At 71.9% G+C, this 41,203-nt stretch carries 36 protein-coding genes and 3 pseudogenes; 16 read left to right on the top strand and 23 right to left on the bottom strand.

Annotation, left to right across the window (positions count from 1 at the left end):
• Positions 1 to 67 precede the first annotated feature (67 nt).
• Positions 68 to 628 carry a DMT family transporter gene (locus tag D455_RS35125; RefSeq protein WP_241480175.1) on the bottom strand — a complete coding sequence of 187 codons (561 nt, stop codon included), beginning with the start codon at positions 626 to 628 and terminating at the stop codon, positions 68 to 70.
• A gap of 4 nt (positions 629 to 632) precedes the next feature.
• Positions 633 to 917: an EamA family transporter gene (locus D455_RS35120; protein ID WP_449289298.1), complete on the bottom strand. Its 285-nt coding sequence runs from the start codon at positions 915 to 917 to the stop codon at positions 633 to 635.
• A 140-nt stretch (positions 918 to 1,057) separates the two neighbouring features.
• Here D455_RS35120 and D455_RS0105555 point away from each other — a divergent pair, with 140 nt between their 5' ends.
• The gene (locus tag D455_RS0105555) at positions 1,058 to 1,648 is read left to right on the top strand and encodes a TetR/AcrR family transcriptional regulator (RefSeq protein ID WP_026122352.1); all 591 of its coding nucleotides are present in this window, start codon (positions 1,058 to 1,060) and stop codon (positions 1,646 to 1,648) included.
• Positions 1,649 to 1,702: 54 nt separating this feature from the next.
• On the opposite strand, the gene D455_RS0105550 is transcribed toward D455_RS0105555, so the two are convergent.
• Positions 1,703 to 2,587, bottom strand: coding sequence for a sulfotransferase family protein (locus D455_RS0105550; protein ID WP_017569767.1), 885 nt, complete (start codon positions 2,585 to 2,587; stop codon positions 1,703 to 1,705).
• Between the two features lie 198 nt (positions 2,588 to 2,785).
• Here D455_RS0105550 and D455_RS0105545 point away from each other — a divergent pair.
• A pseudogene (locus D455_RS0105545) lies at positions 2,786 to 3,577 on the top strand (SIR2 family NAD-dependent protein deacylase); the annotation flags it as partial.
• Positions 3,578 to 3,775: 198 nt separating this feature from the next.
• On the opposite strand, the gene D455_RS0105540 reads toward D455_RS0105545, so the two are convergent.
• From D455_RS0105540 to D455_RS0105520, 5 genes are all read right to left on the bottom strand, one after another.
• Positions 3,776 to 6,988, bottom strand: coding sequence for an NACHT domain-containing protein (locus D455_RS0105540; protein WP_017569765.1), 3,213 nt, complete (start codon positions 6,986 to 6,988; stop codon positions 3,776 to 3,778).
• 143 nt (positions 6,989 to 7,131) lie between these two features.
• Entirely contained in the window at positions 7,132 to 7,803 is a 672-nt protein-coding gene (locus D455_RS0105535; RefSeq protein WP_017569764.1) for a uracil-DNA glycosylase, read from the bottom strand.
• Positions 7,804 to 7,813: 10 nt separating this feature from the next.
• Positions 7,814 to 8,035, bottom strand: a complete 222-nt coding sequence (locus D455_RS29345; RefSeq protein WP_241480172.1) for a DUF2283 domain-containing protein — start codon at positions 8,033 to 8,035, stop codon at positions 7,814 to 7,816.
• Between the two features lie 239 nt (positions 8,036 to 8,274).
• Positions 8,275 to 8,670 (bottom strand): hypothetical protein, encoded by a 396-nt coding sequence (locus D455_RS0105525; protein ID WP_017569762.1) that lies wholly within the window; start codon positions 8,668 to 8,670, stop codon positions 8,275 to 8,277.
• 104 nt (positions 8,671 to 8,774) lie between these two features.
• Positions 8,775 to 10,445: a serine/threonine-protein kinase gene (locus D455_RS0105520; protein ID WP_017569761.1), complete on the bottom strand. Its 1,671-nt coding sequence runs from the start codon at positions 10,443 to 10,445 to the stop codon at positions 8,775 to 8,777.
• A 199-nt stretch (positions 10,446 to 10,644) separates the two neighbouring features.
• On the opposite strand from D455_RS0105520, the gene D455_RS0105515 reads away from it, so the two are divergent.
• Positions 10,645 to 12,891: a protein kinase domain-containing protein gene (locus tag D455_RS0105515; protein WP_017569760.1), complete on the top strand. Its 2,247-nt coding sequence runs from the start codon at positions 10,645 to 10,647 to the stop codon at positions 12,889 to 12,891.
• A 95-nt stretch (positions 12,892 to 12,986) separates the two neighbouring features.
• Here the strand turns inward: D455_RS0105515 and D455_RS0105510 are convergent, their stop codons facing one another.
• Positions 12,987 to 14,777 carry a glycoside hydrolase family 15 protein gene (locus D455_RS0105510; protein WP_026122350.1) on the bottom strand — a complete coding sequence of 597 codons (1,791 nt, stop codon included), beginning with the start codon at positions 14,775 to 14,777 and terminating at the stop codon, positions 12,987 to 12,989.
• Between the two features lie 521 nt (positions 14,778 to 15,298).
• Complete coding sequence (gene yczE / locus D455_RS0105505) at positions 15,299 to 15,958, bottom strand: membrane protein YczE (RefSeq protein WP_017569758.1); 660 nt, start codon at positions 15,956 to 15,958, stop codon at positions 15,299 to 15,301.
• Between the two features lie 179 nt (positions 15,959 to 16,137).
• Between yczE and yczR the strand changes: the two genes are divergently transcribed.
• Entirely contained in the window at positions 16,138 to 17,601 is a 1,464-nt protein-coding gene (gene yczR, locus D455_RS0105500) for a MocR-like transcription factor YczR (RefSeq protein WP_017569757.1), read from the top strand.
• A gap of 116 nt (positions 17,602 to 17,717) precedes the next feature.
• On the opposite strand, the gene D455_RS0105495 is transcribed toward yczR, so the two are convergent.
• A complete protein-coding gene (locus tag D455_RS0105495) occupies positions 17,718 to 18,551 on the bottom strand; it encodes an alpha/beta hydrolase (RefSeq protein ID WP_017569756.1) in 834 nt (277 codons plus the stop codon).
• A 349-nt stretch (positions 18,552 to 18,900) separates the two neighbouring features.
• On the opposite strand from D455_RS0105495, the pseudogene moaA reads away from it, so the two are divergent.
• From moaA to mobA, 5 genes and pseudogenes are all read left to right on the top strand, one after another.
• A pseudogene (moaA, locus tag D455_RS29340) lies at positions 18,901 to 19,910 on the top strand (GTP 3',8-cyclase MoaA).
• Between the two features lie 228 nt (positions 19,911 to 20,138).
• Positions 20,139 to 21,326: an RtcB family protein gene (locus tag D455_RS0105480; RefSeq protein WP_017569755.1), complete on the top strand. Its 1,188-nt coding sequence runs from the start codon at positions 20,139 to 20,141 to the stop codon at positions 21,324 to 21,326.
• A 97-nt stretch (positions 21,327 to 21,423) separates the two neighbouring features.
• Positions 21,424 to 21,861, top strand: a complete 438-nt coding sequence (locus D455_RS0105475) for a hypothetical protein (RefSeq protein WP_026122349.1) — start codon at positions 21,424 to 21,426, stop codon at positions 21,859 to 21,861.
• The gene (locus D455_RS33660; protein ID WP_152487003.1) at positions 21,858 to 22,001 is read left to right on the top strand and encodes a zinc ribbon domain-containing protein; all 144 of its coding nucleotides are present in this window, start codon (positions 21,858 to 21,860) and stop codon (positions 21,999 to 22,001) included. The genes D455_RS0105475 and D455_RS33660 overlap by 4 nt, the downstream gene beginning before the upstream one ends.
• 38 nt (positions 22,002 to 22,039) lie before the next feature.
• On the top strand, positions 22,040 to 22,633 hold the full coding sequence (gene mobA / locus D455_RS0105470; protein WP_017569753.1) for a molybdenum cofactor guanylyltransferase: 594 nt from the start codon (positions 22,040 to 22,042) through the stop codon (positions 22,631 to 22,633).
• A gap of 62 nt (positions 22,634 to 22,695) precedes the next feature.
• Here the strand turns inward: mobA and D455_RS0105465 are convergent, their stop codons facing one another.
• Together D455_RS0105465 and D455_RS32530 are read right to left on the bottom strand one after the other, a co-directional pair.
• The gene (locus D455_RS0105465; RefSeq protein ID WP_026122348.1) at positions 22,696 to 23,763 is read right to left on the bottom strand and encodes a hypothetical protein; all 1,068 of its coding nucleotides are present in this window, start codon (positions 23,761 to 23,763) and stop codon (positions 22,696 to 22,698) included.
• Between the two features lie 197 nt (positions 23,764 to 23,960).
• On the bottom strand, positions 23,961 to 24,170 hold the full coding sequence (locus D455_RS32530; protein WP_083922145.1) for a hypothetical protein: 210 nt from the start codon (positions 24,168 to 24,170) through the stop codon (positions 23,961 to 23,963).
• Between the two features lie 546 nt (positions 24,171 to 24,716).
• Here D455_RS32530 and D455_RS0105450 point away from each other — a divergent pair.
• Entirely contained in the window at positions 24,717 to 24,926 is a 210-nt protein-coding gene (locus D455_RS0105450) for a dodecin (protein WP_017569749.1), read from the top strand.
• A gap of 205 nt (positions 24,927 to 25,131) precedes the next feature.
• On the opposite strand, the gene D455_RS0105445 is transcribed toward D455_RS0105450, so the two are convergent.
• From D455_RS0105445 to D455_RS0105435, 3 genes and pseudogenes are all read right to left on the bottom strand, one after another.
• Positions 25,132 to 25,920: a hypothetical protein gene (locus D455_RS0105445; RefSeq protein WP_026122347.1), complete on the bottom strand. Its 789-nt coding sequence runs from the start codon at positions 25,918 to 25,920 to the stop codon at positions 25,132 to 25,134.
• Between the two features lie 165 nt (positions 25,921 to 26,085).
• Positions 26,086 to 26,783 (bottom strand): annotated as a pseudogene (locus D455_RS29335) (cell wall anchor protein).
• A gap of 179 nt (positions 26,784 to 26,962) precedes the next feature.
• Complete coding sequence (locus D455_RS0105435; RefSeq protein ID WP_017569747.1) at positions 26,963 to 28,477, bottom strand: LCP family protein; 1,515 nt, start codon at positions 28,475 to 28,477, stop codon at positions 26,963 to 26,965.
• Positions 28,478 to 28,962: 485 nt separating this feature from the next.
• Here D455_RS0105435 and D455_RS0105430 point away from each other — a divergent pair, with 485 nt between their 5' ends.
• Both D455_RS0105430 and D455_RS0105425 read left to right on the top strand, forming a co-directional pair.
• Positions 28,963 to 29,871 (top strand): Lrp/AsnC family transcriptional regulator, encoded by a 909-nt coding sequence (locus D455_RS0105430; protein ID WP_017569746.1) that lies wholly within the window; start codon positions 28,963 to 28,965, stop codon positions 29,869 to 29,871.
• Between the two features lie 209 nt (positions 29,872 to 30,080).
• A complete protein-coding gene (locus tag D455_RS0105425) occupies positions 30,081 to 30,824 on the top strand; it encodes an RraA family protein (protein WP_017569745.1) in 744 nt (247 codons plus the stop codon).
• A 74-nt stretch (positions 30,825 to 30,898) separates the two neighbouring features.
• On the opposite strand, the gene D455_RS0105420 is transcribed toward D455_RS0105425, so the two are convergent.
• On the bottom strand, positions 30,899 to 31,600 hold the full coding sequence (locus D455_RS0105420; protein ID WP_017569744.1) for a FadR/GntR family transcriptional regulator: 702 nt from the start codon (positions 31,598 to 31,600) through the stop codon (positions 30,899 to 30,901).
• 169 nt (positions 31,601 to 31,769) lie between these two features.
• Between D455_RS0105420 and D455_RS0105415 the strand changes: the two genes are divergently transcribed.
• Positions 31,770 to 33,056 (top strand): CynX/NimT family MFS transporter, encoded by a 1,287-nt coding sequence (locus D455_RS0105415; protein ID WP_026122346.1) that lies wholly within the window; start codon positions 31,770 to 31,772, stop codon positions 33,054 to 33,056.
• Here D455_RS0105415 and D455_RS0105410 read toward each other — a convergent pair.
• The 4 genes from D455_RS0105410 to aceA form a co-directional block, all read right to left on the bottom strand.
• Entirely contained in the window at positions 33,025 to 33,846 is an 822-nt protein-coding gene (locus D455_RS0105410) for a CPBP family intramembrane glutamic endopeptidase (RefSeq protein WP_017569742.1), read from the bottom strand. The genes D455_RS0105415 and D455_RS0105410 overlap by 32 nt on opposite strands.
• 115 nt (positions 33,847 to 33,961) lie before the next feature.
• Positions 33,962 to 34,162 (bottom strand): hypothetical protein, encoded by a 201-nt coding sequence (locus D455_RS29330; RefSeq protein ID WP_017569741.1) that lies wholly within the window; start codon positions 34,160 to 34,162, stop codon positions 33,962 to 33,964.
• A 288-nt stretch (positions 34,163 to 34,450) separates the two neighbouring features.
• The gene (locus tag D455_RS34100; protein ID WP_017569740.1) at positions 34,451 to 34,693 is read right to left on the bottom strand and encodes a hypothetical protein; all 243 of its coding nucleotides are present in this window, start codon (positions 34,691 to 34,693) and stop codon (positions 34,451 to 34,453) included.
• A 222-nt stretch (positions 34,694 to 34,915) separates the two neighbouring features.
• Positions 34,916 to 36,214, bottom strand: a complete 1,299-nt coding sequence (aceA, locus tag D455_RS0105395; protein ID WP_017569739.1) for an isocitrate lyase — start codon at positions 36,212 to 36,214, stop codon at positions 34,916 to 34,918.
• Positions 36,215 to 36,433: 219 nt separating this feature from the next.
• On the opposite strand from aceA, the gene D455_RS0105390 reads away from it, so the two are divergent.
• Together D455_RS0105390 and D455_RS0105385 are read left to right on the top strand one after the other, a co-directional pair.
• Complete coding sequence (locus D455_RS0105390) at positions 36,434 to 37,873, top strand: XRE family transcriptional regulator (protein ID WP_017569738.1); 1,440 nt, start codon at positions 36,434 to 36,436, stop codon at positions 37,871 to 37,873.
• Between the two features lie 146 nt (positions 37,874 to 38,019).
• A complete protein-coding gene (locus tag D455_RS0105385) occupies positions 38,020 to 39,249 on the top strand; it encodes an acyl-CoA dehydrogenase family protein (protein ID WP_017569737.1) in 1,230 nt (409 codons plus the stop codon).
• Positions 39,250 to 39,407: 158 nt separating this feature from the next.
• Here the strand turns inward: D455_RS0105385 and D455_RS0105380 are convergent, their stop codons facing one another.
• Together D455_RS0105380 and D455_RS29325 are read right to left on the bottom strand one after the other, a co-directional pair.
• On the bottom strand, positions 39,408 to 39,713 hold the full coding sequence (locus tag D455_RS0105380) for a hypothetical protein (protein WP_017569736.1): 306 nt from the start codon (positions 39,711 to 39,713) through the stop codon (positions 39,408 to 39,410).
• 29 nt (positions 39,714 to 39,742) lie between these two features.
• A complete protein-coding gene (locus D455_RS29325) occupies positions 39,743 to 40,411 on the bottom strand; it encodes a TetR/AcrR family transcriptional regulator (RefSeq protein ID WP_449289297.1) in 669 nt (222 codons plus the stop codon).
• A gap of 143 nt (positions 40,412 to 40,554) precedes the next feature.
• Here D455_RS29325 and D455_RS0105370 point away from each other — a divergent pair, with 143 nt between their 5' ends.
• The gene (locus D455_RS0105370) at positions 40,555 to 41,082 is read left to right on the top strand and encodes an SRPBCC family protein (RefSeq protein WP_017569735.1); all 528 of its coding nucleotides are present in this window, start codon (positions 40,555 to 40,557) and stop codon (positions 41,080 to 41,082) included.
• Positions 41,083 to 41,203 lie beyond the last annotated feature (121 nt).

Genomic DNA, 41,203 nt, shown 5'->3' with positions numbered 1-41,203 from the left:
GGCCACCACTCCCAGCCGCCGTTCACGGGTGCCGCGCGGCCCCTGCCCGGGTGCCCGGAGGGGAGCCTCACCCCTTCCGGGGGCCCGTGGGCGCCCGAACGGGTGAGGGCCGTTCGGTCCCGCCGGCGCTCATCAGCAGCACGGCCACCGCGCACACCGCCATCCCCGCCAGCGCGCCCGGTCCCACCGGATCGCCGAACATCAGCCAGGACCACACCAGCGTGGTCGGCGGGGTCAGGTACAGCAGCGCCGACACCCGGGCCACGTTCGTCCGGGCCAGGTTGACCCAGTACAACCCGTAACCGCCCAGTGTCGACAGCACCACCACCCAGGCCACCGCCAGCCAGAACCCGGGGTCGGCCGGCGGGGCCAGGGTCCCCGTGACGGCGGCCAGCCCGGTGAAGAGGGCGGCGCTCACCACGCACTGCACCGCCAGGGCCTCCACCACAGAGCCCCCGGGCCGCACGCGGCGCTCCAGCAGGGTCGCGGCCACCAGGGAGAGCATCGCCCCGAACGGCAGCAGGTATCCCCACCACGGTGCCGCGTCCGGTCGGAACAGGTCCGCGCCCACCACCAGGCCGACCCCGGCCAGGCCCGCCGCCAGGCCCGCCAGCTGGCGGGGCCGCACCCGCTCACCCAGCAGCGGGACCNNNCGGCTGGAGCGCGGCCACCAGCGCGCTCGTCCCGGCGTCCACCCCCGCCTGCGCCGCCGCGAACACCCCGTACAGGTACCCGGCCTGGGACAGCAGGCCGAGCACGGCGTGCGCCGCCAGGTCCCGCCGCGGCATCCGAGTGCCGCGCCACAGGCACCACGCGGCCAGCAGCGCGGCCACGGCCAGGAAGCGCCAGGCCAGCAGGGTCGTCGCGGGGGCGTGGCGACTGCCCAGTTCCGCGCCGACGAAGCCGGAACTCCACATCACCACCAGCCCGGCGGCGAGCAGGACGGGCAGGAGGGAGCGGGTCGGAGACGTTCTGGGTTCCATGCCCGCAGGTAAACAGACCGGTCGGTATACTCACCATGTAGTGACGTCGACCAAGACGGGGAGGAGTGGTCACCATGGCCGCGATGACACCGACGGCACCGCTGACCCCGGCCGCGCGCCGGGTCCTGGAGGTGGCGACCGAGCTGTTCTACACCCGCGGCATCAACACCGTCGGCATGGAGCTGGTCGCCGAACGGGCCGGAGTGACCAAGAAGACCATCTACGACCGGTTCGGATCCAAGCAACAGCTCGTCGTCCAGTACCTGCGCGCCCGCGACGCCCGTTGGCGCGAGCACCTCGGCGGCTACCTGGAGCGGGCCGGCGACGCCCCCCGGGCGCGTGTCGCCGCCACCTTCGACGCCCTGGAGAGGTGGATGGACGAGGAGAACCCGCGCGGCTGCGCCATGGTCAACGCCTACGCCGAGCTCTCCGACCCCGAGCACCCGGGCCGGGCCGTCGCCGAGGAGCAGAAGCGATGGCTGCACGGCCTCTACGCCGACCTCGCGGAGCGGGCCGGCGCCGCGGACCCGGCCGCGCTCGGCGACGCGCTGGCCATGCTGCACGAGGGGGCGGTCGTCGCCCGCAACGTCACCGGAGTCCGGGACGCCGCGCGCACCGCGCGTGCCGCCGCCGACGCCCTGATGACCGTCCACGGCGCGGACTGAGGGAGACCCCGGCGCGAGGACACCGGCCCCGGCCCAGCCGGCACCGGTCCCGGTTCAGCGGTAACCGAGCCGGGACAGCTCCGCACCCGCGATCTCGCGCACGTCGCCCTGCTGGGTGCGGGACAGGCGTTCACGCCAGGAGCCCACACCCCAGGACCTCCCGGTCAGCAGCTCCGAGGCCGACACCCGTGCCCCGGTGAACTTACGCAGCTGCCCGGCCGCCCTGACCTCCCCGCCGTGCACGTCCTCGTAGCGCAGGGTCAGCAACTGCTCGGCGCCGATGCTGCGACGCAGCATCGCCGACATGCGGACCGCCCCGCGCCACCGCATCGCGCACTTGGCGGCCGTGGAGCCCTCCGTGAACGTGTCCAGGTCCGACTCCTCCTCCAACCCGAAGAAGTGGTTGGGGAACTCGTGGTCCAGCTTCATGAAGCTCGGCCTGAGCCAGGCCAGCGATTGCTCGTCCTCCATCATGTCCGCGATGACGTCGCGTCCGTCCCGGATGACCTGCACGAACAGGGCGTCGGGGAAGGCCGCGTGCAGGGCGGTGGCGCAGAACAGCAGGTCGGGGCTGGCGTCGCCGTAGCGGCGCACCTCCGCGCTGTGCTCGCAGGGTTCGGCGGAGGCGTTGGCGGGCACGCGCGCCCACGGCCCCGGACAGCGGGGACAGGTCAGGGGGGTGAGCTGCCAGGCCTCGGCGTAGGCCTCGCGCAGCAGGCTCGCCGTGCCGGCGACCCTCTCCAGCGCGAGGGAGGGGCGTCTGGCCACGGCGTAGACGGCGTTGAGCACGCCCGACGAACCCGCGCCGAGGTGGAACCCGGGTACGCGCGACAGAGCGCGGGCGATCTCGGGGACTCCTGAGTGGGGAGCGCCCAGCACGAACACCGGGCGCTCGACCTTGGTCCCGTTGACTACGAGGATGTAGGACGGCTGCTTCATGACTGTGTCGATTTTTGCACCCTTTGCCCATCTCGCGTACATCGGCTGGGGATTCGGCCTCCGCGTCCCACACGTTCCCGGGGGCGCGGACCGGTACGCGCGGGGGGCGACGGGGACGCGGATGCGGCCCTCCGTGCACGGTTTCCCGTGACGCGCCGGATGGGGCGAGCAGTCCCGGGGCCGTTGTAAGAATGGGATATGGCCTCGACGACCACCGACTCCGCGTCCTTCGCCGACCCCGAGGGGTTCGCGCGGGCCGCCGACCTCCTGGAGTCCGCAGGACGCATCACGGTGCTCACCGGCGCGGGCGTGTCCACCGACTCCGGGATCCCCGACTTCCGCGGCCCGCAGGGGGTGTGGACGACCGACCCGGGTGCGCAGGCCCTGTCGGACATCGACACCTACATGGGCGACGTGAACGTGCGCCGAGAGGTGTGGGCGCAGCGCCGCGCCCACCAGGTGTGGCGGGCCGGACCCAACGCCGCGCACCGGGCGTTCGCCGACCTGGAGGCCACGGGACGGCTGCGCGCGCTGATCACCCAGAACATCGACGGCCTGCACCAGGCGGGCGGGGTGTCCGAGGACGCGGTCGTCGAGGTGCACGGAACCATGCTGCGGGTGGTGTGCATGGCGTGCGGGCTGCGCACGCCGAGCGAGACGGTGTTGGCGCGCCTGGACGAGGAGTCCGACCCCCGGTGCGTGGAGTGCGGGGGCATCCAGAAGTCGGACACCATCTCCTTCGGTCAGCGGCTGGACGCGGACGTCATCGACGAGGCGGCCAGGGCCGCCCGCGAGTGCGACGTGCTCGTGGCCGTGGGCACCTCGCTGACGGTCCACCCGGCGGCGGGGCTGTGCGACGTGGCCATGATGGCGCGGGCCAGCCTGGTCGTGGTCAACGCCGAGCCCACGCCCTACGACGACTTCGCCAGCGCCGTGGTCCGCGATCCCATCGGGAAGGCCGTCCCCGCCCTGGTGGAGCGGGTGCGCGCGGNGGCGGCCCCCGCCGTGGAACCGGAGCGGCGGACACGGCGGTCCGGGCCCGTGTCAGCAGGGGAGTCCGGGGCTTGTGCCGCGCTGGCGGCTCCCGGAGGCGATCGTCCGCGTCGTGGGGTCGAAAGCGCGGGGAGACCCGCGCCGGAACCCTGAGGTGGGTTCCGGCGCGCTGGAGTGACGTCTGCGGCCGGACGGTCAGCCGTCCGCGCTGCCGTAGTAGTTCCCCACACCCGCCTGGTCGCGGTCCCGGGAGGCGGGTGCGACGGTGTCGATGGCCTGTGCCTGGATTTCTGGGAGGGTGTTCCCTTGCACCAGGTCCAGAACGCGCGAGAGGGTTTCCTGGGAGACGAAGCTTCGCAGGCCGCGAAGGGTCGGTGCGACCACCGCGGCGTTGGGTTGGGGGCCGGTCACCACCTCCGTCACCCTGGAAAGGTAGCTCTCCAGCAGGCGCTGCAACCGGTCAACGAAACCGGAGTCGACGGAAGGCAGGTTGAGGTCCTCGACGGCCTGCCTGAGCGCCAGGTGTTCCGACGGGCCCAGGACATGGCCGGTGAAGAACCGGCCGTAGGTTTCGAGACGCTCACCGGGGTTCTGCGCGGCGGGGACCAACCGCAGCCGTAGTACCTCGTGGACGTTGAGCCAGAACGACTCCCTGTGGGAACGCGGCCCCCAGTACCAGGTCGCCAGGTCATCGGAGACGTGACGCAGGTAGGGCAACAGTCCGAGCAGGAAGCGCGCGGCCGTGCCGTTGACCCGCATCGCCGTCGACCGCAGCAGCCGGGAGGTGGTCGTGTCATGCGGCACCGTGATCTCGTAGGGGTCGAGCACGTCCGGCTCGGCGTCCACGTTCATCCGCAGCTCGAACCCCATGCTCTCCCCGACGTTGACCGGTGAGGAGTCGTCCAGACCCACGACGGTGACGGCCCCGTCGTCAGCCCAGCCGCCCAGGTGGCGCACGCGCAGGGTCGCCACGATGCTGAACCACTCGGTTCCCGGCAGGGTCCGCCACAGCGCGGCCGTGTGCTGCCAGTCCTGGAGGGTGTCGGGGGAGTCCGGGAACAGCTCCCGGACGTCGACCGGGTCCTCACGCACCAGGCACAGCAGGATCATGAGGTTGCTGGTGTAGTTGGCCTCGCGCCGGGTCAACGGCAGCCGCACGGGCTCGTAGGCGGTGTGGGAGCGGTTGGAGGCCGGGAAGGGCGCCTCCTGGAACAGCTCCACGAGCAGCCGCGCGTAGTCCTCGCGGGCCTCCGGCTCCTCGGCGAACCGCCGCTCCAGGAGTTCGGCGAGGAAGTCCACGACCTTCTCCCGGCCCGCGTAGGTGGCGAAGGAGGACAGCGCGTACAACTCGCCGTCGTCGATGGGCGCGGCCCGCCCCCGGCGCCGGGACGAACGCGAACGGGACTCGTGCAGCTCCTCCAGCGCGATCGCCACGGCCCGCGCCACCAGGTACTCGCCGAAGGTGGCGTGCAGGAACTCGAAGACGCTCGCGTCCCCGCCGGAGACCTTCGCGCGGGCCTCGTGGACGAAGAAGAACCGGCCCAGCACCTGGTGCGCGGGGGCGATCCGCCCGTGCAGATCGGCGCCCTCGGCGCGCACCGCCGCGTCGGGCATGAGGACCGTCAGGTCCCGGTCCAGCTCGTCGGCGCCCACGCTCTGCCTGCGTCGGGTGAACATCGCCAGGGCGGCGACCTCCAGACGGCGGAGTTCGTTCTCGACCTCGTCGTCGAAGTCGTCCCTACCCAGGCCGGAGTGGTGCTTGTCCACCTCGCGCCTGGCGAACATGGTCAGCAGGCGCTCGTACAGCTCCCCGTGGGTCAGGGTCCGGGAGACGCGCCGCAACCCGTTGTCCCCGGCGTCGTAGATGAGCAGCATCAACAGCAGCAGGGGCTGCTCGGCCAGTTCGCGGTAGGTCATGAGGACGTCCGCGGTCAGCGGTTCGAGGCCCTGGGAGGCGAGTGCGGAGGAATTGGCGCGGTTCCACACCTCCAGCATCCGTCCGATCTGCTCCTCGTCGAAGGGCTCCAGCCGCATCACCATGGAGCCGTCGGGGAAGCGGGCCCGGTCCGCCACCACGGTGCGGCTGGTGACGATGACGGCCACGGGCTGGCCCAGTGCCTCCTGCTGGTGCTGGAACTCCTGGATCCGCTCCAGGTAGTCGGAGCGGTCCACCCCTGTGGCCTGGAGGAGTTCGTCGAACCCGTCCAGGATGACGACGGGCAGCGCCCCGTCCGCCGACTCCGCGAGTTCGCGCCAGGACACCCGTGTGTGGAGAGTCGTGGCGAGCCCGTCCTCGATCTGCGCGTGGATGGGGGCGTTCGGCTGGACCGAGCGCAGCTCCACCCGGATCGGGAGGAAGTCCGACGCGGGAAGGCGGGCCGCCAGCATCTCCGTGAACTTGGACTTGCCCGCTCCGGGGTGGCCCAGGATGACCGTGGGGACCTCCGTGGCGAGCGGGTGGACGAGGTGGGCGGCGATCACCGGCTGGAGGTCGTCGACCACGGGCAGCCGGTCCCACCACTCCTCGGTGGAGGGGGTGCCGCTGTGCACCGCGTAGGCGGCGCGGCCCCGGGGCGCGACGTAGGCCTCCTCCAGCGTGGGCAGGGAGATGCCCGGGGGAAGGTCGTCCGAACGCAGCACGGGCTGGCGCAGGACCGCCTGGTAACCGGCGGACAGCTCCCGCCGACGGTCGTCCACCTCGCGGTGGGAACCGACCTCCTCCAGGTACCGCCGCAGCTCCCCGAGCCCCGTTCCGACGGCCGCGCGCGTGCTCTCGTGCTCGGCGAGGTGCACCCACATCCCGAACTCGGGGACGTCGGCGGAGAGCTGCCGGTAGGACTCCCGGTACCGCCGGGCGGCGTACTCGGGGACGATGTCCCCCATCCTCCTGAGAAGGGTGTGGTCGGCGGAGGTGAGGCCGTGCCGTTCGGCCACCGCGAGCCCCGTCAGGGCCCTCGCGAAGTCACGGAACAGGAAGTCCGAGAAGAAACGGGAGGCCCAGCCCGGTCCCAGGGACAGGGCCGGGGCGGACCCGCTGTGCGCCAGGACGCGCTCCATCAGCCCGGTCTGCTCCTCCTTGGTGAACTCCAGGTCCTTCAGGGCGAAGGGGGCGTCCAGTTCCTCCAGGGACTCCTCCACCGCCTCGAAGAACGCGACGACCATGATGATCTGGTGCGCGGCCTCGATCTTCTCCGTCCGGGACAGGCGGCTCTCACCGCTGAGCTTGCCCCGGATGCCCTCGATGGCGCGGCGTCCCCCGCTCACCAGCGCTCCCCGGGCCCCGAAGAGGTCGGGGACCCCCATCAGCCCCAGGCCGCCGTCCGTGAGCCTCTCGGCGAGGTCCATCGCCTCCGGGTCGTTCTGTCCGAGGATCCTCAAAGCGTCCGCGTAGGTGAGCCGTTTGGCCATCGGGGGTGCCTCTTCCGGTTTCGAGGGGGCGGAAACACGGTCGGACCCGGCACCGGAGGCGGTGCCGAGTCCGCAGGTCGACAGGGGTTTCGGGGGCGATCCGGGGTGACCGGACCTCGGTGCGGGTCCCGTACTGGGATCCGCTAGGGCAGCTCCCAGTTCACCAGTTCGGAGTTCTGTTCCTTGAGCAGTTCGTTGGTGCGGCTGAACGGCCTCGAACCGAAGAACCCGTTCTTGGCCGACAGCGGGCTCGGGTGCGCGGACTCCACGCACGGCACGCCCGGCATCATCGGGCGCAGGTTGCGGGCGTCGCGCCCCCACAGGATCCCCACCAGCGGCTTGTCGCGTTCGGCGAGCGCCCGGATGGCCTGCTCGGTGACGGCCTCCCAGCCCTTGCCCCGGTGCGAGCCCGCCTTGCCCGGCGCCACGGTCAGCACCCTGTTGAGCAGCAGCACGCCCTGCTTGGTCCACGGGGTGAGGTCGCCGTTGGAGGGCATGGGCACCCCCAGGTCCTCGACCATCTCCTTGTAGATGTTGCGCAGGCTCGCGGGCAGGCGCACGTCCGGGGCGACGGAGAAGCTCAGGCCCACCGCGTTGCCCGGGGTCGGGTAGGGGTCCTGGCCCACGATGAGTACGCGCACGTCCTCGAACGGCTGCTGGAAGGCGCGCAGGACGTTGTCCCCGGCGGGCAGGTAGGTCCGCCCCTCCGCGACCTCCTGGCGGAGGAAGTCGCCCATCGCGGCGATCTGCGGCGCGACCGGTTCCAGGGCCTCGGCCCACCCGGCTTCCATGATTTCCTTCAGGTCCTTCGGCATGGCCAGAACACTAGCGGCAGCGAGCGACATCCACGTCCGCTTCGGGCGTTCGAGGCGCCTCCGGCGGCACCCGGCCTCGTCTGAGGGCCTCCACGCCGACCGGCCGGCCGTCAGCGGAGTAGTCGATGATGAACGTACCGTGGTCGACGGTCCTCTCGACGGGGGCGTCGGTGAGGGTCAGGTAACCCGCGTCCGCTTCCTGGTCGATCGTCACCTTCCGAGGCACTGCCATGGAGATCCCGATACTTCCACCACCGTCTTGATCACAGGGTCCGGTGTTCCCCAGGTCGTGTCCTTCACCGCGACATAGATCTTCCTGCCATCGCCGGTCCACCCGTACAACTCGTAGGAGTTGTCCGTGGAACCGTGTTTTCCGTCCAAAGGACGTCGTGGCGTCGCGAGGACGTCATCCTGGGTGACGCGTCGTTGTCGCAGCCTCTCGCGCAGGTGTGCGGTCAGACGTGGAGGCGTCTACTCCGCCGCCTCCAACACGACGTCGATCACGCGAGCGGCACGAATCTGACCTGTCTGTGTTCTGACGATCCATTCACCGGCCTCATCGATCACCATGTGCGGGGCACGAGCCCAGACACCACCGTGGCCGGACGGAGCCGTGTCGATCGTTCCGCTCATGGACAGCGCGATCGCCCCGGAGGGGCGGATGACCTCCAGGAACACCTGGAGGTCATCCTCTTTCCCAGTGGGCTCCAGCAGGGCGGAAGCCACACCCGGTTCCATGCCGCGGGGTAGACGATCCAGCTTGAGCACGCGCAGGGTTGGATCGCGAATCGAAAGGACGTCTCCGTCCACGCCGATCTCACGCCCGAGGAGGAAGACACGGTCAGGCGAGCCCCCGGTCTGTCCCATGGAGCTTGGGACCAGGCCGAAGAGCGGGGACAGCGCAGGAGAACAGCGGAATCACCTCATCCCCGCTCCGCCGGGTCTCCGTCCTCCCGGTGAACGGGGTCACGCTACCCCCGGGCGCGGTCCTGCCACCGGTGCAGATGGGCGCGGACGCGCTCGGTGGCCGCGCTCCGCGCGCCGTGCACCCGCGTGTGGTGGGCCAACAGCTCGTGGTAACGGCGCGCCGCCTCGGCCGGACGGCCCGCGTGGCCCAGGTAGGCCGCCTGGTAGTGGCGGGCGCGCAGCGTGGACGCGTGGTCCTCGCCCAGCACACGTGTCAGATCCGGCACCAGCTCCCCCAGCAGCTCCACCGACCGCGCCGGGTCACCGGCCTCGCCGACCTCGAAGGCCAGGTACAGCCGGGTGGTCAGCACCCGCTCGGCGTCCGGCCCGTGCACGGCCACCAGGTCGGGCAGCAGGTCCCCGTGCACACGCGCGGCCAGGGCGTGGTCGCCCGCCCGTCCGGCGTTCGTCGCCAGGTAGTGGCGCACGGTCAGGGCCTCGGGGTGCCGCGTCCCGTGGATCCGCACCAGATCGGCCAACAGCACGTCCAGGAGCTCCACGGCCCGCCGGTGCTCCCCGCTCTTACCGGTCAGGTAGGCCTCCCGACGGCGCGCCCGCAGCGTGTCCGCGTGTTCGGGTCCGAACGTCACCCGCAGCCGGGGCAGCAGCGCGCGCAGCCGCCGGGCCGCCGCCGCGAACTGCCCGGAGTCGGCCGCGACCCGGGCCTCCTCCACCAGCGCCAGCAGCCGCCCGGGATCCTCGGGACCGACCGTCTCGGGCCGGGTGGTGGCCACCCGCGTGTAGGGCCGCGTCGTGGGAACGGCCGAGGGGGCGCTGGCGTGCGGCGCGCTCCTGGGGCGCGACGGCCGTACGGGATCGGAGGCCAGGAAGGGAGCCAGCCGGTCCCGCACCTCCTCGGCGGTCGCGGGCCGCTCCCGGGTGTGCTTGGCCAGCATCGACCCCACCAGCTCCGACAGCGGCACCGGCACATCCGGGCGCAACTCCACGACCGGCCGCGGCGCCTCCACCAGGTGTCGGCGCAGCACCGCCAGCGGGTCGTCGGAGGTGAACGGGGGCCGGCCGGTCAGCAGCTGGTACAGGATCGCGCCCAGCGAGTACAGGTCGCCGGCCCGCCCCACCCGCTCACCGCGCACCTGCTCGGGCGACATGTACAGGGGCGTACCGATCACCTGGCCGGTCTGGGTGATGCGGCGGCTCTGCGTGGCGGCGGTGAGCGCGGCGATCCCGAAGTCGAGCACCTTCACCGTGCCGCCCCCGACGCCCTCCTCGACCACCATCAGGTTGCCCGGCTTGACGTCGCGGTGCACGATCTCCGCGGCGTGTGCCGCGCCCAGCCCGGACGCGGCCTGGGACACCAGGTCGGCGGCGCGCGGTACCGGCATCGGCCCGCTCTCACGCGACAGGGCGGTCAGCGGGCGCCCCGCCACCAGTTCCATCACCGCGTACACCGAGTCGGGTTCTCCGCGGGCCCCGTCGTTGCCGAAGTCGTGCAGGATCACCACGTTGGGGTGACCCGCCAGGCGGGCGGTGAGCCGTGCCTCGCGGCGGAACCGGGCGACCACCTCCTCCGAGGCCCCGCGGCCCGCCCTGAGCAGCTTGACCGCCACGGCCCGGTCCAGCAGTTCGTCCACCGCGTGCCAGACCTCGCCCATGCTGCCCCTGCCCAGCTGGGAGACCAGACGGTAACGGCCGCCCAGAACGCGTTCCCCGGCCACCGAAACCCCTCACCAACCCATCGCCGTCAGTGTCAGTGTCCACACCGCTCCCACGGCCGATGACGGCTGTGGAGGTCCTCGCGGTCGTGGCGTAAGGCTACATCCGTCCGCGTTACTGTGGTCTTCCGTCCGGGGGCCCGAACCCCGCGCCCCGGGCGTTTCGACCCCCGTCCCCCGTGTGGAATCGAGTATCAGAGCCGTGAGCCTGAATCTCTACGTCGGTCCGGACCCACAACCGGACAAGTACCGTCTCGTCCGGTCGGTGGGGCGTGGTGGCGAGGCCACCCTCTACCTGGCCGAGGTGTCCCTGGCCGGGCAGACCGAGCCGGTCGTGGTGAAGGTTCTCAACTCCGACGTGACCGCGAACGAGGAGCAGTTCGCCGAGCTGAGCGCGAAGTGGGGCGAGCAGGCGGAGCTGCTGCGCTTCATCAACCGGCTCGGCGTGGTCGGCGTCCGCGAGCACTTCGAGGGCGCGCCGGAGCACCCGGCCGGCGGGGCGGGCGAGTACACCGACCGCGCCCTGTACCTGGTCATGAACTACGTCGAGGGCGTGGACCTGCGCGACTGGCGGGCCGAACACGCCGTCGAGGGGCCGCGCGGCCAGCGTGAGGCCCTGCGCTACCTGGAACAGATCGCCCTGGTGCTGGACATGCTCCACTCCGGGCGCGCCACCCCGTCCAAGCGGGTGGTGGTGCACGGTGACCTGTCGCCCGGCAACATCATGATCAGCGAGGAGGGCCAGGCCACCCTGGTCGACTTCGGCCTCAGCCGGATCGCCGCACGCCACATGACCGCCCGCCCCTGGTTCACCCCCGGCTACGCCGCTCCCGAGATCTTCAACGGTGAGTACTCGGCGGCCACCGACCGCTACGCCTTCGGCGCCATCGCCTTCTTCACCCTGACCGGCGAGGACCCGCCGCCCACGCCCGAGCAGCTGCGTGAGCGCTTCGGCGCGCTGCCGCTGGTGGCCAACGCGGGGGAGCGCCAGCGCGACCTGGCCATGTCCATGTTCTCCGCCGAGCCGGGTGACCGCCCCCAATCCTCGGAGTGGATCCGGGGGCTGCGCTCCCTGTCCACGTCGGCGCCGTGGACGGGTCCGGTGGCCGAACCGGGCGGTGCCGTCCTCGCGGCGGCGGCCGACGAGAGGGCCGAGTCCTCCGCCCCGTCGGTGGAGGGCGGCGACGCGCGGTTCGCGGCCCCGCCGCAGGGCGGACGGGTGTCCGGTCCTCCCCCGGAGAGCGCCCCGGTGGAGGACGTGCGGGGCGGTGAGCGGCCCCAGACGCCCGGGCGGCCGGGTGGTGGGAAGCAGTCGGGGCGGGACCCCGTGCCGTCCGCCACGTCGGGTGACCGTCCCGCGGCGGAGGCGGGAGCCGAGGCCATGCCCCCGCGCCCGGTCGGCGGAATGCGCGGTACGCCCACCAGTCACGCCGTGCCCCCGCGCACCAGCGGTCCTCAGGGCGGCCAGCCCGCGGGACCGCCGCCCGGACGACCCGGACCCCCGCCGGGCGGGCAGGGCGGTCCGGTCTCCGGTCCGCAGGGCCAGCCTCCGCACGCGGGAACACCGCCGCAGGGGACCCCTCCCCGGCAGCCGATGCCCGGCGCCGTGCACTCGGGTCCGGTCGGACCCGCCCGGACCGGTCCCGTTCCGGCGGCCACCGGCCCGCAGCCTGGCTGGGGCGGTCACCCGCAGCCCCACGCCACGGGGGCCTTCCCCCACGCGGCCGCGCACGGCGCGGCGGTTCCGGAGACGGACGGGCCCGGGAAACGCGGATCGCGCAAGCCCAGGCTGGTCGGGCTCGCGATCCTCGTCGTGCTCGCCATGGTCGCGGGCGGCACGGCCACCTTCTACGTCATGGACCGCTTCGGAACGACCACCGTGGCCGCCGGTGATCCGGGTACGGAGACGGACGCGGCCGCCGACCAGGGACCCTCAGAGGACCCCGACCAGGGTTCGGTCTCCGAACCGACCGGGCAGGACGAGCCCCCGACGGCGGAGTCCTCCGGGAAACCCGGGTCGGAGGGACCCACGGACACCGTGCCGGAGACCACCCTGCTGACCCAGATGGAGGTCGTCGACGGCCTGGGTTACGGATGGGCACCCGACGCGGGCCGCGCGGAGCTCAACGGCGAGGCCTACAGCCGCGCCCTCGTCCCCACCGACTGCGGCAGTTCCGAGTGCACGGGCTGGGTCGACTACAACCTCGGCCGCGACTGGACGACGTTCACCGCCACCATCGGCATCGACGACACCTCCAGTGCCAGTGCCACCACCACGTTCACCGTGCACGTGGACGGCGAGGCCGAGGTCACCGAGACCCTGCGCCTGGGCGAGACGCTGGACATCGAGGTCGACGTCACCGACGCCCTGCGCCTGCGTCTGGCGGTGGAGAGCGACGACGAGGGCATCTACCCGGTCTGGGCCGACCCCGCCCTCACCGCGGGCTGAGCCGGGACGCGCCCGACACGCGCGGCGCGCCCCCGCTGCCGTCACCGGCCGCGGGGGCGCCGCTCCAACGCTCATGGGTCAGGGCAACGGCGGGCCTACTCGGCGCGCCACGCCCCCTGACGGGTGCTCAGGTTCAGCGCGGTGGTCACCAGCGGCACGTGGCTGAACGCCTGGGGGAAGTTGCCCACCTGGCGGTTCTCACGCGGGTCCCACTCCTCGGCGAGCAGACCCACGTCGTTGCGCAGCGACAGCAGGCGCTCGAACAGCTCGCGGGCCTCGTCCTGGCGGCCGATGGACAGCAGCGCGTTGGCCATCCAGAAACTGCACGCCAGGAACGCGCCCTCGTCGCCGGGCAGCTTGTCGGCGGAGTTGTCCAGGTCGGTGCGGTAGCGCAGCACGAACCCGTCCACCATCAGATCCTTGCGGACCGCCTCGATGGTGCCGACCACGCGCGGGTCGTCGTAGGGCAGGAAACCCACCTCGGGGATCAGCAGCAGCGCGGCGTCCAGCTCCTTGCTGCCGTAGTACTGCGTGAACGTGTTGCGCTGGGGGTCGTAGCCGTACTCGCACACCTCGGCGTGGATGGTGTCGCGCAGGGCCCTCCAGCGTTCGATGGGGCCCTCCTTGCCGAACTCCTCGATGCTGCGCACCGCGCGGTCGGCCGCCACCCAGGCCATCACCTTGGAGTGCACGAAGTGCTGGCGCGGCCCGCGCACCTCCCACAGGCCCTCGTCCGGTTCGTCCCAGCACCACTCCAGGTAGTTGACCAGCGAGCGCTGCAACCCCCACAGGTAGTCGCCGCCGCGGATGTTGTGGCGGCGGGCCAGGTGCAGCACGTCCATGACCTCGCCGTAGACGTCGAGCTGGTACTGGCCCACGGCGGCGTTGCCGACCCGGACCGGCCGTGAGGCCTCGTACCCCGGCAGCCACTCGGCCTCCCACTCGGTGAGTCTGCGCTCACCGCGGATGCCGTACATGATCTGCATGAGCTGGGGTTCGCCAGCGATCGCCCGCACCAGCCACTCGCGCCAGGCCAGGGCCTCGTCCTTGTAACCCGAGCGGATCATCGCCTCCAGGGTGATGGTGGCGTCGCGCAGCCAGCAGTAGCGGTAGTCCCAGTTGCGCACGCCGCCGATCTCCTCGGGCAGGGAGGTGGTGGGCGCGGCGACGATCCCGCCGGTGGGGCGGTAGGTGAGGGCCTTGAGCACGATGAGGGAACGGATGACCGCCTCGCGGTAGGGGCCCTCGTAGGTGCACTGGTTGACCCACTTCTCCCAGAACCTCTCCGTGCGGGAGAGCGCTTTCTCCGCGTCGAGGTGATCGGACTCCTCCACCTGGGAGGGGTGCCACGTCATCACGAAGGGCACGCGCTGGCCCGCGGTGACGGTGAAGGTGGCGTCGTGGGTGAAGTTGTGGCCCTGGAGGGGGATGGGGCTGCTCAGCCAGACGGAGTCGGGCCCGGCGATGGCGACCAGTTCGGTACCGGCACGGTGCACCCACGGCACGACGTGGCCGTAGTCGAAGCGGATGCGCATGACGGTCTCCATGCGCACCGCACCGGTCAGCCCCTCGACGATGCGGACGATGTGGGGGGCGCCGCCGCGCGGCGGCATGAAGTCGATGACCCGCACGGACCCGGAGCCGGTGTCCCACTCCGACTCCAGGATGAGCGTGTCGCCACGGTAGCGGCGGCGGACGGCGCGGGGGTCGCCCTCGGCGGGGCGCAGGACCCAGCTGCCGTTCTGCTCGTCGCCGAGCAGCGCGGCGAAGCAGGCGGAGGAGTCGAAGTCGGGGAGGCACGCCCAGTCGATGGAACCGTCACGCCCGACCAGCGCGGCGGTCTGCATGTCGCCGATCATTGCGTAGTCCTCAATCCAGCCGGGCACGCGGCTCACCCCCGTCACGTCGTCATGGTTCCTACGGTCGGCGCCTCGTGGGGTGCGCCGTGCCTCACGGCGGCCGTCCGCGCGCACACCGGTGTGCGCGCCTCGTCGGGGTCCTCCCAGCCCGCCACAGGGAGCGGACCCGCCGCCAGGCGCCGTTCGGGCCACGTTCCGCCTCCGCACCAGCCGCCGCTTGCCTTCCACCCGGTAATGTGCCCAGGCGAGGGCAGCCGAAAAGGCCGGTGCCAGGGAACCGCCCCGAACGCGGTCCTTTTCCTTCACCGCGCCTCCCATCTTCCCTGCTTCACCGGGAGCGCGCCACCCGCAATTGCACGTGCATCGGAAGGTGCAGCGAGGTATGTGGAGGAATAGGAACGTTTGTCAGGTCAGAAGTTATGACGCGGTGATCAAGATCCGGTGACGAGGAGGCCAAGACGTTCCGGAAAGGAGGAACGGAGGCGTCCGCAACCCCGTGAGGACGCCAGAACCGGGCGGGTCCCGCGCCCTTCGCGCCCCGGTGAACGTCAGGGCCGGGGAGCGTCCGCGACGGTCCGGTCGGGCATGCGCATCAGGGGGAGGAAGACCTGGGCCAGGGGGCCGATCGCCAGCGCGAACACCAGTGTTCCCACGCCCACGGTGCCGCCCAGGAGGACACCGGTGACCACGACGGCCACCTCGATCACGGTCCGGGCCAGGCGCACCGACCATCCCCGCGCCGCCAGGCCGACCATCAGCCCGTCCCGGGGGCCCGGCCCCAGCTGGGCGCCGATGTAGCACCCGGTCGCGGCCGCGCACACCACCACGCCGAGCGCCAGTAGCAGCACGCGCACCACCAGAGTGGACGCCTCGGGCAGCAGCCACAGAAACAGGTCCACCGTCACGCCCACCACGACCACGTTGCTCAACGTGCCCAGGCCCGGCTTCTGACGCAGCGGGATCCACAGCAGCATGAGCATCGCGCCCACCAGCACGCTCCACGTGCCGATGGACAGCCCGGTCTGTCGGGACAACCCCTGGTGCAGCACGTCCCACGGCATCGCGCCCAACCCCGCGTGGACCAGCAGTGCGCCGCTCAGCCCGTAGAGGGTCAGGCCCGTGTACAGCTGGACCAGGCGGCGTAGCCGGGGACGCGGGAGAACGGGGGTGATCAACACCCGCCCCAACAGGGCGGCGATCGTGGTCACGGGGGCACCTGGCCTTTCATGGGATCATCGGACGAGAGCCTGCGGGGCAGGCGGGGCCTGATCGTTGTCCTTTGGACCTGGAATCAGGAAGCCACCTGGGTATCGTGGCGGATGTGGCGCCTGGATTGAAGAGCCAATCGAGGCAACTGGCCCTTTCAAACACGGCGACGGGGAACGGCATGGCGAAACAGAACGGCCACCGCGCGGAGCGCTCCGGAGGCGGTACCCGGCGGATCAACGGACGTCTGCTGGCGCGCCTCATCGGTGAGGCTCCCGTGGAACGCCCCTACTACCTGGCCATCGCCCGCTCCGTCAGCGGGCTGGTCCTGGACGGCCGCGTCCCCACCAACACCCGCCTTCCGGCCGAACGCGACCTGGCCGCCGCCCTGGGGGTCAGCCGCAACACCGTCACCGCCGCCTACGCCTGGCTGCGGGACAACCGCTTCCTGGAGAGCAGGCAGGGAGCGGGCAGCTGGACCGTCCTGCCCGACTCCGGCACCAGCGAGCCCTCACCGTTCATCCCCACCGCCGAGCACATCGACCTGGGGGTGGCCGCGCCCCCGGCCGTGGAGGGACTGCGTGCCGCCGCCTTCCAGGCCGCCGAGCGGCTCTCCGCGCACGTGGGCGGGCTCGGCTACTACCCCTACGGGCTGCCCGAACTGCGCCACGCCATCGCCCGGCGCTACGTCGAGCGCGGCCTGCCCACCACACCCGAGCAGATCTTCGTCACCAACGGCTCCCAGCAGGGCGTCGCCCTGGCCGTGGACATGCTCCTGCAATCCGGCGACGAGGTGCTGGTGGAGTCGCCCACCTACCCGCACGCGCTGGACGCCATCCGCCAGGCCGGGGCACGGGTGCGCACGGTCGGGGTGACCCCGCAGGGCTGGGACATGGAGTACCTCGTCGACGCGTTCCGCCAGTGGAAACCCGGTCTGGCCTACCTCATCCCCGACTTCCAGAACCCCACCGGCGCCCTCATGGACGACGATGAGCGCCGGATCCTGGTGCGCGAGGCGCGTCGGGCCGGGACCCACCTGATCATCGACGAGTCGGTCGCCGAACTGGCCATCGACTCCGGCGATCTGCCCGCGCCGGTGGCCGCCCACGACACCGACGGCCGGGTGCTGACGGTGGGTTCGGTGGCCAAACTGCTGTGGGGCGGCCTGCGGGTGGGGTGGGTGCGCACCACGCCGCCGATGGTGGCCCGCCTGATGGCCATCCGGCAGCGTTTCGACCTGGCGGGGGCGGTGATGGACCAGCTCACCGCCACCCATCTGCTCGCCGACGTGCTGCGCATCCGCGCCGAGCGCAGTCGCCAGCTGCGCCGCAACCGGGACGTGCTGCTGCGTGCGCTGCGCGAGCGGCTGCCCGACTGGCGGCCCAGCGTGCCCGGGGGCGGGCTGGTGCTGTGGACGACCCTGCCCCACCCGGTGGCCAGCGCGCTGGCCACGGCCTCCGTCCGGCACGGGGTGCACCCGGCAGCCGGGCCGGTGTTCGGCGCCGACGGAACCCTGGAACGTTACCTGCGCCTGGCCTACACCCAGCCGCCGGACGTGCTCACCGACGCGGTGGAGCGCCTGGCCACCGCCTACACCGAGACCCTGGTCCACCCGGTGCAGCCCCGGGGGCAGCTCTACGTTTGACTTCCTCCCCCGGCCGGAAGGCCGGGGCGTCCTCGGGGAGGGGCGGGTGAGGGCGTGCCGGAGCTGGTGGGCCGGGGGATCCCGGAGGAGCCAACGGCGCCCTCCGACGCGCGTCCTCAGGCGCCGCCCGGAACGGCGAAGCGCCGGGCGAAGCGGATCACCTCGCCGAGCACCTCGTCCCGGTTGGTCTCGTTGAACACCTCGTGCCGAGCACCGGGGAAGACCCTCGCGGTGAAGTCCTCTCCCGCGACCGCCTCGATGCCCACCTTCGTGTCCCGCACCGGCACCAGCTGGTCGTCGGACCCGTGCACCCACAGCAGCGGCAGCGCGCCCACGCTCCCGCCCGCGAGCCCACGCTCCATCTCGGTGAGCAGCGCGTTCACGGTGGCGCGCTTGAAGGGGCCGTGCCACACCAGCTCGTCGGCCACGTACGCCTCGCCCACGGCCGGGTCGCGCGAGAGGGTGGAGGGGTCGATGGGGGCGTCGGGGATCTCCTCGGCTGCGGCGATCCGCTCCAGGGACGTCCACCGGCCCAGCACCGGCCCGGACAGCACCAGCGCCCGGAGTTCGTCGGGGTGCGTCTGGGCGTAGCGGGAGGCGATGAGCCCGCCCATGGAGTGGCCGATGAGCACCAGCGGCAGCGTCCGGTAGGCGGTGCGCGCCTGGGTGACGAGCCGGTGCACGTCCTCGACCACGCCCGCGTAGTCGTCGATCAGCACCCGCTCGCCCGACGACCGCCCGTGCCCGCGGTGGTCGGCGCCGTAGACCACCGCGCCCGCACGGACCAGGTCCTCGGCCACCTGCTGGTACCGCCCCAGGTGCTCGCCGTAGCCGTGGACCAGCACCGCCAGCCAGGTCGGTTCCCCCTCGGTCGGGGCCCACGCCCGTGCCGCCAGCCTTCCCGAACCGTCGGGGCCGCCCGCCAGGGCCCACTCGCGTGTGGTGATCACCGTGTCCCGCCTCCTTGCCCGCGCTTTCGTCTGCGACGATCGGACCGCGACCGTCGGACGGCCACACTACGGTGCCAGGGGGCCGGTGCGCAGCGGGGTGGTCCGCGCACGCGTGACGGGGGAGGGGCCGGGCGCACCCCGGGGTTCGCGGTGGTCGCTCCCGGTGAGGTGTGTGATCACCCCATGCGGGGACCGGCCTCTCGTGTCCTGCCACGAAATACGGCATACGACGTGATTCAGTCTGCCTGTGTCGAAAGGTGATCTTCTACGCTTATCTATGGGTATCCCTCGGGCGGGGTATCTCCACACACGGACTGCCCGGCAACTCGGACTGGAGAGGGTGACGCCCGTGCTGGCCGACTCCTATGGGCGAGTGGCGACTGACCTGAGGGTCTCGCTCACCGACCGCTGCAACCTCAGATGCACCTACTGCATGCCACCGGAAGGGCTGGAGTGGCTGCCCAAACCGGAACTGCTCACCGACGACGAACTCCTCCGCCTCATCCGCGTCGGTGTCACCCGCCTCGGCATCACCGAGGTGCGCTTCACCGGCGGTGAACCCCTGCTCCGCCGCGGCCTGCCCGGCCTCATCGCCGGAACCACCGAGCTGCGACCCCGCCCACACACCGCCCTGACCACCAACGGCATCGGACTGGCCCGCATGGCCCCCGCCCTCGCCGAGGCCGGACTCGACCGGGTCAACGTCTCCCTCGACACCCTCAGCCCCGAGGTGTTCGAGACCCTCGCCCGGCGCCGCCGACTCCCCGACGTCCTCGACGGCCTGGCGGGCGCCGCCGACGCCGGACTCACCCCGGTCAAGGTCAACGCCGTGCTCATGCGCGGAACCAACGACGACGAGGCCCCCGACCTCCTGCGCTTCTGCGTCGAACACGGCTACGAGCTGCGGTTCATCGAGCAGATGCCCCTGGACGCCCAGCACGGCTGGCGGCGCGACACNNNATGATCACCGCCGAGGAGATCCTGGCCCGCCTCGAAACCGAGTTCACGCTGGACGCCGCCGACGCCGACACACGCGGCAGTGCGCCCGCCGAACTCTTCCACGTGCGCGGAGCCCGCTTCCCCAACGGGGAGCAGGCCACCGTCGGCGTCATCGGCTCGGTCACCCGGCCCTTCTGCGGGGCCTGCGACCGTGTCCGCCTCACCGCCGACGGCCAGGTGCGCAACTGCCTGTTCGCCCGGGAGGAGTCCGACCTGCGCTCCCTGCTGCGGGGCGGAGCCACCGACGAGGAGATCGCCGAGAGCTGGACCAGGGCCGTGGCCACCAAGCTGCCCGGGCACGGCATCAACGACCCCAGCTTCCTCCAGCCGCCCCGGCCGATGTCGGCGATCGGCGGCTGACGCACGCCTTCACCACCCGACCCCTTCACCGCTCGCCGCGCCCCGACGCCGCCGCTCCGGACCCCGGCCCCTCCCACCCCGAGACCTCCCCGACCGCCCACCCGCGGCGGACGCCCCGCGGAAAACGCGTTGCGCCGCCCGCCCGCCTCTGGCTTGATGTTCCGGGGCACGAACGTGGACGTGCCCGTACGAACGAACGCCTGGTCCGGAAGGGGAGGTGGCCCGCACATGCCCTACACCGAGGTTCCGGGGGAACGCGTCCCCATCCGTATGTGGACCGCGCCCGACGAGGTCGAGGCCGCGGCGATGGAACAGCTGCGCAACGTCACCCGCGTGCCCTGGGTGCACGGTCTGGCCGTCATGCCCGACGTGCACTACGGCAAGGGCGCCACCGTGGGATCGGTCATCGCCATGCGCGACGCGGTCAGCCCCGCCGCCGTCGGGGTGGACATCGGCTGCGGGATGACCGCCGTGCGCACCGACCTGACCGCCGAACGCCTGCCCGACGACCTGGGACGGCTGCGCTCCGCCCTGGAGGCCGTGATCCCGGTCGGCTTCCACGCCCACGACGAACCGGTCGACCCCGCCACCGTCCCCGCCCTGCGCGGCACCGCGTGGTCCGGGTTCTGGGAGGGCTTCGACGGACTGGCCGACGCCGTCCGCCCCCGCCTCGCCCGCGCCCGGCGCCAGATGGGCACCCTCGGCGGGGGCAACCACTTCCTCGAGGTGTGCCTGGACGACGACGGCGCGGTGTGGCTGGTCCTGCACTCCGGTTCGCGCAACATCGGCAAGGAACTGGCCTCGCACCACATCGAGCGGGCCAGGGCCCTGCCGCACAACCAGGACCTGCCCGACCGGGACCTGGCGGTGTTCGTCGCCGGAACCCCGGAGATGGACGCCTACCGCCGCGACCTGTTCTGGGCCCAGGAGTACGCGCGGCGCAACCGCGACGTGATGATGGGCCTGGCCTGCCGGACCGTGGCCGAGCAGATCCCCGGAACCCGCTTCGAGCAGTGGATCTCCTGCCACCACAACTACGTGGCCGAGGAGACCTACGACGGGGTGGACGTGCTCGTCACCCGCAAGGGCGCCATCCGCGCCGGAACGGGCGAGCTCGGCATCATCCCGGGTTCCATGGCCACGGGGACCTACATCGTCCGCGGACTGGGCAACCCGGCCTCGTTCAACTCCGCCTCGCACGGGGCGGGGCGGCGGATGAGCCGGAACAAGGCCCGCAGGACCTTCACCGAGGCGGACCTGGCCGAGCAGACCAGGGGCGTGGAGTGCCGCAAGGACGCGGGTGTCGTGGACGAGATCCCGGCCGCGTACAAGGACCTGGAGTCGGTGATCGAGGCCCAGGCCGACCTGGTCGAGGTGGTCGCCCACCTGCGCCAGGTGGTGTGCGTCAAGGGGTGAGCAGCGACGGAGGCCGCCGCCGGACCGGGGCCGTACCAGCGGTTCCCGGCCCGGGGGCGGCTACCGGTTCCCGGGGGATCGGCGTACCCTTCCCAGCATGGGACACCGACACCCGAGCAAGCTGAAGAACTCCGAGGTGAGCCACGCCCGCGCCCGCTGGCTGCTGCGTGCGGAGCTGGAGGGCTGCGACGAGTGTCGTCGGGAGGGGGACCACGAGGCCCTGACCGACCTCGCCTCCGGCGGGGTGTTCGACTCGCTCCTCACGGGCTTCGTGCTGACCCGCACCCAGCACTGGTACTCCCCGGGCGGGCCGGTCCAGTACCCGGCCACGGTGTACCGCATCGCCCCCGTCGACGAACGCGACTTCTGGCGCGAGCCCACCCAGCACTGCATGCGGGTGTGCACGGTCCAGGGGCCCCAGGGCGCCAGCGTGGACACCGCGCCCGCGCTCAAGGAGCTGCGGCTGATGTCGATGGACCACCGCAGGACCGTCCTGGACGACGTGATGGACGGACTCGCCGAGACGGAGGCGTGAGCGCGGTGGGGCCGATCAGACGCGGCGTCCCGAGGCAGGGACAGCGCAACAAACCGGTCACCGGGTACTGCTCCCGGTGCGGCGAACCCCTGTCCGCGGGGCAGAAGACGTGTCCGAACTGCGGACACCACAACGGCTGACGCGTGTGAGGAGCGCCGTGATGGCCCATGGCGGGAGGGTGGACGGACCCCTGGACGCGATCGTCCTGGCCGGAGGCGCGGGCAGCCGCATGGGCGGCGTGGACAAGCCCGGGCTGGCCGTGGCCGGACGCACCCTGCTGGAACGGGTCACCGACGCCGTCCGCGCCCACAACGCCGACGCGGAGGACCCCGGCCGGATCATCGTGGTCGGCCCGCCCCGGGAGGCTCCCCGCGCGCTCTACGTCCGGGAGGACCCGCCCGGCTCCGGCCCGGTGGCCGCCCTGCGCGCCGGGCTGCCGCACGTGCGCACCCCCTGGTTCGCGCTGCTGGCCGCCGACCTGCCCCACCTGGACACCACCCACCTGGCCGCCCTCGCCGACGCACCGGAGGGCGACGACGAGGGCGCGGTGTTCGTGGACTCCACAGGGCGCGAGCAGTGGCTCACCAGCGTGTGGCGGACCGACAGCCTGCGCGCCGCCCTCGCCGACCACCGGGGCCGCTCCCTGTACGGGCTGCTGGGGCCCCTCGGACCCCGCGCGGTGCCCCTGGCCGACGACCTGGCCGTGGCCGACTGCGACACCCCCGACGACCTCGCCCGCGCCCGCCGCCTCCTTGAGCCGCCGACCGGCTGAGCCGTCCGGCGGAGGAAACCGGGTGACGGGCCCGCGCCGGGGGCGGTTCGCGGGCCCGGAGGTCACTGGATCAGGTCGGTGTGCGGGTGCTCGGGAGAGGTCGGGCACACGTAGATCTGCATGTTGTCCGTACCGCCCACCTCGACCTTCGTGGGTTGCGCGGGGTTCAGTCCGGCGCGATGACCGTCGGCGTGGGCGGCCTCCCGGTCCTCGTACGGCGCCCAGCCACGCGTGGCGGCGTCCCACTCGAAGGACGCGATGGTCAGCAGCGGGACCATCCGGGCGTCGCAGACGGTGCAGTGCCGGGGGACCGGGTCGGTGCGGCCCCATGGCGGCCATCCCCCGACCTTCCAGCCGGGGGAGGCAGCCAGATTCCCGTCGTAGAAACCCTCCGGATACTCCTCGTACTCGCTGTCCACGTCCACGCCGGCCGCCTGCCACCTGCTCAGGTCCCCCACCGCCAGCAGCGTCTCCGGGCTCAGATCGAGGCTGTCGGGGTACTCGGTGACCGCCTCCGGTGCCACCAGGCACGGTTCCGGCACGTAACCCGGGTAGTTCGCCTCGTACGGTTCCGGCGGTGTGGCGAGGACGTCGGAGACCGAGGCGGCGGACCGCCAGAACACCGCGGTCGCGGGTTTCCAGTCCGGCTCGTGCTCGTAGGGACACCAGAGGACCTGGAGCAGGTCGGCCTGGCCGGGCGGCCGCAACAGCGGTACGTCGCGCAGGTACAGCTGGGCCACGGGCAGCATGGGGACCGGGCACTCCTCGGGCCAGGGAGGACCGGCGTCGAGCCGCTTCTCGAACCTCGCGGCGTCCTGGTCCCTGAGCGCCTCCTCCTCGGGTGTGAACGAGGGGCCGTGGGGGTCACGGTGCAGCCGGGCCAGCCTGCGCCTCTCCAGCCGTACCTCCGTCGGCGACTGGCGGAACCCGCTGTCCAGGTGCGCGCCTTCGCAGTGCGGCCACGGCTCCTCGAGCGGCCACAGCAACGGCCCCCCGACCGAGCTCTCCTCCGGCGAGGGCGACCCGGGGCGGGGATGCAGCCGGATCGCGGGACGCGCCAACGGAGCCAGCTCGGGAAGGACCGCGCTCACCTCGACGGGCCGCGGCGGAGTCGTACGTACGAGAACCATGCCGGTGATCCTGTCAGCGGCCACCGACAACCCCGGCCACGGGGGAGCCGTCCACGAGCCGTTCCCCGCCGCCTGCGCGGTTCCGTTCCGGTGGGCCACGACGATCGGGGAGGGCGGATCCCGCCCGGGACGTTGATCCCCGCCACGCCGACGTACGGGGCGACCGCCCGGCTCCCGGTGTTCCCGCCCCGGCTCCCTCAGCCCTCGAACTCGGCCATGGGGACGGTCTCGCGCAGGAACCCGCGCATGTCCAGGAAGGTGGACAGGTACTCGCGGTGCTCGTCGCAGGCCGTCCACACCTTGCGCCGGTCGGGCGTGTGCAGCTTCGGGTTGTTCCACACCAGCGCCCACGTCGCCTCGGCGCGGCACCCGCGCCGCGAACACCGCGGCGCCTCCGTTTTACCCAATCCTGAACCCCCAACCGGGAAACTGCCGTCATGGTCAAGCGACGGGCACGTTCGGGTCTTTCCCGCCGGTCGCCCGCACACTGACCGGGGGCGGACACAGAAGGCGACGCCGGGTGGCTACGGGGGCAAACCACCCGGCGTCGCAGGCGATGTTCCAACGGGGGCTCGAAACATCGCTCCCACGCTTCGACGGGGGACCGAAGCGCTAGAACCCAATGTACACCGATGCCCCCCGGTGTACGTCAAGAGTCAGTTACGACGTTGTCTCGGGAGAGTCCCACAGATACAGGGTCTTAAGTCCCAGGTCAGGACTCATCTGGCATTTCGCCCATAACATCGACCCAAGTGGTCCGCGCGTTCGGAGTCAAGAGAGCCCCAGTCGTGTGCCAGCTCCATCTCCTCGCACGGTAAAGCGCCCGCCGCCCCCCTCGCCGGTCCGGCGCGGGCGCACGGAGGTTACCCGTGTGACTCAAGGTGATTACGGGGAGTCAGGGGTCGGGGGTCGCGTCGCACGCGACCGCGAGCAACGACCACGGGGGAGTCCACATGTCCCACAACACCTACCGCGTCACGGAGATCGTCGGCACCTCGCCGCAGGGCATCGACCAGGCCATCCGCAACGGCATCGACCGGGCCTCGGCCACGTTGCGCGAACTCGACTGGTTCGAGGTCACCGAGATCCGCGGGCACATCGAGGAGGGGGACGTCGCGCACTTCCAGGTGGGCCTCAAGGTGGGGTTCCGCCTGGACGGCTGAACGGCCGGGGCCACGACCGCGGCGGTCCGTGTGGCGCCCACACGGTTGGCCGGGCGGAGCGCACGCCGCGGCGACCGTCCCGTCCGGCGGGCCGCGTGGCCCGCCGCGTGTCCGACGCCCGAACGGTGTCCGTGTCCGCCGCGGCCACGGACACCGGACGCGCCACCTCCGCGGGACCGCGCACCCCTCCGCCGGGGCGGGGGCGTCAGCGTTCCTCGGAGACCTCCCGGCCGCGCTGTACGTCCACGTGTACGTGGTCCAGGTGCCGCAGGACCTCGTCGTCGGAGCCGGCGTCGTAGTCGCGCCATCCCAGTGACGGGAAGCTCGTGCTCCAGATCCGGTCGTCGAAGATGATCACGTCGATCTCGTGGTCCGGGGCGTGCGCGATCAGCCAGTGCGCCATCACCCACCCCGCGCGGCGGTTCTCCTCGTTGACCGGCCGGTGGAAGACGTCGATCGCGCGGCCGTCGTAGTGCGCGGAGTCGTCGCCGTGGCCGGTGCTGAAGCCGCCGGGCACGAAACCACCCACGTTCAGGTCGGAGAAGTGCGCCCTCATCCCGTCCAGCAGGTGCTGGGCGCGCGGGGTCAGGCCGGAGGGTTCCAGGTCCTCCTGCACCCGCAGATCGGGGTTCCTGGCGGAACGGCAGGTCAGCGAGGGACCGGCATCCGCCTCGGGGCCCTCCTCCAACAGGGTCATCACCGTGTCGGGGATGTCGCCGGTGTCGGGTGCCTCGATCGGGGCGTCGTCACCCTGCACGGCGACGGCGGCCGCGGTGGTCGCCCGTCGCGCCTGTTCGCGCTCCAGCCGGACCTGTACCTCGCCCGTCCACACCGCGCACTCGGGGCCCCACGGGGCCGAGACGGGAAACAGGTCGGTGTTCCGTGCCAGCCAGCGGGCGCCCACGGTCGTGACGAGGACCAGGGCGGCCAGGACGGCCACGGCCATGAGTGCTCCGAGCCACCGGCGCCCGGATCGCGCGTTCCCCTGCGTCATCGGCCCTCCGCCCCTCCGTGTGCGCGCAGGGCGGCGTTCCCGCCTCCGGCGCGGGTCCCGGGGAGTCAACCTTCTGGGAGATACCCAGGTTTCCGGCACCACGGACATCTTTCCACGTCGGGTCGTCTCCGCCGCTTCGGGAGCCCGGGGAGCCCGGGGAGCCGGTCACCACACCGACCACAGGACGAACAGGCCTCCCAGGATCAGCGTCAACGCCCAGACACGGTCCATGGTCACCCCGCGCCAGCGCAACGCGTGTACCCCCAGGAAGTCGTGGGCGATCAGCGCCGCGACCCCCGCCGCGACGAGCATCGCCAGCGTGTGCACACCGGTCGCGGCCAGACCGACGAGCGTCGCGTCCCACAGGGTCCACACCCCCTCGGCCGATGCGCCGCCTCCCGTGGCCGCCACCTCCGTGCCGCCGCTCCCGGCCGGACCCCCCGACGCCGTGGCACCGTGTGCGCCGTGACCGCCGGAGTGGGTGTGCGCGAGCCGACCCGCCAGTACCGGCATCACCATCAGCCCCGCGCCGTGCGCCGAAGACATCAGGAACGNAGCCGCACCTCGCGCCAGTGGAAGTGCCGCCGCGACAGCAGCATCACCAGCCCCACCGTCACGATCACCGCGCCGCCCACCACCGGAAAGAGCACGGAGGCGGTGACCGAACCGGTGACGGTGATGGCGACGGCCGCTATCGCCACGCTCGCCGCGTGTCCGAGGGCGATGGCGGGCAGCGAACGTAGTACCTGGGCGCGACCGCCCTCCTGGAGACCGCGGGTCACGGCCAACAGCCAGCCCATACCCGGGTGCAGGCCGTGGAAGGCGCCCAGCGCGACGAGGGTCCAGATCTGCGCGGGGGTCACCGCGTCAGGTTCACACGCCCGTGAGGGGGCCGCAACGGTCTGCTTCCCCCTGGCCGACACCGGCCAGGAAGGGTTGGGTGACTGCCGGTGTGTGAGGTGAGTCAGGTGAGCGGGAGTACGCGGAGGCGGTCGGACGGGCCGGGCCCGCCCGACCGGACGGGCCCGGGGTCAGCGCCCGCTCAGGGGCACAGGGCCTCAAGGCTGCTGGGCTCCTCGCCCACCTGGCGACCCGGCTCGGAGGGCTCCTCCTCCCCCAGACCGGTGAACTCCTGCCACTCGGTGGGCTCGTCGTTCGCGGAGGGCTCCCCGGACGGCTCCGCGTCCTCGCTCGGAGCGGCGGAGGGCTCCTCCGCCACCTCGTCCGCACCCCCGGAGACGGCCTCGGCGACCAGCCCGCGGATCGCCTCCCAGTCCGGGTTGGCCGTGTTGACCTGGGGCGGCGACAGCTGGAACGTGCTCATGCTCCCCTCATCGGTGACCAGGTCGGCCAACTCCACGAACGAGGGCACCTTGGACTGGGGGATGTCGGTGCTCAGGGTGCGCTCGGTGGCGCCCGCGAGCCTGCGGTAGCTCGTCAGGACGGTCATCGGGTCGACCTGCTCGGCGACGTACTTGATCAGGCAGCCCTGGCGGCCCATCCGTCCGTAGTCGCTGCTGTTGGTCCGGGAACGTCCGTACCAGAGCGCGTCGTGGCCGTTGAGCAGGTGCGTGCCCGGCTCCAGCACCCCGCCCTCCAGACCGTAGGGGATGGGCTCCTCGATACGCACCCTCACGCCGCCGATGGCGTCGATCAGGTCGCGGAAGCCCATCATGTTGACCATCGCGTAGTAGCCGATGTCCAGGTCGAGGTTGTACCCGATGACCTTCTTGAGGGTGTCGGCGGAGGGATCGGTCGCGTTCGGGTTGAGCGCCAGTGCCTCGGGTTCCTCGGCGACCGCCTGGTAGAGCTCGTTGAGCAGCATGTCGAAGCCGTACGGCGCGGGGTAGCGCTCGGCCAGCGCGCTGCCCTCCGGGAACTGGGCGTTCTCCAGGTTGCGCGGCAGGCCCACCAGCACGGTGTCACCGGTCTCGGTGTCCATGCTGGCCACGATCATGGTGTCGGTGCGCACCCCGTAGCGGTTGTCCGCCGAGTCCGAGCCGAGCAGCAGCACGTTGACCCGCTCCCGGCCGTTCCACGGGTCGGCCTCGTCGTGCGGAGGCATCTCGGGGTCCTCCTCGGCCTGGAACACGTTGTTGAGGGTCTGGTAGGCCGTGTAGCCGCCGTGCAGCGCCAGCGCGGAGGGCGCCGCGATGGTCAGGCACAGCAGCAGGACCACGGCCGCGCCGAGCACCCGCGTCCCCCGGGGCGCCCCGGGGGGACGGGTGATCACCCAGGAGTGCACGACCACCGTCAACCACAGCACCGCCACGACGAACACCGCGCCCATGACGCTCAACAGCCAGCGGCCCTGCAAGGCCATGGTGGCCAGGAGCGTCATGGTGTCCGCCTCCGCCGCGCCCAGCCGCAGGCTCCAGACGACCAGCGCCAGGATCCCGGCCAGGTACACGCCCAGGATCACCGAGCCCGCCACCTTGCGGCGCATCCGCAGGTGCGCCAGTCCGGGAAGGGGAACCGACGCCGCGGTCCACAGGAGTGCCCTGCCCGTAGTCGGGCGCGCGGGCGCCCCGTCCCGCTGCTCGTCCTCCGCTGTCACCGGTGGTTCCTCTCCAGCCGCGGGGCGGACCGCCCCGTTGTCTTCGTGATCTCCCGCCGCGGTCGCCGGACGGCGACGCGTCGCGGGTCCGGACCCGCGTCCCCGCCCCCTGTCGTGTACACGCCGGGGAGGGGGTGTCCGGTTCCCCTCCTGGCGGTTCCCGGGCTCGAACGTACGGACGTCGGCCTCCGGGAGGGAGGAGGTCCGCGAGGGTGTCGCGCGGCCCCGACAGTTCAGTGTGGCGCTTTGCGAGAGTTGTGTGCACGGCTACTCAGTCATGAGGGATGTTCTATACAAGTCTGTTATGTGACGCCGAGTGCGCTGATGGGGGATTGGGGGGCGTTCCCGCCCCGGTCAAAACGGCGAATCAGCTGATTTCTTTGGCGATCAGTAGTGAACGCACGCCGCAGCTGCGATGATCTGGCCGCAGGAGGGGGCGCCGTCCGGGGGAAGGACGGCGTCATGGGAACGAAAGGCAAGCCATCGTGCTCGATGCGGTTGACGCCGCGCTCATGCGCGCGCTGCAAGGGGACGGCAGAGCGACGTTCCAGGCACTGGCCGACGGAGTCGGTCTGTCGAGGACGGCGGTGCGCGCCAGGGTGCGCCAGCTCGTGCAGTCCGGAGCCATCAGGATCGTCGGAGTACTGCACGCCGGGGTCGTGGGAATGGAGGTCCTCGGTCACGTCTCGTTCCGCGTCAGCGGCCCCGTCGGGCCGATGCTGGACGCGTTGGGGGAGCGGGAGGCGGTGACCTTCGCGGCCCAGTCGGCCGGGCGCTTCCCGGCCGTCGCGCAGATCCGGGTGGCCGACGACGCCGCCCTGACCAAGGAGCTCTCCGAGCTGCGCTCGCTGCCGGGCGTGGACGGCGCGGAGGTCTTCCGCGCCAACGCCGTGTTCAAGGACGCCCACAGCAGCGTGCGGGAACTACGCGACATCGAGCTGGACGCGCTGGACTGGCGCCTGGTCCGGCAGCTGCTCAGGGACGGCCGGGCCTCCTACGCGGACCTGGCCCGGCAGGTGGGCCTGTCGCAGGCCGCGGCCCGTTCGCGGGTGGTGCGGCTGCTCGACTCCGGCGTGGTGCACGTGACCGCGCTGGTGGAACCCTCGGCGGTGGGCGCCAACGAGCGGCTGGGCTTCGGTCTGCGCTGTCGGGGTGACGCCGAGCTGCTGGGCGCGGCGCTGGCGAACATGCCGGGGATCTCCTTCCTGGCCAGCGGTTTCGGGCGCTACGACATCGTCGGCGCCCTCACCGCGCCCGACCGCTGCCAGCTGGTGGAGGCCCTGGAGACGGTGCGCGCCACCCCGGGGGTGGGATACGTGGAGTGCTGGGACCACCTGTCGGTGCGCAAGGAACGCAGGGGAGGGGATCACTCGGTGGAGTGGGTCGCGCCCTGACCCCGTGGGCGGGCACGGTGCGTAGGCGCCGGCGCCCTCTCCATCCGCATCTGTAACCAGCGGTAGCATTTTTCGCTGTTTCGGTCGTGCATGGCTTGCGTCACGCTTAAGTTACCCGTGAGTATAGGGAGGGGTCGGCTCCGGACCGACCACACCAGGCGCGGGTGTATGGGGAGGCTGACGTGGCGCTTGCGGATACGTTGACGGCTGTGGGCACGGTGGCGCTGGCGCGGTGCGGTGCCAGGCCGTTCGGGACGCACCTTTTCTCCGTCTGGCCGGGGGCCGCCTTCGCCGCGACCGCGTTCCCGGTCCGCTGCACGCCGGGGGACAACCTCGCCATCCACGTCGCGGTGGCCCAGGCTCCCCCCGGCTCGGCCCTCGTGGTCGACGTCGCGGGCGAGGCGGAGTACGGCTACGTCGACGAGATCCTCGCCGTGGCCGCCAGCACCCGCGGGGTCACGGGCATCATCCTGGACGGCTGTGTCCGCGACATCGCCGCCATCGCCCGCTGCGCGCTGCCCGTGTTCGGCGCCGGCGTCGCGGTCCGCGAGGCCGGACACGAGGCGGGCGGTTCGGTGGGCCGCCAGATCAGCATGGCGGCGGGCGGTCCCGTGCCCCTGCCGGTGCGCCGGGGTGACTGGATCGTCGCCGACGACGACGGCGTGGTGTGCCTGCCCCGGGGGCAGGTCAGCGCCATCATCGCCGCGACCGTGGACAGCGTCTCCCGCGAACGGGAGATCATCGACGCGGTCTATGCCGGGGAGAGCACCCTGGACCTGCTCGATCTGGACCCTTCCAGGGTCACCGGCTGGGAGGGGCGGGCCGAGCACCGCGCCCGCCGTTCACGGGCCCTGGGGGCGCTCCGCGACACCGCCGCGCACGGCGCTGAGAGCCACTCCACGGGCCGCTCGCGGTTCTCGCCGCGCTCCGCGGTGGGAGACCCCCGGGACTGAGTCCACGGCGACGTCCCACGCACGACGAGGGCCCGGGAGCGTTCGGGAACGCTCCCGGGCCCGACGCGAACGGCTCAGTCCTCGGTGAGTGAGAGCAGTTCGTCGATGTAACAGGTCGCCTCGCGCGCGGCCCCCGACGCGTCGGCGTCGCGGATCGCCTCGGTCAGCTTCGAGTGGTCCAGGCCGTCGGTGGCCGACGAGGGCTGGGTGGTCGCCTCGTCGTCCTGCTCGTAGGCCGTGTGCGCGATGCTCGCGTACACCACCTGCGCGATGTCGTCGTACAGGTCGACGAGCAGCGTGTTGTGGGTGGCGTTGACGACCGCCCGGTGGAACGTGAAGTCCGCCTCAACGAACGCGCCCATGTCGCGGTCGCGCCAGGCGGCCTCCCGCAGGCCCATGGCCCGGTCGATGTCGGCCATGTCCTCCTCGCTGTGGCGCAGCGCGGCCAGTCGGGCCGCCTCCACCTCCAGCGCGCGTCGCACCTCCAGGTTCTCCCTCAGGCGGGAGCGTTCCAGGCGGCGACGCAGGGCACCGCCGAGCTCGCTGGAGGCGCGCACGAAGGTGCCAGCCCCCTGGCGGATCTCCAGCAGCCCCGCGTGCGCGAGGGCGCGGACGGCCTCGCGCACGGTGTTGCGTCCCACCTCAAGCTGCTCGGAGAGTTCGGACTCGGTGGGGATGCGGTCGCCGACGCCCCACTCACCCGAGTCGATCTGTGCTCGTAACTGACTGATGACCTGGTCGACGAGACCGGTCCGGCGCGTCGAGGCGAGGGGCACGCGTTTACCTCCTAAAGGCGGGTCGCCGGATGACTGGGCCAGCGCACAGGTATGGAAGGGTTAAGGCCGGAGCTTAGACCAGTTACGGCCGGGAATTGGCCTCGGGCGTCAATGCGTTATCCTCATGAAGTACATCGGGTCATCCTATGAATCTCTGTGAGTCGCCTCCATGAGTGCCGGACCAGCACCCCACACCCCCGTGACGAGTGACCCCTCCGCAGGTCGAACCGCCTTCCGCCGCCACCCGCGCGCGGTACTGCTGCTCCTCGCCGCCGGGATCGCCCTGGCGGCGCTGAACCTGCGCACCGCCATCACCAGTGTCGGCCCCGTCCTGGACGAGGTCACCGCGGGGCTGGGTATGAGCGCGGTCGGCGCCGGCGCCCTCACCACCCTGCCCGTGCTGTGCTTCGCGCTCTTCGGCGGCCTGACCCCCGTCCTGGCCCGCCGCCTGGGCGAGCACCACCTCCTGGTCTACGCGCTGACCGCCCTCACCGTGGGCCTGGCCGCACGCGCGGCGGCTCCCGAACCCTGGCTGTTCCTGGCCCTGAGCGCCGTGGCCCTGTCCGGCGGCGCGGTCGGCAACGTCATCCTGCCCGCCCTGGTCAAGCAGCACTTCCCCGAGCGCGTGGGTCTGATGACCACCGTGTACACCACCGCCCTGGCCCTCGGCACCGCCATCGCCGCCGCGGCCACCGTGCCCCTGGAGCAGTCCACCGGCGAGTGGCGGGTGGCCCTGGGCGCCTACGCCCTCTTCGGCGTCGTGGCCGCCGTCCCCTGGCTGCTGGTGCTGCGCCACGAACCCGGGCGGGGCGACCCCTCCCAGGCTCTGGGCTTCCGCCAGGTGCTGGGCACCGGTCTGGGCTGGCAGTCCGTGCTCTACTTCGGCACCCAGTCCTCGATCGCCTACATCATGTTCGGCTGGTACGCGCAGATGCTCCGCGACCAGGGCATGGACGCCCAGACCGCGGGCCTGGCGCTGTCCTACCTGACCGTCCTGGGCATCCCCATGTCCCTGGTGCTGCCCACGATCCTGACCCGGCTGAGGGACCAGCGTCCCCTCGTGGTCGCGTTCGCCGTCTTCTACCTGGCGGGCCTGGCCGGGCTGTGGCTCTCCCCGCTGTCGGGGGTGTGGGTCTGGACCACGCTCGTGGGCGTCGGCATGGGCAGTTTCGTCTTCGCCCTGACCTCCTTCGCGCTGCGCAGCCGCACCGGGGCCGGAACGGCCGCGCTGTCGGCCACCAGCCAGAGCCTGGGCTACCTGATGGGCGGCGCGGGGCCCTTCCTGTTCGGGCTGCTGCACGAGACCAGCGGCGGCTGGCACGCGCCCCTGCTCCTGGTGGCCGTGCTGGTCGCGGTCAACCTGTCCGTGGGCCTGCTGCTGGGCCGCCCCCGCTACCTGGAGGACGTCATCGCCGCCCGCGGACTCAGCCCGGGAGCCAGTCCAGACGGCCGATGAGGTACACCGAGCCGACGAAGGCCACGATGTCGATGACCGTGTGCGCCACCACCAGGGGCATCACGCGCCCGTGGCGCAGGTAGAACCAGCCGAAGACCAGCCCCATCACCAGGTTCCCGAAGAACATCCCGATCCCCTGGTAGAGGTGGTAGAAGGCGCGCAGCACCGAGCTGGCCAGCACCGCCTTCCACGGCGTCCATCCCAGCTGCCCCAGCCGGTGCAGCAGGTAGCCGACCACGATCACCTCCTCGAGGATCCCGTTCTTGGCGGCCTGGAGCACCAGGACGGGCACGTCCCACCAGTTGCCGTTCAGGGTGCTGGGCCGGATGGCGACCGTCAGCCCCAGCTGCCAGGTCACCACGTACACGGCCAGGCCGCCCACGCCGATCAGCGCGGCCAGCAGGGAACCCGTGCCCAGGTCGAAGCCGGGACGGCGCACGTCGAAGCCGATGGTGCGCGAGGAGTCGCCCGAACGGCGCAGGAGATAGGCCACCAGCAGCACCGGGACCAGGGCGGCGGCCAGCGCGTACAGCTGCCAGGACAGGTCGAGCCAGGGACGCGCCTCCTCCGTGCGGGAGTTCACCAGGCTGGCGGTCTGCTCGGCCAGGGACTCGGGCTCGGTGAGCGTGCCGACGAAGGAGATGACCGCCGTGACCGCCGCGGCGCCCAGGGAGAGGGCGAGCACGCACAGGATCTCCCAGCGCAGCAGGTGGCGGTCGACCGAGGGCGGGGGAGCGGGCGGTGTCGTCGCGGGGCGTTCGGCGCGGGGGGACTGGATCTTGTCGGTCACCCCTGCAATGTACGTTCCGCCCGGTGGGAGGCGTGACGGGGGCGCCGCTCGGGGCGGGGGTGCGCCGGAACACGGCTCCGGCGCACCGCTTCCGGACGGGCGCGGCGAAGAGCCGTCAGTCCTCCATCTCGCCGCCGCCGTCGCCGTCCTCGCCCATCTCCGGAGCCGGCGTCTCCACGTTCGGCTCGCTGCGGTCCCGGTCGTCGTTGTCCTCGCAGGCCGCGGCGCCGAACACGGCGACGGCGGCGATCGCGCCGCCCGCGAGCACGCGGCGCGCGGTGGTCAGAGTCCCCATGCTGATGTCCTCGAACCTCATCCCTGACTCCATCGGGTCGCGGATCGCGCCGTGAGCCCGTCCGTCCGCGGCGTCGCGCGGTGGGTGACGGGCTGGCGGGATCCGTGCGTTATCCATCCGTGACTTCCTCGTGAGTCACATTAGACGCCTTCCCCGCCCGTTGCCAGGAATGCGCGAGGGGCCGCCCGCCCCGATCCGGGCGGAGGGCCCCGTCCGCCTGTGGGAGAGGAGGGTTTCGGCGCGGACCCGGTGACGGCGCGCCGCCCCGGGCGCGTCCGTGTGGGGGCGTCCGGGGCGGAGGTCCCAGGCTCAGTCGTCCTCGTCGCCGTCGTCGTCCTGGTCGCCGTCGTCGTCCTGGTCCTCGTCGCCGTCCTCGTCCTGGTCTCCGTCGTCCTGGCCTTCACCGTCGCCCTCGTCCTGTTCGACGTCCACGCTCGGCAGGGCCTCGTCGCACGCGGCGGTGCCCAGGGCCAGGAACGCGGCCAGGGCGCCCACGCCGAGGACCCGGAGCGGTACGGCCAGGGCGGAGAGGAAGGGTTCGGGGGTTTTCACGCACGACCTCCGGTGCTCGGGACTGGCCGCGGGGTGCGACCACGCGGCCAGCCTAGGACCCCCCCTCGGCGGTACGGGAGGGGCCCGGCACACGACAAGCCGTCGGCCATGCGCGGTGTGACACGGAGCGCGCATGGCCGACGGCTAGGGGGGCGGAGGCCGCCCGCCCCGCCCCAGCCACGAAAGCGGGGAGGGACGGCCTCCTGGGAACGAAGACCAGTGTCAGTGAGCCGCTGAGAACTGGTCTTCCTCGGTGGAGCCGGTGAGAGCCGTGGTGCTGGCCTCGGGGGAGATGGTCGTGCTGATGGCGTCGAAGTAGCCGGTGCCGACCTCGCGCTGGTGGCGGGTGGCGGTGTAGCCGTCGGCCTCGGACGCGAACTCGGCCTCCTGGAGCTCGACGTACGAGGTCATCCCGTTCTGGGCGTAGCCCTTGGCGAGGTCGAACATCGAGTGGTTGAGCGAGTGGAAGCCCGCCAGGGTGATGAACTGGAACTTGTAGCCCATGTGGCCCAGCTCGCGCTGGAACTTCGCGATGGTCGCGTCGTCCAGGTGGCGCTTCCAGTTGAAGGACGGCGAGCAGTTGTAGGCCAGCATCTGGTCCGGGTACTCGGCCTTGATGCGCTCGGCGAACTGGCGGGCGACGTCCAGGTCGGGGGTCCCGGTCTCCATCCACAGCAGGTCGGAGTGCGGGGCGTAGGCCAGGCCGCGGGCCACGCAGGCGTCGACGCCGTTGCGGAAGCGGTAGAAGCCCTCGGCGGTGCGCTCGCCCGTGATGTAGGGCTGGTCGCGCTCGTCGACGTCACTGGTGATCAGGGTCGCGGCCTGGGCGTCGGTCCGCGCGATGACCAGGGACGGGACACCGGCGACGTCCGCGGCCAGGCGGGCGGCGTTCAGCGTCTTGACGTGCTGGCTGGTGGGGATGAGGACCTTGCCGCCCAGGTGGCCGCACTTCTTCTCGGAGGCCAGCTGGTCCTCCCAGTGCACACCGGCCGCGCCGGAGGCGATCATGCCCCGCATCAGCTCGTAGGCGTTGAGGACGCCGCCGAACCCGGCCTCGGCGTCGGCGACGATCGGGGCGAGCCACTCGGGAGCGCTGTCGTCACCCTCGGCCCAGGTGATCTGGTCGGCGCGCATGAGCGCGTTGTTGATGCGCCGGACCACGGCCGGGACCGAGTTGGCCGGGTACAGGCTCTGGTCCGGGTAGGTGTTGCCGGAGAGGTTGGCGTCGGCGGCGACCTGCCAACCGGAGAGGTAGATGGCCTTCAGACCGGCGCGGACCTGCTGGACCGCCTGGTTGCCGGTGAGGGCGCCGAGGCTGTTGACGTAGTCCTCGGTGTGGAGCAGGTCCCACAGGCGCTCGGCGCCGCGACGGGCCAGGGTGTGCTCCTCGGTGACCGAGCCGCGGAGCTTGACCACGTCGTCGGCGGAGTAGGTGCGCTCGATACCGGCCCACCGGGGGTTGGTCTCCCAGTCGCGCTGGAGTTCGGCGCTGGCTTCCTGTCGTCGAGCGCTGGTGCCCATGTTCGATCCCGCCTTACGTGTAGTCCCCAAGGTGTTCACACCGGTCGAGAGAGTCCTGATCGGGGCCAGGGGGTGAGCCCCGAAGCGGTAAGTTCCCCGCCGGTAACTATGATTCTTGGGCAAGAACCAAGGGTTTTCCACTCGAAATCTGGTGAAGATCGTTGTTTTTTTCCGTACCATGAAGCCATGGCGTACTTTGGTGCTGAAGAAATACCGTCTTTGACAGGTGACCTGGATCTCGTCACCTTCGGTCAGCGACTCCGTCATCTGCGGCGGGCGCGCGGCCTCACCCTCTCCGACCTGGGCGAACGCGTGGGTCGGGCCCCCTCCCAGCTCTCCCTGCTGGAGAACGGCAAACGCGAGCCCAAGCTCTCCCTCCTCACGTCCCTGGCCTCCGCCCTCGGCGTCTCGGTCGAGGAACTCCTGTCCAAGCAGCCCCCGAGCCGCCGCGCGCAACTGGAGATCGCCGTCGAGGAGGCCCAGCGCGACGCGGTCTACCAGGAGCTGAACCTGCCGCACCTGAGGGTCGGCAAGAGGGTCCCCAACGACGTGCTCGAACACATCGTGGGCCTGTACGAGGAGCTCAAGCGGCGCAGCGCCAAACCCGCGGCCACCCCCGAGGAGGCCCGCCGGGCCAACGCCGACCTGCGGCGCCAGATGCGCGAGCGCGGCAACTACTTCGAGGGCATCGAGAAGGCGGCGGCCCAGACCCTCGACGCCGTCAACTACACCGCGGGCGCCCTCTCCCAGGGGCAGATCCTCGCGATCGCCACCCACCACGGTTTCACCCTCAAGTACGTGCAGGACCTGCCCCGCTCGGTGCGCTCCCTCACCGACCACGTCAACCGGCGCATCTACCTCAAGCGCGAGACCACGCTGGGCATGCACAGCCCCCGCACGATCCTCCTCCAGACCCTGGGCCACGTCGTGCTGGGCCACGGCCAGCCCCGCGACTTCGGCGACTTCCTGCGCCAGCGGGTGGAGGCCAACTACTTCGCCGCCGCCGTCCTCATCCCCGAGTCCACCGCGGTGCGCTACCTCCAGGAGGCCAAGCAGGCCCGCGACCTGTCGGTGGAGGACCTGCGCGACGTGTACTCGGTCTCCTACGAGATGGCCGCGCACCGGTTCACCAACCTGGCCCACCGCCACCTGGACCTGGTGTGCCACTTCATCCGCAACGACGAGACCGGCATCATCTACAAGGCCTACGAGAACGACGGCCTCGTCTTCCCCACCGACGACACCGGGGCCATCGAGGGGCAGCGCATGTGCCGCCAGTGGTCGGGGCGCCAGGTGTTCGCCTCCCCGGACCGGTACTCGATCTACTACCAGTACACGGACAAGCCCAACGGCACCCACTGGTGCGTGGCGCACGTGGACCCCAGCCGCGAGCGCAACTTCGCCATCACCCTGGGGGTGCCCTACAAGGAGTCGCGCTGGTTCCGGGGACGCGAGACGACCAACCGCACCAAGTCCAACTGCCCGAACGGCGAGTGCTGCGTGCGTCCGCCAGCCGACCTGGCCGCGCGCTGGGAGGGCAACGTGTGGCCGTCGGCCCGCGCGCACTCCCACGTGCTGTCGGCGCTGCCCTCGGGGACCTTCCCGGGCGTGGACGAGCACGACGTCTACACCTTCCTGGAGAACCACAGCCGCGACTGATTCGCGGTACGGGGGTCCGGTGCGCCGCGCACCGGACCCCTTTCGCGTGCGGCGGCGTTGTGGCCCGAAAGCCTGACTGTTACCGTTGGTAACACGCATAGGCCGCCCCTCCCTCCCCCGGAGGGTCCGACAAAGGATGTAAGCGCATGAGTGAGGCCACCGCGCCCGCCTTCAGCCTGGAACTGAGCGAGGACGTCCGCGACGTCCGGGACTGGACGCACGGGTTCGCCGCCGACGTCATCCGCCCCGCCGCCGCCGAGTGGGACGAGCGGGAGGAGACCCCCTGGCCGATCATCCAGGAGGCCGCCAAGATCGGCCTGTACTCCCTCGACTTCTTCGCCAACCAGTGGCTGGAGCCCAGCGGCGTCGGCATCCCCGTCGCCTTCGAGGAGCTGTACTGGGGCGACCCGGGCATCGCCCTGGCGATCACCGGCACCGGTCTGGCCGCGGTGTCCGTGGCCGCCAACGGCACCCCGGAACAGCTCATGGAGTGGACGCCGCAGATGTTCGGCACCGCCGCCGACGTCAGACTCGCCGCGTTCTGCTCCTCCGAGCCCGACGCGGGCAGCGACGTCTCGGCCATCCGGACCCGCGCCGTCTACGACCAGGCCAAGGACGAGTGGGTGCTCAACGGCACCAAGACCTGGGCCACCAACGGAGGTATCGCCGACATCCACGTGGTGGTCGCCTCGGTGGAGCCCGAGTTCGGCTCCCGGGGACAGGCCACGTTCATCGTGCCGCCGAACACGCCGGGGCTCAGCCAGGGCCAGAAGTTCGCCAAGCACGGCATCCGCGCCTCGCACACCGCCGAGGTCGTCCTGGACGACGTGCGCGTCCCGGGCTCGTGCCTGCTGGGCGGCAAGGAGAAGCTGGACGAGCGCCTGGCCCGCGCCCGCGAGGGCAGGCGCTCCAAGGGGCAGGCCGCGATGAAGACCTTCGAGGCCTCGCGCCCGACCGTCGGCGCCATGGCCGTGGGCTGCGCCCGCGCCGCCTACGAGTACGCGCGCGACTACTCCACCCAGCGGGAGCAGTTCGGCCGCCCGATCGGCGACAACCAGGGCGTGGCCTTCACCCTGGCGGAGATGGCCACCCGCATCGACGCGGCCCGCCTGCTGGTGTGGCGCGCGGCGTGGATGGCGCGCAACGACAAGGACTTCGACAGCGCGCAGGGCTCCATGAGCAAGCTCTACGCCAGCGAGACCGCCACGTTCGTCACGCAGAACGCGGTGCGCATCCTCGGCGGCAACGGGTACACGAGGGAGTACCCCGTGGAGCGGTGGCACCGCGACGCGACGATCTTCACGATCTTCGAGGGGGCCAGCGAGATCCAGAAGCTCATCATCGGCCGCCAGATCACCGGTCTGCCGATCCGGTAGCGGGGCGCTCCGACGGGGACCGCGGGTTCCCGGCCCCGCCGCCCGGCGGGTGCGGTGACGGGGTCACCGTGCCCGCCTTCCGCGCACCCCGGGGCCTTCCGCCCCCGCCCTCCCGAGGCCGGTGGAGGAGAAGCCCCGCGGCAGGCTCCCGGAACCGGTCAGCAGAAGGGCACTTCGCCCACCCTGATGTGAGCCGTCGCCACGTACCCGGTGACGCCGGTCGTGGTGTTCGTCATGTGGTACATCGACAGGAAGTCCGGTCGGGGCACCATGCAGTGCACGTTCACGGAATGCGACGTGTACCCGAGGCCGAGGACGTCGCTGTCGAAGTCGGCGTGCCGGTAGATGCGCGCTCCCTCGACCCGGAAGCTTCCCGGAGCCGCGGAGGCGGGGGCCGCGGTCAGGGACAGGGTGGCGATGGTGACGGCCGCCGCGGCGAGGATCTTCGCGGGGGTGCGGATCATGGGATCTCTTTCATGCAGCGAGCATTACGTCACTCATCGTAACTCTCCATGCGGCGCCGTGGAAGACCACAAGATCCTGCCTCCGACCCGGCCATGAGCGGGTTCCGTACCAGCCCGTCGCCGAGAACGCCGGGTCGGTACTCGTACGGCGGCCGTGCCGGGACTTCGAGGGCGCGCCTTCGACGGGTCACCCCCGCCCGCGTTGGTCGGGGGCCAGGAGTCGGCGGGCGGAGTCGGCGGCCAGCTCCTCCATGCCCCCGGGAAGGCCCCGGTCCGTGGGGAGGTGGCGTCTGNNNNAGGTCGACCACGGCCAGCCGTACCCGCTCCAGCGCGTGCGCGCCGTCCTCGCCCGGCGCGCGCAGGCCGTGCGCGATCTCCGCGAGCAGGGCGGCGACGTCGGCGTTGGCCGCCTCCACGCGCGCGCGGTCGGTCCCGGGCCAGTGCGGGGAGTCGAAGTCGGTCGGCCGGTGCAGCAGCACCCGCGCCAGCTCGGGGCGGGCGCGGCTCCAGGTGACCACGTGGCGGGCGGTGCCCACGGCCGCCTCCAGCGCCGGTCGGACGGACAGCGTCTCGCGGCACCCGGCCTGGAACCCCTCCAGCGCGTGCGTCCACACGGCGGCCAGCAGCGCGGGACGCCCGGGGAAACGGTGGTACAGCGAGCCGCTGGGCGCTCCGGCCCCCCGGGCCACGGCGGCCATNGCCCCCGCCGCCGGTCCGCCCTCGGCGGCCAGGGCCGTGGCGGTTTCGACCAGATCGTCAGTACTGAAGCGCGCGGGTCTTCCCATGCTCCGGAGAGTATGCTCCACTCAGTTTTGGAGGGATCTCTCTAAAAGGAGTGGGTATGGACGTGTACAACCTGCACGAGCGCGGACTACCGGCCTCCCCGGAACGCGCGGGCCCCCTGATCGACGGCCTGGCCGGGAACGACGACCCGCTCTGGCCCCGCCACCACTGGCCAGCCCTGCGACTGGACGGCCCCCTGGCCGTCGGCGCCTCGGGCGGCCACGGGCCCGTGCGCTACACGGTCGAGGAGTACGTCCCCGGCCACCGGGTGCGCTTCCGCTTCCTGGCACCGCGCGGCTTCGACGGCTTCCACGAGTTCACGCTGCACGCGGACCCCTCCGGCGGAACCGTCCTGCGCCACCTGCTCGCCATGCGCGCCCGGGGCCCGGCGCTCCTGACCTGGCCGCTGGTGTTCCGTCCCCTGCACGACGCCCTGTTGGAGGACGCCCTGGACCGCGCCGAACACGGGCTCACCGGTACCGTGCGCGCCCCCGCACGCTGGAGCGCGTACACACGCCTGCTCCGGCACCTGCTCGGGGTTCGGTCCCGGGACGGCGCCTCCGGGGAACCCCGGGGAACGCGGTGACCCGGAGGGGACCACCGACCGGATCTCCGTTGCACCGAGCCGCCCTCGCGGGCCGGGACACCCGACCCCTACCCTGGCCCCATGAACGGCAGCACGGGCAACGGAGCCCCCACCATCACCA

The sequence above is a fragment of the Nocardiopsis halotolerans DSM 44410 genome (assembly GCF_000341065.1).
In the GTDB taxonomy this organism is placed as follows: Bacteria; Actinomycetota; Actinomycetes; order Streptosporangiales; family Streptosporangiaceae; genus Nocardiopsis; species Nocardiopsis halotolerans.
The sequence above is the reverse complement of the archived record's forward strand: the minus strand, read 5'-3'. Positions and strand labels throughout refer to the sequence as shown.

Coding starts and splice junctions, on each gene's coding strand:
- D455_RS0105540 (WP_017569765.1), bottom strand. CDS start 6,988: ATGGCCAAACGGCTCACCTACGCGGACGCTTTGAGGATCCTCGGACAG.
- D455_RS0105555 (WP_026122352.1), top strand. CDS start 1,058: ATGGCCGCGATGACACCGACGGCACCGCTGACCCCGGCCGCGCGCCGG.
- D455_RS0105525 (WP_017569762.1), bottom strand. CDS start 8,670: ATGGGACAGACCGGGGGCTCGCCTGACCGTGTCTTCCTCCTCGGGCGT.
- aceA (WP_017569739.1), bottom strand. CDS start 36,214: ATGGGCACCAGCGCTCGACGACAGGAAGCCAGCGCCGAACTCCAGCGC.
- D455_RS0105550 (WP_017569767.1), bottom strand. CDS start 2,587: ATGAAGCAGCCGTCCTACATCCTCGTAGTCAACGGGACCAAGGTCGAG.
- D455_RS0105445 (WP_026122347.1), bottom strand. CDS start 25,920: ATGACGCAGGGGAACGCGCGATCCGGGCGCCGGTGGCTCGGAGCACTC.
- D455_RS0105415 (WP_026122346.1), top strand. CDS start 31,770: ATGAGTGCCGGACCAGCACCCCACACCCCCGTGACGAGTGACCCCTCC.
- D455_RS0105475 (WP_026122349.1), top strand. CDS start 21,424: ATGGGACACCGACACCCGAGCAAGCTGAAGAACTCCGAGGTGAGCCAC.
- D455_RS0105535 (WP_017569764.1), bottom strand. CDS start 7,803: ATGCCGAAGGACCTGAAGGAAATCATGGAAGCCGGGTGGGCCGAGGCC.
- yczR (WP_017569757.1), top strand. CDS start 16,138: ATGGCGAAACAGAACGGCCACCGCGCGGAGCGCTCCGGAGGCGGTACC.
- D455_RS0105370 (WP_017569735.1), top strand. CDS start 40,555: ATGGACGTGTACAACCTGCACGAGCGCGGACTACCGGCCTCCCCGGAA.
- D455_RS29345 (WP_241480172.1), bottom strand. CDS start 8,035: ATGGCAGTGCCTCGGAAGGTGACGATCGACCAGGAAGCGGACGCGGGT.
- D455_RS0105450 (WP_017569749.1), top strand. CDS start 24,717: ATGTCCCACAACACCTACCGCGTCACGGAGATCGTCGGCACCTCGCCG.
- D455_RS0105465 (WP_026122348.1), bottom strand. CDS start 23,763: ATGGTTCTCGTACGTACGACTCCGCCGCGGCCCGTCGAGGTGAGCGCG.
- D455_RS0105480 (WP_017569755.1), top strand. CDS start 20,139: ATGCCCTACACCGAGGTTCCGGGGGAACGCGTCCCCATCCGTATGTGG.
- D455_RS0105385 (WP_017569737.1), top strand. CDS start 38,020: ATGAGTGAGGCCACCGCGCCCGCCTTCAGCCTGGAACTGAGCGAGGAC.
- D455_RS29330 (WP_017569741.1), bottom strand. CDS start 34,162: ATGAGGTTCGAGGACATCAGCATGGGGACTCTGACCACCGCGCGCCGC.
- D455_RS0105380 (WP_017569736.1), bottom strand. CDS start 39,713: ATGATCCGCACCCCCGCGAAGATCCTCGCCGCGGCGGCCGTCACCATC.